The 57,671-nt window shown below is 67.3% G+C and carries 43 protein-coding genes (1 of these 43 running past the window's edge); 14 read left to right on the top strand and 29 right to left on the bottom strand.

Going from position 1 to position 57,671, the window contains the following annotated elements; genetic code table 11:
- The 13 genes from BM436_RS29925 to BM436_RS29870 form a co-directional block, all read right to left on the bottom strand.
- A protein-coding gene (locus BM436_RS29925) for a FliI/YscN family ATPase (RefSeq protein WP_093559723.1) crosses the window boundary here: on the bottom strand, positions 1 to 845 show its 5' portion. The gene continues 544 nt to the left of window position 1, outside the view; only the first 845 of its 1,389 coding nucleotides appear in the window; its start codon is at positions 843 to 845; the stop codon falls past the left edge of the window.
- Between the two features lie 11 nt (positions 846 to 856).
- Positions 857 to 2,089: an FHA domain-containing protein gene (locus tag BM436_RS37305; protein ID WP_177307626.1), complete on the bottom strand. Its 1,233-nt coding sequence runs from the start codon at positions 2,087 to 2,089 to the stop codon at positions 857 to 859.
- A gap of 131 nt (positions 2,090 to 2,220) precedes the next feature.
- Positions 2,221 to 2,679 carry a hypothetical protein gene (locus BM436_RS29915; RefSeq protein WP_143133366.1) on the bottom strand — a complete coding sequence of 153 codons (459 nt, stop codon included), beginning with the start codon at positions 2,677 to 2,679 and terminating at the stop codon, positions 2,221 to 2,223.
- Positions 2,680 to 2,691: 12 nt separating this feature from the next.
- A complete protein-coding gene (locus tag BM436_RS29910; RefSeq protein ID WP_143133365.1) occupies positions 2,692 to 3,165 on the bottom strand; it encodes a hypothetical protein in 474 nt (157 codons plus the stop codon).
- Between the two features lie 86 nt (positions 3,166 to 3,251).
- Entirely contained in the window at positions 3,252 to 5,354 is a 2,103-nt protein-coding gene (gene sctV, locus BM436_RS29905; RefSeq protein WP_093559698.1) for a type III secretion system export apparatus subunit SctV, read from the bottom strand.
- The gene (locus BM436_RS29900) at positions 5,351 to 5,644 is read right to left on the bottom strand and encodes a hypothetical protein (RefSeq protein WP_093559696.1); all 294 of its coding nucleotides are present in this window, start codon (positions 5,642 to 5,644) and stop codon (positions 5,351 to 5,353) included. The genes sctV and BM436_RS29900 overlap by 4 nt, the downstream gene beginning before the upstream one ends.
- Positions 5,629 to 6,084, bottom strand: a complete 456-nt coding sequence (locus BM436_RS29895; protein WP_093559694.1) for a hypothetical protein — start codon at positions 6,082 to 6,084, stop codon at positions 5,629 to 5,631. The genes BM436_RS29900 and BM436_RS29895 overlap by 16 nt, the downstream gene beginning before the upstream one ends.
- The gene (locus BM436_RS29890; protein WP_093559692.1) at positions 6,081 to 6,413 is read right to left on the bottom strand and encodes a hypothetical protein; all 333 of its coding nucleotides are present in this window, start codon (positions 6,411 to 6,413) and stop codon (positions 6,081 to 6,083) included. The genes BM436_RS29895 and BM436_RS29890 overlap by 4 nt, the downstream gene beginning before the upstream one ends.
- 29 nt (positions 6,414 to 6,442) lie before the next feature.
- On the bottom strand, positions 6,443 to 7,657 hold the full coding sequence (locus tag BM436_RS29885; protein WP_093559690.1) for a hypothetical protein: 1,215 nt from the start codon (positions 7,655 to 7,657) through the stop codon (positions 6,443 to 6,445).
- A 405-nt stretch (positions 7,658 to 8,062) separates the two neighbouring features.
- The gene (locus tag BM436_RS36530) at positions 8,063 to 8,395 is read right to left on the bottom strand and encodes a hypothetical protein (RefSeq protein ID WP_143133364.1); all 333 of its coding nucleotides are present in this window, start codon (positions 8,393 to 8,395) and stop codon (positions 8,063 to 8,065) included.
- A gap of 172 nt (positions 8,396 to 8,567) precedes the next feature.
- Positions 8,568 to 9,950: a TolC family protein gene (locus tag BM436_RS29880; RefSeq protein WP_093559688.1), complete on the bottom strand. Its 1,383-nt coding sequence runs from the start codon at positions 9,948 to 9,950 to the stop codon at positions 8,568 to 8,570.
- A 14-nt stretch (positions 9,951 to 9,964) separates the two neighbouring features.
- Entirely contained in the window at positions 9,965 to 11,947 is a 1,983-nt protein-coding gene (locus BM436_RS29875; protein WP_093559686.1) for a MacB family efflux pump subunit, read from the bottom strand.
- A complete protein-coding gene (locus tag BM436_RS29870) occupies positions 11,944 to 13,155 on the bottom strand; it encodes an efflux RND transporter periplasmic adaptor subunit (RefSeq protein ID WP_177307624.1) in 1,212 nt (403 codons plus the stop codon). Before BM436_RS29870 ends, BM436_RS29875 begins: the two co-directional genes overlap by 4 nt.
- A 221-nt stretch (positions 13,156 to 13,376) precedes the next feature.
- On the opposite strand from BM436_RS29870, the gene BM436_RS29865 reads away from it, so the two are divergent.
- The gene (locus BM436_RS29865; RefSeq protein ID WP_093559682.1) at positions 13,377 to 13,928 is read left to right on the top strand and encodes an RNA polymerase sigma factor; all 552 of its coding nucleotides are present in this window, start codon (positions 13,377 to 13,379) and stop codon (positions 13,926 to 13,928) included.
- A gap of 22 nt (positions 13,929 to 13,950) precedes the next feature.
- Here the strand turns inward: BM436_RS29865 and BM436_RS29860 are convergent, their stop codons facing one another.
- The 10 genes from BM436_RS29860 to BM436_RS36525 form a co-directional block, all read right to left on the bottom strand.
- On the bottom strand, positions 13,951 to 14,340 hold the full coding sequence (locus BM436_RS29860) for a hypothetical protein (protein ID WP_143133363.1): 390 nt from the start codon (positions 14,338 to 14,340) through the stop codon (positions 13,951 to 13,953).
- A 117-nt stretch (positions 14,341 to 14,457) separates the two neighbouring features.
- Positions 14,458 to 15,972 (bottom strand): class I SAM-dependent methyltransferase, encoded by a 1,515-nt coding sequence (locus BM436_RS29855; RefSeq protein ID WP_093559678.1) that lies wholly within the window; start codon positions 15,970 to 15,972, stop codon positions 14,458 to 14,460.
- Positions 15,959 to 16,930 (bottom strand): methyltransferase regulatory domain-containing protein, encoded by a 972-nt coding sequence (locus BM436_RS29850; RefSeq protein WP_093559676.1) that lies wholly within the window; start codon positions 16,928 to 16,930, stop codon positions 15,959 to 15,961. Before BM436_RS29850 ends, BM436_RS29855 begins: the two co-directional genes overlap by 14 nt.
- A 3-nt stretch (positions 16,931 to 16,933) precedes the next feature.
- Positions 16,934 to 17,074: a hypothetical protein gene (locus BM436_RS37300; RefSeq protein ID WP_177307622.1), complete on the bottom strand. Its 141-nt coding sequence runs from the start codon at positions 17,072 to 17,074 to the stop codon at positions 16,934 to 16,936.
- A gap of 105 nt (positions 17,075 to 17,179) precedes the next feature.
- Positions 17,180 to 22,630, bottom strand: a complete 5,451-nt coding sequence (locus BM436_RS29845) for a hypothetical protein (protein ID WP_143133362.1) — start codon at positions 22,628 to 22,630, stop codon at positions 17,180 to 17,182.
- Positions 22,631 to 22,859: 229 nt separating this feature from the next.
- A complete protein-coding gene (locus BM436_RS29835; RefSeq protein ID WP_229490869.1) occupies positions 22,860 to 23,465 on the bottom strand; it encodes a response regulator transcription factor in 606 nt (201 codons plus the stop codon).
- A gap of 255 nt (positions 23,466 to 23,720) precedes the next feature.
- The gene (locus tag BM436_RS29830) at positions 23,721 to 25,397 is read right to left on the bottom strand and encodes an efflux RND transporter periplasmic adaptor subunit (protein ID WP_093559668.1); all 1,677 of its coding nucleotides are present in this window, start codon (positions 25,395 to 25,397) and stop codon (positions 23,721 to 23,723) included.
- Between the two features lie 175 nt (positions 25,398 to 25,572).
- On the bottom strand, positions 25,573 to 25,725 hold the full coding sequence (locus BM436_RS37295) for a hypothetical protein (RefSeq protein ID WP_177307620.1): 153 nt from the start codon (positions 25,723 to 25,725) through the stop codon (positions 25,573 to 25,575).
- 81 nt (positions 25,726 to 25,806) lie between these two features.
- Complete coding sequence (locus BM436_RS29825) at positions 25,807 to 26,007, bottom strand: hypothetical protein (protein ID WP_093559666.1); 201 nt, start codon at positions 26,005 to 26,007, stop codon at positions 25,807 to 25,809.
- Positions 26,008 to 26,092: 85 nt separating this feature from the next.
- Positions 26,093 to 26,473 (bottom strand): hypothetical protein, encoded by a 381-nt coding sequence (locus BM436_RS36525; RefSeq protein ID WP_143133361.1) that lies wholly within the window; start codon positions 26,471 to 26,473, stop codon positions 26,093 to 26,095.
- Between BM436_RS36525 and BM436_RS29820 the strand changes: the two genes are divergently transcribed.
- Positions 26,466 to 27,560: a type IV pilus twitching motility protein PilT gene (locus BM436_RS29820; protein WP_093559664.1), complete on the top strand. Its 1,095-nt coding sequence runs from the start codon at positions 26,466 to 26,468 to the stop codon at positions 27,558 to 27,560. The two genes, BM436_RS36525 and BM436_RS29820, sit on opposite strands and share 8 nt — an antisense overlap.
- Before the next feature lie 322 nt (positions 27,561 to 27,882).
- Here BM436_RS29820 and BM436_RS29815 read toward each other — a convergent pair whose 3' ends face one another.
- Positions 27,883 to 29,259, bottom strand: a complete 1,377-nt coding sequence (locus tag BM436_RS29815; protein ID WP_093559662.1) for a diguanylate cyclase — start codon at positions 29,257 to 29,259, stop codon at positions 27,883 to 27,885.
- Between the two features lie 172 nt (positions 29,260 to 29,431).
- On the opposite strand from BM436_RS29815, the gene BM436_RS29810 reads away from it, so the two are divergent.
- The 4 genes from BM436_RS29810 (at position 29,432) to BM436_RS29795 (ending at position 37,648) form a co-directional block, all read left to right on the top strand.
- The gene (locus BM436_RS29810; RefSeq protein WP_177307618.1) at positions 29,432 to 30,313 is read left to right on the top strand and encodes a nuclear transport factor 2 family protein; all 882 of its coding nucleotides are present in this window, start codon (positions 29,432 to 29,434) and stop codon (positions 30,311 to 30,313) included.
- A 154-nt stretch (positions 30,314 to 30,467) separates the two neighbouring features.
- The gene (locus BM436_RS38580; protein WP_093559658.1) at positions 30,468 to 32,093 is read left to right on the top strand and encodes a methyl-accepting chemotaxis protein; all 1,626 of its coding nucleotides are present in this window, start codon (positions 30,468 to 30,470) and stop codon (positions 32,091 to 32,093) included.
- A gap of 129 nt (positions 32,094 to 32,222) precedes the next feature.
- Entirely contained in the window at positions 32,223 to 36,425 is a 4,203-nt protein-coding gene (locus tag BM436_RS29800; protein ID WP_093559656.1) for a hypothetical protein, read from the top strand.
- Positions 36,422 to 37,648: a pectate lyase gene (locus BM436_RS29795; RefSeq protein WP_143133360.1), complete on the top strand. Its 1,227-nt coding sequence runs from the start codon at positions 36,422 to 36,424 to the stop codon at positions 37,646 to 37,648. The genes BM436_RS29800 and BM436_RS29795 overlap by 4 nt, the downstream gene beginning before the upstream one ends.
- Positions 37,649 to 37,681: 33 nt before the next feature.
- Here the strand turns inward: BM436_RS29795 and BM436_RS29790 are convergent, their stop codons facing one another.
- From BM436_RS29790 to BM436_RS29770, 5 genes are all read right to left on the bottom strand, one after another.
- Positions 37,682 to 39,334 (bottom strand): methyl-accepting chemotaxis protein, encoded by a 1,653-nt coding sequence (locus BM436_RS29790; RefSeq protein WP_177307616.1) that lies wholly within the window; start codon positions 39,332 to 39,334, stop codon positions 37,682 to 37,684.
- 35 nt (positions 39,335 to 39,369) lie between these two features.
- Complete coding sequence (locus BM436_RS29785) at positions 39,370 to 40,410, bottom strand: ABC transporter ATP-binding protein (RefSeq protein WP_093559650.1); 1,041 nt, start codon at positions 40,408 to 40,410, stop codon at positions 39,370 to 39,372.
- Between the two features lie 22 nt (positions 40,411 to 40,432).
- Positions 40,433 to 42,664, bottom strand: coding sequence for an ABC transporter permease (locus tag BM436_RS29780; protein WP_093559648.1), 2,232 nt, complete (start codon positions 42,662 to 42,664; stop codon positions 40,433 to 40,435).
- A 91-nt stretch (positions 42,665 to 42,755) separates the two neighbouring features.
- The gene (locus BM436_RS29775; RefSeq protein ID WP_093559646.1) at positions 42,756 to 43,787 is read right to left on the bottom strand and encodes an ABC transporter substrate-binding protein; all 1,032 of its coding nucleotides are present in this window, start codon (positions 43,785 to 43,787) and stop codon (positions 42,756 to 42,758) included.
- A gap of 25 nt (positions 43,788 to 43,812) precedes the next feature.
- Positions 43,813 to 44,988: a porin gene (locus tag BM436_RS29770; protein ID WP_093559644.1), complete on the bottom strand. Its 1,176-nt coding sequence runs from the start codon at positions 44,986 to 44,988 to the stop codon at positions 43,813 to 43,815.
- A gap of 279 nt (positions 44,989 to 45,267) precedes the next feature.
- Here BM436_RS29770 and BM436_RS29765 point away from each other — a divergent pair, with 279 nt between their 5' ends.
- The 8 genes from BM436_RS29765 to BM436_RS29730 form a co-directional block, all read left to right on the top strand.
- Positions 45,268 to 45,939, top strand: coding sequence for a response regulator transcription factor (locus tag BM436_RS29765; RefSeq protein WP_093559642.1), 672 nt, complete (start codon positions 45,268 to 45,270; stop codon positions 45,937 to 45,939).
- A complete protein-coding gene (locus tag BM436_RS29760) occupies positions 45,936 to 47,342 on the top strand; it encodes a sensor histidine kinase (protein WP_093559640.1) in 1,407 nt (468 codons plus the stop codon). The genes BM436_RS29765 and BM436_RS29760 overlap by 4 nt, the downstream gene beginning before the upstream one ends.
- A gap of 94 nt (positions 47,343 to 47,436) precedes the next feature.
- Positions 47,437 to 47,937, top strand: coding sequence for a hypothetical protein (locus tag BM436_RS29755; RefSeq protein WP_143133359.1), 501 nt, complete (start codon positions 47,437 to 47,439; stop codon positions 47,935 to 47,937).
- Between the two features lie 239 nt (positions 47,938 to 48,176).
- On the top strand, positions 48,177 to 49,286 hold the full coding sequence (locus BM436_RS29750; protein WP_177307614.1) for a helix-turn-helix domain-containing protein: 1,110 nt from the start codon (positions 48,177 to 48,179) through the stop codon (positions 49,284 to 49,286).
- 731 nt (positions 49,287 to 50,017) lie between these two features.
- The gene (locus BM436_RS29745; RefSeq protein ID WP_093559634.1) at positions 50,018 to 51,559 is read left to right on the top strand and encodes an alpha-N-arabinofuranosidase; all 1,542 of its coding nucleotides are present in this window, start codon (positions 50,018 to 50,020) and stop codon (positions 51,557 to 51,559) included.
- Positions 51,560 to 51,812: 253 nt separating this feature from the next.
- Positions 51,813 to 52,991: a hypothetical protein gene (locus BM436_RS29740; protein ID WP_093559632.1), complete on the top strand. Its 1,179-nt coding sequence runs from the start codon at positions 51,813 to 51,815 to the stop codon at positions 52,989 to 52,991.
- 97 nt (positions 52,992 to 53,088) lie between these two features.
- Complete coding sequence (locus tag BM436_RS29735) at positions 53,089 to 56,241, top strand: TonB-dependent receptor (protein WP_177307612.1); 3,153 nt, start codon at positions 53,089 to 53,091, stop codon at positions 56,239 to 56,241.
- Between the two features lie 133 nt (positions 56,242 to 56,374).
- On the top strand, positions 56,375 to 57,671 hold a 1,297-nt coding region (locus BM436_RS29730; RefSeq protein WP_143133358.1), incomplete at its 3' end, for a tryptophan halogenase family protein.

The following is a 57,671-nucleotide window of genomic DNA, read 5'->3' as shown; positions in this document are numbered from 1 at the left end:
TCGACCAGCAGCAGCACCTTCAGGCCGCGCGCGCGGAAGGCCTCGGCCACCGCCGTGGCGGTGAACGCGGCGCGCGAGCGCTCCATCGAGGTGCGGTCCGAGGTGGCGACCACGATGATGGTCTTGGCCACCAGTTCGGCGTCCAGTTCGTGCTCAAGGAACTCGTTGAGCTCGCGGCCCCGTTCGCCGATCAGGCCGAACACCACCACGTCGGCCTTGCAGCCGCGCGCGATGGCGGCCATCAGCGTGGTCTTGCCGCAGCCGGGACCGGCGAACACGCCGATGCGCTGGCCCACGCCCATGGTGATCATGCCGTCGATGGCGCGCACGCCGGAGGCGAGCGGGGTGTCGATGCGGGGCCGGTCGCTGGGCTTGGGCGAGTCGCGTATCACCGGCACGGTCTCGCGCCAGGTGCCCACCGCCGGCGGCACCAGCTGGGAGCGGTGCATCAGCCGGCCGAAGCCGTCCAGCACGCAGCCGTACAGGTGGTCGCCCACCTCGATGGTGTGGGCGCGCCCCAGCGGGACGATGACGGTGCGGTTGGACACGCCTTCGAGCGGGCTGAGGGCGGACAAGATGGCGGACTTGTCGGTGAAGCCGACCACCTCGGCCAGCATGGGTTCGCCGCCGGCGTCGTTCTCGCTGACCATGTGGCACAGCTCGCCGATCTGCACCGGCGGCATGTGCGCCTCGATCAGCGTGCCCAGCACCTGCGACACCTTGCCGTTGCTGGTGAAGCCGGGGCGGGGCGGCAGCGCCGTGGTCCATTGCGGGGCCAGCAGCCGCAGGGCCGCCACCCTGGCGCCGATGGCGTCGGTGGGGTCGCCCGGCGCGGCGGCCGTCATGGGCGCCGCGCTCACCATTTCACCTTGATCTTGCGTTCGCCGTCGAACTGGAGGTGGTGGCCATCGACCGCCACCAGCCGCAAGCCCTTGTGCTCGTCGCCCACGTACAGGCGCTTGCCGTCCTGCGTGACGATGCTGGCGTTGGCGCCGGAGATGACCTCGCGCACGCGGAACGGCAGCATCACCTCGGCGCCGCCGACCCTGGCGTGCACCGGGAACTTGATGTTGTGCGTTTGCACGAAGGCCTTCAGGATGCGGTCGAAGCGGGCCGCCTCCTCGGCGTCCAGGGAGGCCTGCATGGTCCATTCGCCGTCGCGCAGGTCGAGGTTGAAGCGCTTCAGCAGGTCGACCTCCTTCAGGCGGGTGCGGAAGGCGTCGCGCAACTCCTGCGGGGACGCTTTCCGCTCCGGCGCCGATGCCTGGGCGGGCGGCGGGCCTGGCGGCAGGGCGGCCGGCTGGCCGTCCGGCAGGGCGCCCGGCAGCGTGGCGGCCTGTTCGGCCGCCGGGCCGGCGCCGCGCGGCGCGGGGATGGAGGACGCCGCGGGCGCGGCCTCGTGCTCGGGCCGGGATTTGATGGAATAGGCCGCGCAGGCGGACAGGATGGTCACCAGCACGGTCGGCACCAGCAGCATTTTCCAGCGGCGCCAGCCGGCGCCGCGCGCGGGCCTGGCCTTGACGGCCTTCGCCGGCGCGGCCTTCGCCTTGGCCGCCTTCGCCGCCGGCTCCGCCGCGGCGCTCGCCTGCGCGGGCGGCGCCGCCGGCATGGGTTCCGGGGCAGTGGCGGCCGCGTGGGGCGCGTGCTGGGGATCGTCGAGCGGCGAGTCGCTATAGGGTTCGTAGCCGTCCGGGCCATCGGCGTCGGCCGCGAGGGGGGCGGATTGCGGGGCCGGTTGACCGTCGTTGTCCATGGCGCCGTCGCCCTGGGCCGGCTCCGGCGGTGGATTTTCCCAGGGCGCGTCCTGGCCGGCCACGCACAGCCAGACATGGCCGAGGCGGGCGAAATCGCCGTCCCGCAGCTCCAGCGCCGCGAACGGCCGGTTGTGCTCCGTGCCCAGCACCGCGCCGTCCAGCGTGGACAGGGTCCAGCCCTGTGGGCCGGGCGCCAGGGTGGCGTGCCGGGTTTCGATGCCCGGGTCCACCAGCACGACGTCGGCGTCGTCGTCCGCGCCGATGACCAGGGTGTGCTCGTCCAGGGGCAAGGTGGCGCCGCGATGCAGGCCGTTCAGAATTCTCAGTTCAAACATGGTAGTGCTCCCGCTGCGTTACTTCCGATATCGATGGGTGGGGCCGGAGGGCCCGGCGGTTCCATCGCGCCGTGGGCGGAGCCCGCGGGGCCCGCCATGGTTTGCGTTGCGACGGCGTCAGGCGGAAGACATCAGGCGGGCGCCTTCGCCGGCGCGGGGGTCTTCAGCTTGAGCAGCGCCAGCACCCCGCTTTGCGGCGGCGGCACCGGCTTGGCCTCGGCGTCGAAGATATTCCAGTCGGGATTGTCGCGGTTCATCAGCGCGCCGATCACCAGGTACTCGGCGAATTCCTTTTTCTGCTTGCCGGCCGCCTCGCGCTGGCGCGCCGCGCTGGCCAGGGCGACCACCGAGATCGGCCCGGCGGGCGCCTTCTTTTCCCGCGCGGCGCCGATGCCGTTGAGTTTGGCGAGCATCTGCTGCACCGTCTCCGTCATGCGTTCGCATGCCTGCTTCTGCAGGTATTGCACCGATTTGGCGGCGAACGGGTCGTTCTCCGCGCGCGCGATCAGCGCCAGGATCTGGCTGTCGCTCATGTCGTCCAGGCGCAATGCGCCGTCCGGCGTGGTGGGTGTTGTTGGTTTCTGGCTCATGGTGTCTCCCGGTTAGATGCTTTGAAGGATGCTGTCGCGCATTTTTTTCGCCATCTTGGTTTCCAGTTCGGCCACCGCCAATTTCTCTTCGTTCATGCGGATATGGGCTTTGGTGTCCACCTCCTGCTGGGTCAGGCGATCCTGGGCTTGCAGCAGCGTCTCGTGCCCGGGGCCATTGGGCGGCGTCGGCGGCGCCGACGGCGGCGCCCCGTGCTTCAGGAACGATAATTCAGCCATAAGGTGCTGGATGAGCTGCTGCATCTGCTGCATTTCTTGCATGCCGCCGCAGCCATGCTGCGTGGCGAAGTGGTTGGCGTGGTGGGCCAACTGGTTCTGGTTGTAGTTCTGCATCTGCATGCCGTAATGGTCCTGCAGATGGTTGGCGAAATGCTGTTCCGGCGTGCCCTGCGCGGGCGCAGGGGCCCCGGCTCCCTGCATGTGCGAGATATGGCCCATTGAAACGAGGTTTAATGGAACGCCTGTCATGATGTACTCTCCTTAATTGAACGGCCGCCGCGGAAGCGGCCTCTTTTCCATGAATGTCGGGCGGCGGCCCGCGGTTCCTTGCCGCTTTAAAGTTCGACCATGCCCACCGGCTGCACCTTGGCGTGCTGGGTCAGTTCCGAGAACGCGAACACCGGCACCGGGAAGAATTCCTCCTCGATCAGCTTGCGCACCGAGCGCCGGATGTCGGCCGCCGTCACCATCACCGGCGGCGTGATGGGCGAGCAGTTGTTGGTGATGAGCTCGGCCAGGCGGTCCAGCACCATCTGCTCGGTTTCCGCGTCCAGGTCCAGGTAGGTGCCCTGGCTGGTCTGGCGCATGGCGTTGCGCAGCCTGTCCTCCAGTTCGGGCGCCAGCAGGATCACCTCGATCACGCCGTCGCGCGCCACCTCGTGGCACATCTGCCGCTTCAGCGCCAGCCGGACGTAGTCGGCGACCACGTCCGGGTCGCGTTCCTTCTGCGCCCAGTCCAGCGTGGTCTCCAGCAGCAGGCGCGCGTTGCGCAGCGAAACGCCCTCGCGCGTCAGGCGCTGCACCACCTCGGTCAGGCGGGTCAGCGGCACGTGCTTGTTGACCTCCTTGCCCAGTTCCGGATAGCGCCGCTCGGCCCAGCGCGTGAAGCGGATCACCTCGTTCACGCCCAGGAACATGGCGCAGTTGCGCAGCATTTCCACCTCGATGTCCGAGCCCAGCACATGCTCGAAGCGCTGGAACTGGATGCCGGCCTCGCGCAGCTGGTCCTCGTCCTCGATGCGGGCCCACACGCGCCGGCGCCGGGTGCCGGCGATCGGCAGCTCGAACGCCGTGAAGCCCAACTCGGCCATGCGCTCGGCGGTCTCGCGCACCACGCCCCAGCCCAGGCGGATCTCCTCGTCCACCAGCGGCACCTCGCCCATCAGGAATTGCACGCGGCCGAACGGCACCGTGTCCTTGTACTGGAAGTCGATCGGCTTCAGGTCCGGCACGCCCCTGCGGTCGATGATCATGTTGCGCATCACGCGCACCGCGGTGCGGATGGTCTCGGCCTCCGGCGTGCCCTCCATCTGCTCCGAGAAGCGCAGCACGAAGGGCAGGGTGGCGGCGAAGTTGGTCAGGTCGACGATCACCGCGTTCTCGACGTCGGCCTGGGCCTCCTGGCGCGCGTTCTCGACGTCGGCCAGCGGCCGCAGCAGGCCCAGCACGCCGCCGCCGGCCAGGCCCAGCGCGAGCAGCATGAAGGTCACGGTCGGCATGCCGGGGATGCTGGCGAACAGCAGCATGATGGCGGCCGCCGTCAGCAGGGCCTTGGGTTCGGCGAACAGCTCCTTGACGATGTCCTGGCCGATGTTGGTGGCGATGGGCTCGCCGTCCGCGTCCATGTGTTCGGCCGTGACGCGGGTGGTGATCATGCCGGCGCCCAGCGAGATCAGCAGCGCCGGGATCTGCGAGATCAGCGCGTCGCCGATCGACAGGATGGAGTACACCTTGAGCGCCTCGCCGGCCGGCAGGCCGCGCTGCATGACGCCGATCGAGATGCCGCCTATCATGTTGATGGCCATGATGCACAGGCCGGCGATGGCGTCGCCCTTGACGAACTTCATGGCGCCGTCCATGGCGCCGTGCAGCTGGCTCTCCTGGCCCAGGTGGGCGCGCTTGGCGCGCGCCTCCTCGGCCGTCAGCAGGCCGGCGCGCAGGTCGCTGTCGATCGACATCTGCTTGCCGGGCATGGCGTCCAGCGTGAAGCGGGCCGAGACCTCCGAGACCCGCTCCGAGCCCTTGGTGATGACGATGAATTGCACCACGGTGAGGATCAGGAAGATCACCAGGCCGACCACCAGGTTGCCGCCGACCACGAACTGGCCGAAGGTCTCGACGATGGCGCCGGCGTCGCCCTCCAGCAGGATCAGGCGGGTGGTGGAGACCGAGATGGCCAGCCGGAACAGCGTGGTCAGCAGCAGGACCGCCGGGAAGGTGGAGAAGGCGGTGGCGCCGGACATGTACATCGACACCACCACGATCAGGCCGGACACGCACAGGTTGAGCGCGATCAGCAGGTCGAGCAGGGCGTGCGGCATCGGCAGCACCAGCATGAACACGATGCCGATCACCAGCGCTGCGGCGATCAGCTCCGCGCGCTGGGCCACCTTGGCGGCGTAGCCGTTCAGTTTGACGACGACGGCGAGCAGGTTCATGGCTGCCCCTTCGGCGCCATCCCGGCGCGGCGCAGCACCATCGTGATCCAGGCGTCGCAGGCGGCGGTCCGGGCGGCCAGCAGCCGCTCCGTGTCCACCGGTTCCAGCACCTCGGCGGCGGCGTAGGCGTGCATCAGGATCAGGTTGCGCTCTTCCGGCCAGACCAGCAGGCAGCCCTTGGCCAGCAGGAAGGCCTCCTCGAACTGGCGCGCGCGCAGATGGCCCCAGACCAGGCCGATCGCGATGATCTGGTCCATGGTCATCTCATCGCGCTTCAACCTGGTTCGCATGCGCGCTCCTCGTCGTCGGCCACCAGCCCGGCCTCGGCCTCGGCCTCGCTCCTGCGCATCTGCTGCCAGCGCAGCCGCATCTGCACCGCCTTCTCCACCAGCGAGATGGCGTTCAGCAGGTCGGGCCGGACCTCCTCGGACATCCGCAGCGAGGCCTCCACCAGCGTCTTCTGCAGCATGCGCATGCCCGGCACCGGATCGCCGCTCCAGGCCGGGTTGTCGACCGTCAGCCTGGCGCCGAGGATATCGGTCAGCGGCGCGACCGCGTTCGGCAGCTCGGTCGAGGGCGGCAGCGACAGCGCGGCCTCGGCGGGGCTCAGCAGCAGGCGCGACTTGGACTCGAGCTCGGCGTTTTGCACGCCGTGGATTTCGCCGCGCTCGATCTGCTCGACCTGCGCGGGCGCGCCGGCGCGGCCGGTCCTGGCGATGCGCGCGTTCATTTCAGCAGCTCCACGGCCGCCGCGACCTCGTCCTCTTCGAGGAGGCGCGCGTCCTGGTGGTAGGAGGGCAGGCGCTTGAGCACATACCAGGCGCCGTCCTTCAGCTGCGCCGGCAGCCAGCCGCCGAAGCGCGCCATGTCGCCGGCGCGCTTGTGCAGCAGCCGGGTGGCGTCGACCCGCCGCGCGTACTCGCCCTCCATGCCGAGGCCGACCAGCATGCCGTCGTCCATCGGATAGGCCAGCATGGCGATGCCGTCCGCCAGCGTCGCCACGGCCACGGAATTCTCGGCGTGCGCCCGTTTCACCAGTTCCATCAGCAGTTCTCTCATCGCTATTTACCTCGTGGTGGTGTTGATCTTCAATTGGCGACCGGCGTGGGCGCGCGGCCGGCGGCGTACTGGTTGCGCCATTCCTCTTCCTTGCGCTCGGCCTTGGTCGTCAGCAGTGGAATCTCGGCGTAGGCGTTGAGCACCTGGCGGTCCAGGTCCTCGAGCAGGTCGCCCTTGGCCGCTTTTTTCTCCTGCGGCCAGGTGGTGGCGGGCAAGGTGTCGATCGCGTGGCGCACCACCGTGTACACCTTGGCCCTGGTGAGCGGGGCGCTGCCGGCCAGGTCGACCAGCTGGTTGACCAGCTGGTTCGCCTTGCCCTTGCCCCAGCCTTGTTCGGCCGCCGTGAACAGGGTGGTGGCGGCCTCCACATGGTGCGGCTTGCACAGCACGCCCGCCATCTCCAGCAGGTCGCGCCGCAGGTCGCGGGCGACCTTGAAGCCGGTGCGGGCGATGGAGAAGGTGATGGCGTCCGAGAAGGTCAGGCTGTAGGCCGCCTCCTTGAAGGCCGAACGCGTGCGCAGGCCGGGCATCAGCCGCGAGCACACGCTCTCCATCGCCTCCTCGGTGTAGGCCGCGCCGACGGTCTTGAGCAGCGTCGTGGCCATCACCAGCGGCGACAGTTCCTCGTCGACGCCGCCGCGGGCGCGCGCGCCGACCTTGAAGCGCAGGTCGCGCAGGTCGGTCGACAAGCCCCTGGCGGCGCGCGCGGCGTCGAGGCTGGCGGCCACCGGGGAATTGTCGGCGCCCTCGCGCAGGCCTTTGCGTATGGCGCCGCGGTCGCGGTTGACCAGGTTGGTCATCATCTCGTTGAACGCGTTCTTCAGCGACTGTTTCTGCTTGTCGCCGATGCCGCCGCGGTTGTCGACCTCCTTCATCGCGCCGAACAGCACGGTGAACTGCTGCAAGGGCTCGTGTATCTGCGCCAGCGCCTCGGTGATCTGTTCCCGGTTCTTCTCGCTGTCGTCCTGCAGCATCGAGTCGAGCGCGCTTCTCGCCGCGACACGGTAGGGCAGCGTTTCCTGGTCGTCGTCGAACAGTCCGGTGTCGTCGGTGGGCGCAGCCGATTTTTCCGAGAGGGAGCGGCGGTTGCCGATGGCTTGCCGGGGAGGGCGCTCGGCGGCCTGTCCGCCCTGCGGTTTCCTGTGCGCGATGCCCTTGAACGTGACGCCGACACGGTTGTGGTCGAACATCGAGCGCGACATGGTCTTGATCTCCGGCGCGCTGGGCGGGATCTCGACGTTCATCGGCCCCTTCAACTCAAGCGGCGAGGGCGTCCGTAAGGGTAGGTTTTTGACGGGCATGTTCATGCCGATTCTGTGGCATCGGCGGGCGGGATGGTTCCGCGCCGCGCGCGTTTCGCGTGCCCGTGATTAAACGGCCGCTCTGCGCGCGGCACCGGGGACCGCGACTGCGCCGGCGTGTACGTGGCGCTGGAGGAGGGTTTTATGGAGCGGATCGCCGGCAAGGTGCACGCGCCGCGGGCCAGGATACGCAGCGGTTTCGAGGTGCTGCTGGAGGGAGATTCGACCCGCGGGGAGAACGTGTCGCGGGTGGCGAGGAGTCGTCGCGAGGTGCGCTGGCGATGCAAGCAGCCAGCGCGAGGCATCAACAACAGGATCCAAGTGTCGGTGACGAACCCAATTGAACCACTACTCGCCTACTGGTATGCCCGAGCAAGTAAAGGTCACGGTGGCGTTCCACCATGTGTTGTTATACATGACCGTATAGGTCGGCGCCGAACGTTGGAGCTCCCGGCCAAACAGGCACCTTGCCCCGTTTAAAGCATCAGCCAGTGCTTTGGCTTTCGTGTTGCCGTGGCCCAGGAATTTTTCGCCGTGCTTGTTGATAAGGGCACCTTGGGTGGAGTAACGCTGATAGGCGGAAGCCGGCGAACTGGCCACGGTGGCAGCCATGGCGGCGGTCAGCGCCACTACGGTGGCTGCCTTGCGCCCCAGGGCGTTTTTATTGTTCGGATTTTTCATTCATTTCTCCTGATAGTGGTTGCGCCAGGCGATCGACACGGCGGGGTGGTGCCGTGCTCTGGCGCGGATGTGGGTTGGCGGAAGCCGGGCTCCCGTTTACCCTCTCGTTTATCAAGGCCTTTGCTTGCTCCTTGTTATCGATGGGTGGATGCGTCCGAGCCAGTGGTTCCCTCTACGGCGGCGATACGGCCGCGCCGCCGCCCAGCGCCTGGTACAGGGCGGCATGGGCGGCCAGGCGCTCCAGGCGATTGGCCGCCGCCATCGTCGAGGCGGAACGGCGCGCCTCCTGCGCATCGAGCCATGACTTGATCGGCACGGTGCCCGCGCGGTACTGGATTTCGGCGATGCGCTCCGCCTTGCGCGCCGTGGCCAGCGCCTGGTCGAGGTAGTCGGCCTGCCCGGCCAGCTGTTGGCGTCGCGAGAGCGCGTTTTCCACCTCGCCCAGCGCGCGATAAAACGCCTGCCGGAAGGCGATCACGGCGCGCTCGTGGTCCGCCCGCGCGATCCCGGCGTTCAACTTCATCTCTTGCCATTGGATGAACGGCAGCGCCAGGCCGGCGCCCAGCGCCGCGGCGGGATTGCGCAACAGCGACAGCAAGGCCGGGCTGCCGGCGCCGAGACTGCCGGTCAGGGACAGCGCCGGATAAAACCCCATCCGGCTGGCGTCCCCTGCCGCCAGCGTTTCGCGCAGGCGCAGTTCGGCCGCCCGCACATCGGGCCGCCGGGACAGGAGGTGGACCGGCAGCCCCGCGTCGATGGCGGGATAGGGGCCGTCGGGCAATTGTTCAGGCTCCGGAAGGGGGACGCCGGAAGGGGCGTCGAACAGCAATGCCAGCGCGGTCCTGTTCTCCTCGCGTTGATACTCCAATTGGGCGAGGTCGGCATGCTGGCTGGCGAGGGTTTGTTCGGCCTGAAGCACGTCGAGGGTGGCGATCGCGCCCGCCGCGTGTTTGACGCGCGCGATGTCCAGCGCCTGTCGCGCATGCCCGATGCTTTGGGCGGCCAGGGCGATGCGCTCATTCAGATATCCCGCCCGCCAGTACAGCCCCATGGTGGTGCCGATCAGGGACAGCGCCACGCTCTGGCGGTCTTGCTCCTTCGCCTGCGCCGCCCATTGCGCCGCGTCGCGCTGGAGCGACAGTTTGCCCCACAGATCGACTTCGTAAGCCATCCCAGCGGAGACCGAATACGAGCGCGTGGCGCCCGCATCGCCGCGCAGATCGCGCGCGGCGCCCGCGCCGACCGTCACGCTGGGCTGGGGTAGCGCGTTCCTGTCCGTCAGGCCCGCCAGCAGGCGGGCGCGCCGCACGGCGATGGCGGCGGCGGCCAGATCGTTGTTGCGCAGCAGCGCGTCCTCCACCAGCGCCGCGAGCGCCGGATCCTGGAAGTCGCGCCACCAGTGGTCCCGCGCCGCCGCGGCGGCCGCTGGCCCCGCGCCTTGGCGCCAGGCGTCCGGCGCAGGCAGCGGCGGCGCGGCGTACGGTGTTTTCCCCAGCGGCGCGCAACCCGACAGGACGAGGGCGCCGAGGGCGACGAGGGCGTAATGAATGCGCACGGTTATTCTCCCGATTAGGATTCCCGGGCCAGGGCTTCGACCGGATTGAGGCGCGCGGCGTTGCGCGCCGGTACAAAACCGAACAGCACCCCCACCACGGTGCAGGTGGCGAAGGCGGCGGCGATCGCGCCGGCCGAAAAGACCATGCTGAATTGCCGGTTGGCGTTGTTGAAGAAGTGGCCGACGCCGAACGACAGCGCGATCCCGAGCACGCCGCCGATCAGGCAAACCAGCACGGACTCGATCAGGAACTGCCGCAGGATGTCGCCCTGGCGGGCGCCCACGGCCATGCGTATGCCGATCTCGCGGGTGCGCTCGCTGACCGACACCAGCATGATGTTCATGACGCCGATGCCGCCGACCAGCAGGGAGATCAGCGCGATCGACGTGATCAGCAGGTTCAGCGCGCCGTTGGTGCTGGTGACCGTCTCGCGCAGGGCGTCGTTGTTCGACGTGTGGAAATCGAGGCCGCCTTGCCGTTGTCTCAGCAATCGCGCCACCGCCGCCTTCGCGTCCTCGGGCGGGGCCGTGTCGCGCATGCGCAGGCCGATCGACTGCAGCGCGGCCGATCCGGCGAGCCGTCCCTGCACCGCCGTATACGGTAGCCACACGTTCAGGCTGTCGGGGCCGGTCGACAGGTCCAAGCCGTCCTTGACCACGCCGACCACGCGCACCGGCACGCCGCCAAGCAGGATCACCTTGCCAACGGGCGCGCCGTCTTGCCCGAACAGCTTGATGCCGGTGCGTTGATCGATCACGGCCTCCTGCGCGTAGCGCCGCACGCTTTCCCTCGAAAACGCCCGGCCCTCGGCGATCCGCATGCCTTTTACCCGGAAATACTGCTCTCCCACGCCGTTGACTTGCGTGTGGGCCTTGATGCCGGCATAGCGCAGGGGGACGGCGGCGCCGACGGTGGGCGCGACGCTGTCGACATAAGGCTCTAGGGCGAGCGCGTCGGCGTCCTCGGGCGTCAGGCGGGCGCTGCCTGCCGACGGGCCGGCGCCGATTTCCTGGCCGGGATAAATTTCCAGCGTATTCGTGCCGAGCTCGCCCATCTCGCGCGCGACCTTTTGGCGCGAGCCCTCGCCCAGGGCGGCCACCGACACCACGGACGCGATGCCGATGACGATGCCCATCATCGTCAGCAGCGTGCGCAGCCGGTGCGCCCGCATGGCGAGCAAGGCCATGGTGGACGCTTCGCGCAGGCGTTCCCAACGGCCGCGCCAGGAGTCTGGGGGCGCTGCGCCGGCCGTGGGCCCATGAACGGCCGCGGGACCGGCCGGCCCCGCGCGCCGCCGGTCGGCGACTATCCTGCCGTCGCTGATTTCGACGACGCGGCGCGCATGCTCGGCCACGCGCATGTCGTGCGTGACGATGATCACGGTATGGCCGCCGGCGTTGAGCTCGGAGAGCAGCTTCATCACCTCCGCGCCGTGATGGCTGTCGAGCGCGCCGGTCGGCTCGTCGGCGAGAATGATGCCGCCGCCATTGATCAAGGCGCGCGCGATGCCGACCCGCTGCTGCTGGCCGCCGGACAGCTGCGAGGGCCGGTGGCCCATGCGGTCGCCGAGTCCGAGCCTGGCCAGCAGCGCCATCGCTTGCCGCCGGCGTTGCGGGGCCGGCACGCCGGCGTAGATGGCGGGCATTTCGGTGTTGGCCAGCGCGCTCAGGTCGGCCAGCAAATGGTAGCGCTGGAAAATGAATCCGAAGTGTTCGCGCCGCAGGCGGGCCAGTTCGTCCGCGCCCAGCGCGCGCGTGGGCTGGCCGGCGACCCGGTAGTCGCCACCGCTGGGATGGTCCAGGCAGCCGAGGATGTTCATCAAGGTCGATTTGCCCGAACCGGACGGGCCGACGATGGCCACCATCTCGCCCGCGTCGATACCCAGGTCGATGTCGCTCAGCACGCGGACGGCCTCGCCGCCGCAGGAAAAGTCCCGGCACACGCCCTTCAATGCGAGCAGGGGCGGGGACGGCGCCGGGCCGTCGCCGACGCTCATGCCGCGTCCGCGGACGCGGCGTCCGGCGCGGGCCCGTCCGGCGGCAGGACCCGCTCGCCGGCCTTGAGCCCGTCCAGGATCTGGATATTCAGATGGTCGCCCAGGCCGGCCCGCACCTCGCGCGTCTCGAACCGTCCCTCCTTGAGCACCCGCACGACATAACGCCCGTCCGGGCGCGGCTCCCCCAGCGCGGCGCGCGCGACCGTGACCACCTGGCTGGCGCGGGCCAGCACGACGGACACTTGCGCCGTCATGCCGATGCGCAGTCCGCCGTCCGGGTTGGGCACGCTGAACAGGGCGTTGTAATACACGGCCGAGGCGGCTCCGCCGCCGCCCGCCGGCGCCTCCTGGTTCGCCCCGTCGGGGACCGGCTCGACGACCTCCAGCCGCGCGTGGTAACGGCGGCCGGGATTGCCCATCAGCGTGAAATAGACCGCCTGTCCCGCCTTGACGCGGGCCACATCCACTTCCGAAATCTGCGCCTTGACCTGCAGGGTGTCCAGACGGGCCAGCCTGACGATGGTGGGCACCTGCTGCGCCGAGTTGAGGGTTTGCCCTTCCTTCGTGACGATGGCGATCACCGTGCCGCCCATCGGCGCGCGGATGGCGGCGCGGCCGAGGTCGAACCTGACCTTGTCCGCCTGGATCCGCGCCTGTTCGATCTGGGCCTCAAGCGCGGCGGTTTCGGCGCGCGCCATGTCGCGCGTCGCCTCGGCGCTTTCATAATCGGCGCGCGAGCTGGCGTCCCGCTCCAGCATGACGCGCTGGCGTTGCAGCGCCGACTCGGCCAGCCGCAACGCGATCTGTTTGGCCCGCAGCTGGGCTTCCTGGCTTTTGAGCGCGGCCTCGGCATTGCGCAGCTCGTTTTTTTGGGGGGTGGCGTCGATTTCGGCGATCAGGTCGCCCTTGCCGACCTCCTGGCCGAGCGTCACCTTGAGCGACTGCACCTGGCCCGAGACCTGCGCGCCGATGTTGACCTGGTTGACGGCCTGCAGCGTGGCGCTGGCCAGCACGGTCGATTCGATATCGCCGATGGCCACGGTGACGGTGCGCAAGTCCGCCCCGGCGTCGCCGGTGGCCTTGGGCAGTCTGGCGGGAGTGGCCAGAATGAGCAAGGCCAGGCTCGCGGCGAGCACGGCGAGGCCGCCACGCCGCAAGCGCGCCGCTTTCCGCGCCGCCGTCAATGGCTCAATGTGAAATGATTGCATCGGTCGACTCTTCCGCACCCCCATGGCGCACTCGTTGCCATTGAGTGGCGGCAGGGTTCCCAAGGGTTCCGTCTGTCAAGGAGGGGGGATCAAGCGGCGGGCGCGCCGAAACCTCAACAATCCTCAATGTCTCACGAATCCTCACCGAATCCCCGCGCCGCCGGGGCCGGCTGATATCGTTCATCCATCGCAGTCAAACACGACTACCAGGAGACCGGAACATGAACGCAAACGCAAACGTCAACACCGTCGAAACGCCAGCGGCGCCGGTCGCCATCGACATCGACCAGCTGTACCGCGCGCACCGCCAGCACCTGCTGCGCTTCGTGCAGCGTTATGTGCGCAGCACCGAGGACGCCGAGGACGTGGTGCAAAAGACCTTCATCGAGGCGATGCGTTGCGCGGACCGCTTTTCCGGCCTGTCCAAGCCGTCGACCTGGCTGTTCGGCATCGCCCTGAACCTGGCGCGCAACCAGGTGCGCCGCAACTGCGCCGACCTGTACGAGGAGGTCGAGGAAAGCTTCATGGAGCAGATCGCCGACGGCCACGCCGACCCGGCGATGCTGGTCGAGCTGCGCCAGATCGCCGGCAAGGTGGACGCGCTGCTGGACGCGCTGCCGGCCAAGATCCGCAGCACCTTCGAGGCGGTGCTGGAGGGCGATTCGACCTACGAGGAGGCGGCCGAGCAGCTGGACATCCCGATCGGCACGGTGCGTTCGCGCGTGTCGCGGGTGCGCGCCGCCGTGCGCGCCGAGTGGCGCGGCCAGGCTTGAAACGGGGGAGCGGGGAGCCCGGTCAGGCGGGCGGCTTGCCGCCGCACCGGGTGGAAAACCAGGCGGCCGCCTGGTCCGAGGTTGTCAATATCGCATCCATCACGCCGCGTTCGTCGGTCAGCTCCGTCAGCGGCACCCTGCGCACGCCGATGTGGCGGCCCTCGTCGGCGTGCCACAGATACTCCATGCCTTGCGCCGCCAGCGTGGACCCCACCTCGCTCGCCTGCGCGACATAGCCCTCTTCGCCGCATTGCGGCAGCATCGCGGTGATCACCAGATAATTTCCATCGGACGCCTGCACCGTGGTGCGGGTGAGGATGTCGCCGAACTGCAGCTCCAGCATGGGCACGGGCCCGGCTTCCTCGCCGGTCAATTCGACCAGTTCGCGCAACAGGCGGGTGAGCTGCGCCACGGAGCCATCCAGCGCGCCGGATTCGGTTGTTGGGTCCTGCGGCAAGATCGGCCTCTCTCGGGTGGTTTGCGGGGTGGGCGGAACAGCCCAGCCCCCATTGTATTCGCATTTCCCGATCTACAAAATCCTCAGCTGGCGCCAGAGCGGGACCAGTTTTTCCAGGATGCGATGGATCTTCTCCGTCCCCTCCGCGTCCCTGGGGCCATGGCCCTCGGCCTCCATCACGTCCCACACGCGCTCCGCCACCGCGTCCGCGTTGGCGGCCCCCCCATCCATTTCGCACAGCACCCGGTGGACGAATTGCGCGATCGTGCTCGTGACGACGCCGTTGCCCAGCACGGGCGAGGCCAGCACGCGGTTCGCGCTGTGCCCCTGGGGCGCGGCCGCCATGGCGCGGTTCAGCCGGCCGGCCGCCGCGTCGCCGCCGCCGTCGCCCTGGCGGACATGGCAGGCGCACGCCTGCCTGGAGCCGATCAGCAGGGCCGCCACCTGGTACAGCATGGCCGCCGTCTCTTGCCGGAAGGCGGGCAGGGCCATCAGTTCGGCCAGCGTGCGCGGCGCTTGCGCCAGGGCGTCGAGCACGGGCGGGATCAGCCCGGCCTTCTCGAACAGCTCGCCGGTGACGAGCTTGATATTGTGTTTCACCAGGCCGCGGGGCACGGTCAGCGCCAGTCCCATGCGCCCCAGCCACGCGGCTTGCTGTTCCGGCGAGAGGCGCGCCGCGCCGCGCACGTACACGTCCTCGCGGAAGCTGGTGTTGCTCAGGTAGTCGGCCACGGTCTCGCGCATGGCCGGCGGGCTTTGCCGCAGCAGCTCTTGCTGTTCCGGCGCGAGGTACAGGCCGGGAAAGGACCTGTAATGGCTGGCGCTGCCGATGAAATCCAGGCCGGCGCCGGCAAGCTGGCGCGCCACGTCCGCGTGGTACAGCGGCTGCCAGCCGTCGTTCATGTATTCGTGCGCCACATAGCCGACGTCGTCGAGGCGCACGGAATCGAGGCGCAGCCGCATTTCCCCGCTGTCGTTGTCGGTGAAGTACTTCGCCCGCAGGCCATGGAGCTGGTCCACCACGCGCCGCGCCTGTTCGCAGCGCTGCGCGCGCGTACCCACGGAGGCGTCCGCCACGTTGCGTATCAGGTTTTGCAGCGGATGCACCGCCGCCCAGCCGGGCATGGCGTTGTAGTTGAGGTAGACCACGCCGCCCGGCTTCAGGTAGCGCGCCAGGAAGTTGACGATCAACTGGCGGTTTTCCTCGTTCACCCAGCCGTACACGCCGTACATGGTGACGAAGTCGAACATGGGCAGGTCGATGGCGCCGCGGGCCAGGTCGTCGAAGCTGTTTTCCAGCAGCGTCAGGTTGTCCAGGCCGGCCCCGCCGGCCAGTTCGCGTCCCTCGGCGATATGCGCCGGCATGAAGTCGCAGGCGTAAAACCGTCCGTGCGGATTGCTGGCGGCGAGCACGTTGGCGGTCATGCCGGTGCCGCAGCCGAGTTCGCAATAGGTGAACGGCTCGCCGGTCTCGGCCGGCTGGTAGCCGTTCAGCAGGCAGGTGAAGTTCAGCCAGGCCGGGCCTTGCTCGGGGAAGAAGCCGGCCGGGTACTCGATGTCGGATACATAGCCGTTATTCCAGCTCATGGGCAACCTTCCTGTTTATGTTGTTGTGCGTGTCCGCCGGTGTCAGGCCAAGGCGCTCTTCCCATTGCCGGCGGCGCAGCGGGTGCATGCGGCGCGCGCCCCGCACGAACAGGTCGGAGCGGTAGGCGGTGTTGTGGAGGTAGTCCTTGAGCGTTTCGCGCAATACCGGATCGGGCGCCTGGTCCAGGAACTCCCTCTGTTGCGCCGTCAGGGCGGGGGCGGGCGGGGGCGTTGCGGCGCCGACGAAATCGAGCTTGGCGGCGGCGAAGGCGCGCGCCACATCGGCGAAGTACAGCGGTTCCAGGCGGTTCAGGCCGTCGCCGGAGCGGTCCTTGAGACCTTCCCACAGCGCCCGCATGCCGGGGTTGGAATCGAAGTAGGCCGCGCCGTGGCCGGCCAGCGCCTGCACCGAGCGGCGCGCGGCGGCCGCGGCGCCGCCCGCCGCCTCGGCGTGGGCGGCCTGGTATTCCAGCAGCAGGCGTTGCAGCGGATGGCCGGTCGAACCGCCCGGCAGGGCGTTGTAGCCGACGTGGACGATGCCGCCCGGGTTCAGGTGGCGCACGATGAAGTCGACCACGTGGCGCCGGCCCTCCGGCGGCAGGCGGTCGTAGTCGCCGCGCAGGACGATGAAGTCGAACGGCGGCTGGCCCTCCATCGCCGGCGCCAGGTCGGCGAGGCCGGTTTTCAGCAGCGTGAGGTTGGACGGGGCGGCCTGGCGCGGCGCGGCGTCGCCGCCTGCGCCGGGCGCGCCGCAGGCCGCCGCGTAGAAGCTGGCGTGGGGATGCCCGGCGGCGGCCCGGCTCAGCTCCGAATCCTGGCCGCGGCCGAGCGCGATATACCGGAACGGCCTGTCGGTGGGCACCGGCTCGTAGCCTTGGAGCAGGCAGGCGCGGCTCAGATGCGCCGGGTCCTGGAGCGCGCCGGCCGCATGCGCCGCGTAGCCTTGGTCGCGGTCCATGGCTCAGTCTTTCTTCGCGAGGCGGCGGATACGGTACCAGGGGAAGCCGTCGTCCAGGCCATGGCCGGCACCGGCGGAAGCCGGCTGTGTGGCGGCCCGGCCGGGTTGTTCGGACAGGAAACCGGGGGTAAGCGATTTATGCATGGTGATCACGCCAATAAAATGATTGGAGGGGCGCGGTCAACGCCAGGGCGTCCGCATACATGAGTGCATGGACGCCCGGCGCCGGTTCCATGGCCGAGCCCGCCGTCATGCCGGCGTGGACGTGCTTGGGATCGCGGTTGAGTGCTCGCCGCCGGTGCTTGGCGGCGGCGAGCCGCCCAGTTTCGCCTTCATCAGCTTGCGCTTCTCTTGTTCCTTCCGCCCTTCCTTGACGTCGCCATCCCTGCCTCCTATCGATTCAATGCGGCCGATCCACTGGCTCAGTTCGTAGTCCGACATCTCACGCACCACCTTGCGGATGGGGTTCCGGTAGTCGGCCAGCGTGGCGGAGGCCAGCTTGCCGAACTTCTCCATGCGTCCCTTGCCCTCGACAAAGTCCACCCCCTCGCGTATCGCCGTGCCGGTCAATCTGTTTTCGGGGTTGGTGATGTGCTCCCGGACCTTGGTTCTATTCTCCAGCTGGTTGATCATCTGGTCGGCGCTCTTGCGCGACTGTATGACGTCGAACTGGAGCTCTCCTTTGTGCAGCACCGCGCTGAAGGTTTCCTCGCCTTTCTCGTTCCGGTCGCGCAGGATGACCGTGTGGTTCTGGCTTTCCTGTCCATGGTCCACGTCGCCGGTCCACACCGGGTATCCCTCGGCGCCGGGCGCCATCATGCGCACCCCGCCGGACTTGCCGAAATCCTTGTTGATGGCCGCGATCACCCGTTCCAGATCGGCCTGCGACGGATTGGCCGGGTCGGTCATGCCCTGCTCGCCAAGACGGGCCAGGTATTTGTCCGCCGCCGCCAGGTGCAGCTTGCCGTAGTCGCCGGTCGCGTGCTGCAGGTAGGCGATGATCATGCTCTTGGCGCCCGTGGTCTGGTTGTCGGCGACCGCCATGCGGTGCTGCGCGAGCCAGCTCTGCGTCTGTTTGGTGGCGTCCGCGTCCGGCACGCCCCGTTGCTGGCGCAGTCCCGCGAGGTCCTCCAGGTCCATTTTCCGCCCCTCCTCGAACAGGCCCCTGGCGCTCATGTATTCCGCCGCCTTGCGGTCGCCGCCCGAGACGCCGCCGATGAACGGCGTGGCCGCGAACGCGGCGTTCTTGATCGTTCTCCAGGGACGCGCGATGGTCTGCTTCAACTCGGACTGTTCCTCCTGCCTGAGGTAGGGCGCGTAGCTGTGCAGCGTGGTGGCGAAGGTGTTGATTTCCTTGTAATTGCCCAGCACCTTGGTGTAGGCGTCGAAGACGGCCTGGCCTTCCGGGGTCGTCAGGAGGTAATCCGCGCGCTGGTCCGCATTCATGCCCTTGAGCGCCTCCTTCGCCGCCGCCAGCGCGGCGCGCTCGGGCACGGCGATCCGCACCTCGGTCAACGGGGTGGGCAGCGCGGTTTTCAGCTCCTTGCCCGCCGCGGTGGCGTCCGCAAGCTTGGCGACCTGCGCCGACTCTTCGAGCTTGTTGGTGTGGAAGAACGAGAAGTTGCTCTGTTTCGTGGCGTCGCCCCGGTTGTTCTTGAAGGCCTCGTAGTCCTCGACAACGTCGAAGATCGCGTTCGACGCGAAGAACTGGTTTTTGAGGTAGAGGTTCTCGTCCTTGTCCAGCAAGTTCCGCAGATGCGCGTGCTTGTCCTTGGGCGCGGAGACGGCGGTGTCCCCGCCGCCCGCCTCCGCGGCCGCTTTCTGATCCGCCGCTTCCTTCTTTTGCGCCGCCTCCGCCTTCGTCAACGCCGCGCCCATGGGGGCGTAGTTGATGATGTGGTGGCCGATATCGCGCCCCATGTACTCGAACACGGGCACCATGTTTTCCTGGCCTACCTTCATGCCAAATTCGAGGTCCACCGCGCCGGTTGGGACGCTGAGCGAGGCGCCGATGCCCTCCTTGCGTCGCTGATACACCTTCAAGGACTGGAAATCGTACTTGCTGTCCGGAACCTCGGAGTATTTGTGCATCCGCCAGATGAACTGGGTCTCCCCGCTGGAGTCGATCAGGCTGGTGGCGGCGGCGGCCTGCTTGAGCGCCTCCTTCTTGAAGCCGCCGCCCTCCGTATCGGCGAACTGGCCGGGTCCGCCGAGCACCTTGGACACCTCCCGCATGAACTTTTCCATCAGTGGACCGGCCGCAGGATTGCCGGCCGCGCCGACCACGGAGAACTCCAGGAATTCGCCCTTGCGGCTGAAGTTGGGATGGTCCTGGTCCATGTACTTGAAGCTCAGTGTCAGCCCCGCGGCCGCGGCCGAGTTGTTGATGTCCGCGATGACGCCGGTCGCCTTCCCCGTCAACTGTTCGGTGATGGTGGAAATAAGCTTGAACTGGGCGGCGGCTTTCACCCCGACTTGCACCTCCAGTTCGTTTCGCCCGTTGACCTTGGCCCATGCCAGCGAGTTGTAACGGTACAGCTCGTTTTTGGCGACCGGTATGTTGCCGGCCTCGATGGCCTTGCTCAATCCCGTGTACTTCTTGTTGGCCGTGTCGACCTTCTTGAGTATGTCCGCCAGAGGTTCCCTCTCCAGGGCGGCCGGGTCCGCCTTGTGCTCCTCGAGGATCCTGGCCTTGACGATTTCCAGATGCGTGCCCACGCTGGCCAGCGCGGTGCTGATCGCGTCATGGCTGTCGGCGATGAATTCACGCCGCTTGGTGCTGTCCGTGCCCAGGCCCTTGGTCGATGGCTGGCCAGCCTCGTCCGTGGCCAGCCCGGGGTAGCCTTGCTTCCATACATTGCCCAGCGTCTCGGCCGCGGCCGCGTCCCGCCGCGTGGCGAAATCGTCCTTGAGCGCCTGGGGATCCTTGCCCCTGTTCGCGATATGCAGCGTCCCGGCCGCCTCCTCGAAGCTGGCGTAGACCTGTTGCAGGTTGTCGCATGCGCCGGTCACCGCGTCCAGCAGCGCGCCCAATTTTTCCTTGGGGGCGCGAACCGTGCCCAGGTAGGTCGGGGGTATGTCGATGTCCGGGCCGAAGAAGTTGACGTCGTGGGACGGTAGCGCCTCGCCGGCGGCTTCCGTGAACGAAGCATTGATATCGCGATAGAGCGCGAGTTTGGCGTTGATCCTTTGGTGCTCCGGCGTGTCGTTCTTATTGCCGGCGTGTTCGAGCGTGCCCAACAGGTTCAGGCTGACACGCATGTCCTTGGTGTAGCCGGTGGTGGTCATGGTGTGCAGCGGCTTCAGCCGTTCAAGCGCGGTCTCGACGCGCCTGGCCTTCACCGATCCGCTGGCCTCCGCGATGCCGGTGAAGCCTTTGTTGGAGACCGGTTCGGGCTTGCCGTCCTTGCCGGGCTTGAGTATTTTCCACTCATTGCCCAGGAAATTGGGCAGGGCGGCTTTCCCCTCCAGGCCCACCTCCACCCCCGTGATGGTGGTCTTCTTTTCCTTGCCCCGCAGCGTGGTGCCGCTGCTCAGTGTTGGTATCGGCGCATAGTCCATGGCGCTGGCGGGGGTGGCGGACAGGTCGGAGAGCGACGGGTACGCGGCCTTGACGATTTGGGCCAGCGTCTTCTCGCCGGCGCCGGGCGCGCCCAGTTTATTGTCCAGCATCGTGGCCGCCGCGTGAATGGCGGTCGTGTTGTAGGCGCCCTTGGCCACCTTGTCCGACGACAGGTAACGGGGAGCGGAGGCTTCGGAGTGCAGCATGCGCGCGTTCGCCCGCTTGAACCACTTTTGATACAGCCCGTCGCGCTTGCGCGCGGTGGGGCCGGCGGAGTTGCCGATCATGGCGTTGTGCAAGCTGGAGCGGTGATTGGATTCGTCCGACGCGACGATCTTGGCCAGGTTGGGGAAGTTGCCGGTTTTGCGATACCGCCCGCCCTTGGTCAGTTTCACCGCGCCCTTGAGCGTCAGGATTTTCTTGATGGCGCCCCCGATACCGAGGCTGGCGCTCTTGTAGTCGGTGTTCATGAGGTCGTTGTCCTCGTCCCGCTTCATGTCGCGCTTGCGGTCCGCCTTCCCCTCCAGCTGCACCTTCGCGACCTTGATGCCGATTTTCTTTTCGCCGGTGCTGACGATGGCGGCGGAGGCGCGTTCTTCGACCAGGCCGATGTTGTCCTTTTTCATCTTCTCGAGTTCGGCGGCGGCGTATTCCTTGAAAAGCGGCGTGGCGGCACTGGACAGATGGTGGCGCTTCAATTCGTCGAAGAGCGCGCGCAGGGTCAGCAGCACTTCCTGCTGTTCCTCGGGGGCGCCTTTCGCCAGGCGGGCGCAGTCCTTCGCCAGGCTCTTATAGCAGTCGCGCGCGTCCAGGCCCACGCCGCCGTGGCTGGATTCCTGCGGTCCGACCTTTTTGCCGGCAACGTGGTTCAACTGCTCAAGACCCTCCTTCAGCGTCGCCACCGCGGACGCTCCCAGCAGCCCGGACATGCTGTCCAGGTAGCCGCCCAGATCGGCGGCCAGCGTCTTCAGCTTGTCCTGCCTGATTTCGTGCGTCTGCGGATCGAGGATGGCCGATTGGGCAGGCGTGAGCGGAGCGACATTGGCGGCCGGTCCGGTTTGCTGGGGCGGTTCGGTTTCCTCGATTTCATGGGCGGAGCCGGGCGGAATGTCCACCTGCGTCGGACCGCTGGCGTTGATGATGTGCTCGAGGATTTCCTGCGCCATAGCATCGACACCGGCCTCAATCTCTTGCTGGACCTGGGCCGTGACGTTTTCCTCGGTCTCGGTCAGGGCGTCCGCGGTGAGCTCCTCGATCCCACTCAGTAAATTGGCCGACATGAGCCCCCAGATCATGTTCGCGTGGGCCGTATCCTCGATACCCTCCATGGCCTCGGCCACCATGTCGTCGAGGACGTCAGTCGTGATGCTGTCGACCAGCGATTGCTTGACCCGGTCCAGGATGCCTTGCGCGACCTGGTGCGGGGTGCGGACGTCGACGGGCTCCTCCAGCGCGGTGGCTTGCACGTCATCGGTGGCGGAGGCCCCGGCGCTGTGGCCGGATGCGTTGGCCTGCGTTTCAGCGTCGGGGTTGGACTCAAGGGTCGAGTCCTTCTGCGAGGAGGAACTGGCCTCGGCATCGGCGGAGGCCCCGGCGTCGTGGCCGGATGCGTTGGCCTGTGTTATAGCGTCGGGGTTGGGCTCGAGGATCGGGTCTTCCTGCGAGGAGGAACTGGCCTCGGCATCGGCGGTGGGCCCGGCGTCGTGGCCGGATGCGTTGACCTGCGTTTCAGCGTCGGGGTTGGGCTCAAGGGTCGAGTTCGCCTGCGAGGAGGAACCGGTCTCGAATTCCGGGCCGGTGGCCTGGCCTTTGAGCTTGGCCGGATCGGGTTGGACCTGGTGGGGGTCGGTCTCGGTTTTCGCTCCTCCGCCGTCGGTCGCGCGAGGGTACTTGGCCTGGAGCGTGGCCAGCGCCTGATCAAAGGACGGCTGGGCCGGTTTCTGTTTCTTGCCCAGGAAATGCATGAAGCGATTCCTCGATTTCTTGCCCTGGTCCGCCCTGGCCTGCGCATCCGCCTCGTTGGTGGTGGTGGTCGGCGGCGTGTTGGACGACGTCGCGGTCGCCGGTGTGGAAGTTTCGGTCGCCCGATGCATGGCGCGCGGCATGATGGGCTTGAGGATGCTGGAAAGTAGGCTCATGATTGTTTTTCTGTCTCGTGTGCGGGTCGGTAGGCGTGCGGATGCCGGCTGGCCTTGAAGACGATGCAGCCGCGTGCCTATGTGTGGCGAATGGCGGCGTCCGGTTCCCCGGCGGAATGAGCGTTTTGATATGGGATGCACGTGGCCGAACGGCCTGCGCGGGCTGGCGCCCGATGGCTGCGCCATCGCGATCGCCGCGCACGGCGGCGGTGAAACGGAAGGGCCGGTGTCAGCCCGCGCCGGCGCCGGCCTGCCCGATCAGCTCGAGCCGGTAGCCCTGGCCATAGGCGGTGCGGATGCCGACGCCGCGTTCCGGGCCGAGCTGGAGTTTCTTGCGCAGCTTGTAGACGTGCTGCTCGATGGTGCGGCCGGCCACTTCGCTGGCCGCGCTCCAGATCGAGGTGCCGATGGTTTCGCGGGAAATGTAGACGCCGGGCGACGAGAAGAACATCCACGCCAGGCCGAATTCGCGCGAGGTGAGGTCGATCGGCGCGCCGCGGAAGGCGGAGGCGCTGTTGTCGCGGTCCAGCATGAAGCCGGCCAGTTCGATCTTGCGCCGCGCGGCGCCGCGGTTGCAGCGGCGTATCAGGGCGCGCGCCCGCGCCACCAGTTCGACCGGGTCGAACGGCCGCACCAGCAGGTCGTCGGCCCCGCTGCCGAGCACCAGCACCGTCAATTGCGCCTCGCGCAGCGGCGACAGGCCCAGCACCGGCGTGTCGCTGACGGCGCGGCAGTTCAGCCAGGACAGGATGGTGTCATCGGCGCTGGGCGCGGCCGCGAAGTCGATGAGGATGAGATCGAATTCCTGCCTGGGCAAGGCGCGGAACAATAACACCTCGGAAGAATAGGGGATGCAGTTGAATCCCGCCTGCCTCAATGTGGCACGGACCAATTCCAGAACCGATGCGTTGCGTATAAGGCATGCGATATTCATTCGCTTCTTCGATTAATCCCCGCGTGAATTTTCGCTATGATAATTGCTATCGGGGATTTTGTCTTAAGAAGCTGCGCTACCGTGCCGGCGAACACAAGCGCCTTCCCGGGGGAAGGCGCTTGAATCTACGGGATTTTACTTAGACGGTTCCGCTATTTACGCCGCCGCCGCCGCGCGTCTCTCGGAATCCTTGACGCTCAGTTTATTGTCATGCTTGTTGTCCTGCCAGGATTCGGCCTCCTTGAACAATTTCGCGTCGTTGTCCATATAGCTCTTCGCGGCGTCGACCACCTTCTGCGGCACCTGGACCACGGTGCCGTCGTCCTTGGTGAGACTGCCGGTCTTGGCGATCTCGTTCATCTTGGCCTGCGTCAGGAAGTCTCCGTTCAGCTCGGTCTTCTGGAAGTCGACGATGGCGGCGGCGCTGTCCTTGATGGACTGGTTCTGGGCCGGCTTGTAGTCGGCCACCGAGATCAGGCCGTCCTTCTTGCCGTTGTGCGCCACCTCGATCTTGTCGAACAGGGCGCCGTTGTTGGCCATCATGGTCTTGGCCGCTTCCCGCACCTCCTGCGGCACGTCCATGCTCACGCCGTTGGCCTTGGTCAGCTTGCCGGTCTCGGCCATCTCCTGCACCTGGTCGCGGCTCAGGTGTTCCTTGCCCATCTGCTCCTTCTGGAAGGTCGCCATGGTGTCTATCGAGCCATACTCGGACTTGGTGGCGGGGCCGTTGTTGACGTTGCCGGTTGGCGGCAGGCCGTCCGGGCCGGGGGTGGCCGGCGCGCGGGCGAAGCCGTTTTCGTCGAGTTCGCCCCTGCTGCGCAAGTCGTCGGCCAGGTGCTGCAGGAATTCGTCGAGCGTGTTGGCCTCGTGCTTGTGCGGCGCCGACAGGCCGTTGCCGGTGCCATTGCCATTGCCGCCGGCTTTGCTGAGCAGGCCGTCCTGGGCGGCGCGATCCACGTCCTGCGTGCTGAGCAGGCCGTCGGCTTCCTTGCGGATGGAGGTTTCGAGTTTCTTGAACAGCTCGCAATTATTGTCCGTCATCTTCTTGGCGGCCAGCTGCACGTCCTCCGGCACCGGGTCGGTCTTGCCGTCGCTGCCGGTGCAGTAGCCCGTGTCCGCCATCTGCTTGACCTGGTCGATGTTCAGATGCTTGATGTTGTGCTCTTTCTGGAAACCCTGGATGGTCTCGGCGGCGGCGAATTCGGTTGGGCGGTGGCTCTTGTTGAGCACGCCGTCCATCACGAGTTTCAGGAAGGCGCCCATGTCCAGGCACTGCTCGGTCGGCGCGTTCAGGTCCCGCGTGCCCGGCTTGCCGATGCTGCCGTCCTTGAGGGCGGCGTCGTAGTCGGCCGCGCTGAGCAGGCCGTCGTGCTCGGGGCGGATCGCGGTTTCCAGTTTCTTGAACAGCTCGCCGTTGTTGGCCATCATCTTCTGGGCGGCGGCCTTCACGTTCTCCGGCACCGGTTCGGTTTCGCCGTTGGGCATGGTGCAGTAGCCGGTCTCGGCCATCTGCTGGACCTGCTCGCTGCCCAGCAGGCCGATGTCGTTTTGCTTCTGGAAGTCGCGGATGGTCTTGGCGGCGTCCGAGGACGAGGGCAGGTTGGCGTCCGGGCCGCCGAACAGGCTCTTCAAGGCCGACTTGGCCCAGGCCGGCAGGGGCAGGTTGTCGAACGCGCCGCCGTCGCCGCCGTTGTTGTCCTGGCCGTTGTCGATGTCGGTGTCGTTCTGGTCATCGAAGGTCAAGCCCCGCGGCGGCGCGAAGTTGCCGGTGGGGGGCGGCGCGGTGTTGTAGATGTTGATGGTGACGCCGCTGTTGTTTTGTACGCTGCTCATGGTTTCTCCAATATCCGATATTGATCACATTCCACGCCTGGAAACGGGGAACAACTGGGTTTGTGTCGAGCGCCGCCAGCAACAAGCGTGGGACTGTCGTTCGCGGCGATCTCATCCTTTGTGGCTGAAATAAAACGGGCGGTTCCATGCCAGGAAGGCAAGCCGCGGCGCGAAACTAGGCCGCCGCCTGGGCGGCCTCCTCCGCCTTCTTCATCAGTTTGAGGAAAATGGCGGTGTCGTCCATCGCGTCCGTCACCTCGCCGATGGCCTTCTGCTGCTTGATCGAGCGCTGCGTGGAGCGGTCGGACGCGGCGGTTATAGTCGACATGTTGCCTCCCAAAACAAGTGGATAAAAATGAAAAGATGCCGTCGGGCGGCATCTGGGGAATCGAAACTGTTGCCTCGACGTCTATTGCTGGTCGTTGATGGACTTCGCCATGGTGTGGAAGATCTTCAGGCGTCCCAGGGTGTGGGACTGTTCCGAGACCCAAAGCTGGAACGCCATCGCGTCCTGGGCGCTGGATTGCGCCGCCGCGACCATGGGGTTGTCGGTGGGCTGGTTGCCGTTCTGTGACGAGGCAACGGAAAGGTTCTGCTGGTAGCTGGCCATGATATTTCTCCCGTCGATAAGAGAATGGGGGCATTGCGGATGCCCCCATGAGATCAAAACTGTGTTGTCCGGCCTTGCGAACGGATCAGATGCTGTTCAGGATATTGTCGCGGCCCTTTTTGTTGTTTTTCATTTCCAGGTTGGCCGCGTCCATTGCCTCGTTGTTCTTTTCGACGTGCTTCATGTCGTTGATTTGGTTGTAGGTGCTGCGGTCGGACGAGTTGGTGATCGTGCTCATGGAATACTCCTCGAAGTGGCTGGTTAATCGGTCAAGACCGTCTAGCAAGCGTTGTTGTTTGAAGCGGTCGAACATAGGTGGCCCGCGCTTGAAAGGTGGTTCCACTTTTTTTACGTGTTTTTTTTGCCGGGCCGATGCGGCGCCAAACCGCTTCCATGACTGTTCCTCATGATGCAGTCGCGCTATACTTGGGCCGATCCTTTCCAACATCAGGTAAATCATGTCCAACGACTTTTCCTTGTCCCGCGAATTATTAGACGAATTGATCGCCTTGGTGAATTCGGGCCAGCACTTCTCCGATATCCATCTGGAACAGGACATGCCGATGATGATGAAGACGCCGCGCGGCTGGCGCGAGGTCAGCGCGGAGCCCGTGACGCTGGAGGACATGGTGCCGGTCCTGAAGGCGATCGACGAGGACTGGGAGGACAAGATCATCGAAAGCGCGATCGACCGGCCCTTCGTGCTCACCGACTACCGGCTGCGCTGCAACGTGTTCCGCACCTCGGGCGGCACCAAGGTCACGGTCTCGATCCGGCGCCTGCCGCTGCATCCCATGCCGCTGGACAAGACCGGCCTGCCGCAATACGTGAAGACCATACTCGAGGCCACCAGCGGCATCATCCTGATCACCGGCCCGACCGGCTCGGGCAAGACCACCACCATCGCCTCGATGCTGGACCAGATCAACGCCACCCGCAGCGCGCACATCATCACCATCGAGGAGCCGATCGAGTACCAGTTGCGGCGCAAGCAGTCGATCATCTCGCAAAAGGAGGTGCCGGCCGACACGGCCAGCTTCTCCTCCGGCCTGCGCGAGGCGATGCGGCAGAAGCCGGACGTGCTGATGGTGGGCGAGATCCGCGACTTCGACACCGCCGACACCGTGCTGCACGCCGGCGAGTCGGGCCACCTGGTGCTGGCGACGCTGCACACCAACAGCGCCGTCAGCGCGATCACCAAGCTGCTGGGCTTCTTCCCCCCCGAGCAGCGCGAGCAGCGCGCGGCGGGGCTGGCCAAGTCGCTGATCGGCGTGGTGTTCCAAAGCCTGGTGCCGAGCGAGCAGGGCGACGACGTCGTGCTGGCCCACGAGATGGTGTTCAACAACAACCAGCAGGTGGCGCCCTACATCGCCGACCTGGGCAAGCTGCACCTGATCGCGGAGTTCATGCGCCGCAAGGAGGACAATATGTCGCGCAGCCTGAACGAGGTGCTGGCGCAGCTGGTGGCGAAGAAGGCGGTGAGCGCGAAGGACGCCATGCGCGCCACCTACAACCGCCTGGAACTGCACGAAATACTCAACAGCAAGCGCTGATGGAACTGAAACGCATTGGGCTCCACTCATAAGTGCCTGTCTCGGAGCGAGGCAGGGGGCAAGCGGTATTTGTAATCAACTTATGATAGGAGAAGAAAATGATCAATCCACTGAAGGCAGTGACCAATGTGTTGAACCAGACCACGGACCTGGTGAAAGCCGGCAAGAACCTGGCGCACGAGGTTTGCCCGCACACGGACATCAAAGGATAAGGACGCGGGTCCGGCAATAGCTTATGCGCGGGCGCCTTCGGGCGCCCTTTCTTTGTGCTCTTCGCCGATACGAACAGATCGGGTCCAGTAGGGCGGAATAACGCGAAGCGTTATTCCGCCGGACGGGCGCAGGCCCGCACGCATGCGGCGGAGCCGCCAGGCCCAGTGGGCCCGGTGGCGAGTCCGCCCTTCCCCGCCAGCGCGACACGGTTGCGGCCGGCGCGCTTGGCCTGGTAGAGCGCCTCGTCGGCCAGGCGGAACATGCCGGCGGCGTCCGCCCCGCCGGCCGCGTCCCCCAGCTCAGCCACCCCGGCCGAGAACGTGGCCTGGAACTCCGCGTCGTCGGCCCTGTGGCGCAACTGGCCGAAGGCCTCGCGGATCTCGTCCATCACGGCGGCGGCCGCGGCGGCGGAGGTGCCCGGCATGATCACGGCGAATTCCTCGCCCCCGTAGCGGCCCACCAGGTCGCCGTGCCGCAGGCGCTCCCGCAGCAGCTGCGCGATCGCGCGGATCACCTGGTCGCCCACCGGATGGCCGTGGCTGTCGTTGATCTTCTTGAAGAAATCGATATCGGTCATGGCCAGCGCCAGCGGCGCGCCCTCCCGTTTGCTGCGCGCGATCTCGCGCGCGGCCTGTTCCTTGATCGAGGCGTGGTTGTACAAGCCGGTCATGGCGTCGCGCATGATCAGGCCGCGCAGCGCGCGCGAACGCTCGACGCGGCCGGCGACGGCGAACACCAGGTCCTCCGGCGCGACCGGCATGGGCAGGAAATCGTCGACGCCGGCGGCGATGGCGCGCCGCCGGGCCGCCGGGGCGCTGTCCTCCGACAGCACCAGCACGGGCAGGTCCAGGAAGGTTTTGTCCTGCCGGATCAGCATCGCCAGGTCCACGCCGTCGCAGGCGTCCGTGCGCACGTCGATCACGACGGCCTCGGGGTGGTGGCGGCTCAGCGTGCCGACCAGATCGAGCGGCTTGTGCAGGCGCATCGCCTCCATCCCGGCGCGCGCCAGCGCGTCCTCGGCCGCGGCGAGCCTGCCGGCGTCGCTGCCCACCACCAGCACGCGGTGGGGCTGTTTGTCCATGCCCCGGGCCAGCGACTCGATGCGTTCCTTCAGCGCGGCCATCTCCACCGGCTTGGCGAGGTAGCCGTCGACGCCGGCGCGCGCGGCGGCCAGGCGGGTCTCGAAGTTGTTGACGGGCGCGAGCCACAGCACGGGCACCGGCGCGGCGCAGTGCGCGCGGACGCGGGCCACGCAGGCCGGATCGGCGTAGCGGCTGTCGCGCGTGCTGGGATCGACCACGATGCAGCCCAGGGGCTGTTGCGCCGAGAGCGGCGCCAGCCGCTCGAGTTCGGTCGCCACGGTGACCTCGTAGCCGGCGCCGCGCAGCCGCATGGCCGTGTCGCGCGCCAGCAGGCCGTTGTCGCCGAGCAGGCAAATCTTGCGCGCGGCTGGCGCGGCGGGCGGGGGGGCGGGCGGTGTCTGCATGGTCGTGTCTTGATGGGAGGGCGTGCCGGTGGCGGCCAGTATATCGCGATAATGTTGCCGTATGGTATTTAATTCCGGCGGATTAAGCGGTATATTGCTAAGTAGTATTGCTAGGTGGTGTCGCGGCCGACGCTGCCTTATATTCGACGATCACTTTAGAACGAGGAAGAATATGCGCAAGTCCGCGGGTTTCGGAAAGCTCATCACGGTGACGATGGCCGCGGCGGCGCTGTGCGCGCCGGTCTTCGCGGTCGAGGTGTCGGACGTGTCGGCGCTGCTGCGCGCCAAGCGCTACGACACGGCGCTGGCCCGCGCGGACGAGCATCTCGCGGCCAAGCCGGACGACCCGCGGATCCGCTTCCTCAAGGGCCTGGCCCTGACCGGCCTGGGCCGGCGCGACGAGGCGATCGCGCTGTTGACGGCGCTGTCGGCCGATTATCCCGCCATGCCGGAGCTGTACAACAACCTGGCCGTGCTGCACGCGGCGGCCGGCCAGCCGGACAAGGCGCGGGCGGCGCTGGAGGGCGCCGTGAAGGCGAACCCGGGGTACGCGCGCGGCCACGAGAACCTGGCCGACATGTATCTGCAGCTGGCCGCGCAATCCTACGCCGCGATGCTGAAGCTGGAGCCGAACAACGCCGAGGTGCGCGCCAGGCAGGCGCTGCTGCAATCGGCGATGAACTACGGCGGCGAGCGCGCGGCCGGCGTGCCCAAGCAGGAGGCCGAGGTGGTGGCCGCCGTCCACGCGTGGGCGCAGGCCTGGAGCGCGCGCGACGTGCCGGCCTACCTGGCCTTCTACGGCCGGGACTTCCAGCCCCCGGGCGATATCCCGCGCGCCGCGTGGGAGGCCGAACGCGGCGCGCGCCTGAAGGAAGCCTCGGTGATCCACGTCGCGCTGAAGACGCCGCAAGTGTCCCTGGACGGGAGCAGGGCCACGGCGACGTTCGAGCAAAGCTACCGCTCGGACCGCTCCTCCTCCACGGTCCAGAAGACGCTGGTCCTGGAGAAGCACGACGGGGCGTGGAAAATCGTGCGCGAGGACAGCCGCAAGTGAGGCGGGACGGGCCGGGGGGCGTTCGGCGCGTATTCGGGGTGGCTTTGCCATCACCCTGACATATTTGGCGGGTACGATGCTTGCAATCTGCAAGAGATCGCAAGCATGCGGAATCAATTCCGCCCGAGTCCCATCGCCAAGTACACCCGACAACATGAACATTCCCAAGCTGAAAACCGGTCCACGCGTCCTCTTTGCCTTTGGCATGGTTCTATTGATTATGGTGGGCATGACGGCGATCGCGCTGTGGAAGCTGGAAGCGGCGAATCAAACCACGGAGTTCCTGGTCAACGACAAACTGGCCAAGCAGCAGTTGGCGTCCGAGCTGCTCGGGGTGGCGCGGCTGAACGGCATCCGGGCGCTGTCGATCGCCAAGTCCGACAGCCTGGAGATGGCCGAGTTCTTCCAAGGCCAGTTGAACCAGGGCGACAAGTTGAGTCAAACTATCGCGGCCAGGCTGCGCGCAGGCCAGCACGCCGGCGCGGAAAACGAGTTGCTGCGCGCGGCCGACGTGGCGGGCGGCGCGTATTTTTCGGTCAGAAAGAAGGTGTTCGCCTTCAAGGAGGTGGGGCGTACCCAGGAGGTCGAGCACCTGGCCGACGGCGACTTGCAATCCACTTACAACGCCTACATCGCGGCGCTGGAACGGCTGCTGGAATACCAGGCGGGGCAGGCGCGCGCGCTGGCGGCCGAGTCCGCCGATCAGTACCGCGCCAGCCGCGCCACGCTGCTCGGCTTCGGCGCGCTGGCGGTCGCCTTGGGCGCCGGGCTGGCGTGGAGCCTGATCCAAAGCATCGTCGTGCCGTTGCGGCACGCGCTGGCGCTCGCGGTGCGGGTGTCGAAAGGGGACTTGCGCACCTTCGACAATCCCGATCATGTGGATGAGATCGGCCAGCTGCTCGACGCCCTGCACGATATGACCGTGCGCCTGGCCGGCGTGGTGACCCATGTGCGCGACGGCGCCCACGCGATCGACGCCGCCTCCAGCGAACTGGCGTCGGGCAACCTGGACTTGTCGCGCCGCACCGAGCACCAGGCCGGGGCGCTGGAGGAAACCGCTTCGGCGATGGGCGAACTGACCTTGGCGGTGCGCGCGAACGCGGGCAACGCCGCGCAGGCGAACGCGCTCGCCGAATCGGCCTCGTCCGTGGCGCGCAGGGGCGGCGCCGTGGTCGCCGACGTGGTCGAGACCATGGACGCCATCGGCGGCGCGGCGAAACAGATCGTCGACATCATCGCCGTCATCGACGGCATCGCCTTCCAGACCAATATCCTGGCCTTGAACGCGGCGGTCGAGGCCGCGCGCGCGGGGGAGCAGGGGCGCGGCTTCGCCGTTGTGGCGTCGGAGGTGCGCACCCTGGCGCAGCGCTCCGCCGTGGCCGCCAGGGAGATCAAGGGCCTGATCAACGACTCGGCCGAGAAGATCGCCGCGGGCGGCACCCTGGCGCACGCCGCCGGCGACACCATGGGCGAGATAGTGGCCAGCGTCCAGCGGGTCACCGACATCATGCGTTCGATCAGCGCCGCCAGTTCGGAGCAGGAATCGGGGATACGCGAGGTCAATGGCGCGATCGCGGCGATAGACGAGGACACGCAGCGCAACGCCGCGTTGGTCGAGGAGGCCGCGGCGACGTCCGAAGCCATGCACCGCGAAGCGAACAACCTGACGCAGCTGGTGAGTTTTTTCCAGGTCGACGCGCGCCGGAACCCGTCGGCGCCGGGGCCGGCGGTCACGGCGGTCGCGTTGCGTCCGGCGTTGCGGCGCCCGCGGCTCGTCTAGCGCCGCCCCGGAGCCGGCCTGGAGCCGGCAAGATAAAGTGAATTGTGACATGGAAGTCACGGAACCTCCGCCTCGCCATCGCGACTGATGGGCATTCGTGCCCACGCACGCCAAGGCAGGAGCGACACCATGCATCACATCACGCGCGGCAGCCCCGCGGACATCCAGCGTCTCGCCACCCATCCGGGCGGCCTGCCCTCCATGGAGGCGATGCAAGCCAATCCGAAGGTCACCATCACCAAGGCGAACTTCTTCGCGGGCTTGCCGTTCCTGGGCGGGATCGGCAAGGACAACACTTGCAGGAGCGACCGCGACAAGGAGCGCATCGCGCGCGACTGGCGTGGCTTCGATCTGCCGCCGAACCAGCTTGGCTCGCAGAGCGAGCGGCATCTGCACGGGATGGTGGCGCGCTCGGAGCATCGCAACGCGAGCCGGATACCGGAGGCGGCCGCCGAGGTCCTGGAACGGACGGCGGCGCGCATCACGGAACTGGAAAGGAAGGAGCGGGGCTACGCGAGCCGGCTCGACGCCCTCGACGCGCGCCTGGCGACGGACGATCCCGATGAGCTGCTCCTGCAAACCCACGCCACGCTGCTGACGGAGCTGACGGCGGTGAAAAAGAACATCGCCAGGCAGAAATGCCAGCGCGAGTCCGCGCAAAAGGATGTCGACGGCGACTCCATCCAGCCGCGGCGCGACGCGGCCAACTCCGCGCTGGCCGCGCTCGGCGGCGATGCCGCCGGCGATGCGGACAGGGCGGCGTACGCCGAGGCGCGCCACGCCCTGATAGCGGCTTCGACTCAAAAGTTCTTCGACGCCTATTGCACGCTGCGCGAGCACAAGGGCGACCACTCGCGCGCCAAGGGCATGGGAACCCTGCTGTCCTCCATGGCCCGCCAGCTGGAACTGCCGGCCAAGTACCTGGAAGGCCTGGAGGCCTTGCCGATCGCCGAGGAGATGCTTGGCCACGTGGCGATGTCGCCGCCGGACCTGGCCGAGGCGAGGGCGGCGATCCACGACCGGCTGGTGGGCCGCCGCGTGCGCGACCTGACCGCCGGCGGGAGCTCCGAGTTGCCCGGCCCCCCGCCCAGCAAGAAGGAGGCCGCGCATTGGAGCGGCGAGGCCAGCAAGCTGAACGCGCTGGCGCGTGATTACGCGGCGGTGGAACGGATACTGGACGACACCCTGCCGGCGCTGGAGCGGCGCGCCCGGGACACGCAGAGGCAATTCATGGACGACCTGGTGGAACACCTGCCGTCGATCGCCGGCATGAGCGCCGCGCAACGCGGGCAGACCAGGGAGGCGCTGCGCGCGCTGGCCGACAAGCTGGGCCGGCACGACGCGTTGCTGAAGGACGCCCCGCTGGCGGGCATGCAGCTGATGCACGTCGTCTCGATGGCGGAGAGCGTGACCGGGCACGACGCGGACCGCTGCGTCGCGCTCTACCAGGCGCTGGCCACCGAGCCGGTGGAGCGCATCGTCGGCGCCGCCTGGGCGCATGCCGGCGCGGGCACGCCGGCCACCGGAACGGCCCTGGACCTCGCGAGGATGTGGGAAATGGGCGCGCACGTGGTTCCCGAGGCCGTGGGATCGCTGTTGGCCTGCAACCCGGAGAACAAGGCCGATTGGCGCGATGTGCAGTCCTTCTTCCGCTGCGTCAGGGAACACGGGCGGCTCGCCGGGGACCCGGAAGGCGGCGCGGCGCACCGGGGGCGGCTGCTATCGGCGATGGGCGCCCTGCGCGACGAGCTGGTCGACAAGGTGGAACCGGTGGCGGGCAGCCCCGCGCGGCGCGACTGGGTCATGGTCAAGAGCGCGGTGTGGGAACAGGGCACCGCGCGCCGCGTGGAGGAGGCGTTCGGCGGCTTCCAGGCCATGGCCTCGCTGCCGGCCACCACGGTCGAGCATGTTCACGACCAGTTCAAGCAAAAAGGCTGCGGCGATGTGCTGAAGGAGGCGCGCGGGGAATTCCGCCAGGTGCTGGGCAATCTCAAGGATTTCGCCCAGGCCGCGCTGGACCGGGCCACGACGCCCAAGGAGAGGGAAAACGCCCGGCTGCTGCTGGCCATGTCCGGCTACGTGGCTGGACACCGGGGCACGGAAAAGGCCTACACCAAGGTGTCGCGCTTCCTGACGCACAAGGAGGGCACTTTCAACTCCGGCAAGGAAATCTGGTCCAACCCCCTGAAGGCGAAGGAAAAGAAGGCGATCCTCGAGGCGGCCGGCGGCGGCCTGTCGGTGCCGGCCATGCTCGACCATCCCTCCCTCGGGAAACTCGAATCGGGACACGGCGCGCTCGAGCTGTTGCGCGAGGCGGTGGCGGCCACCGGAAATGAAGCGGACCGCGCCGCGATGCTGGCGCAATTGGCGTCGCTGGACGATCGCGTGAAGCTGGCGGAGGGCGGCGCGCTGGATGGGCCGGAGGCGATCCGGCGCACGCTGCACGATGCGATCGACCGCACCCGGCTTGGCGACCGCACCGACACCATGGGCGCGCGGCAGTTCAAAGTGTCGGTGCCGTTCGGCGGGCCGGTGGCCCCGGGCGTCAACCTGTTCGCCACGCTCGGCGGCTCGCACAGCGCCGGGATGCTCCTCAACGTCCAGGCCAACAACGAATGGCTGCAACTGACGATGGGGACCATGACGGAGATATCCGGCCACGCCGGCCTCGCCATCGGCACCAATACCCAGGTGCTCCCGGACCATGCCCAGCGGCCCATCAAGAAGACTCCCCTGGGGATCAATCTGCCGGGCGGCGGCCTGCGGGGCGAGTTGAAGCACAGGACCGACCAGGCCGTCGTGCTGAAAATACCGATCAAGCCCAAGGACGGCCTGCGCGACCTTGCCGATGCCCGGGAGACCATGAAGCGGGCGGTCGACATGCTGCTGGACTTCAAGCCCGGCCAGACCCTGGACGGCGGTGGCAGGCCGTACGGATCGGCGCTCGACCTGATGTGCGACAAGCTCGCTTCGCCCTTCACGATCGACGACGAGGTCCGCGAGACCAGCACCAGGACGGTCGAAGCCGCGATCACCCCCGGCAGGGCGGCCGTGGTACTGGGCGACAAGACCAAGGACCATGCGCGCCTGGGCTTCGGGGCGACGGCGAAGTTCGTCCGGAGCTCGGACCTGGCGCGGTACAGGAACCAGCAGGGGGCCAGCGAGGTGAGCGAGACGACCAGGAACACCGTGAAGCTGGACGCGTTCATCGGCATGAACACTTCCCACACCCATATCAAGGGGGAGCGGAACCAGAACAAGTTCGGCTTTCCGCTGGTGGCGGGCGTGGGCGGCGGCGTCGATCTCAACATCGGCGGTTCGGACGTGAGGGACAGGGCTCCGGTCGAACCGGACAGCCAGATGGTTTTCAAGAAGGAATACGGCAACTACAGCGGCGACACGGCACAGGCCGTCAATGTGCTGCTCGAAGCGCTGCCGGCGCTGGCCAGCCGCATTCAGGAAGTGGTGGACAAGGGTTTCCGCAAGTCGCTGGAGGTAGCGCTAACCGACGCCGCGCGGGCGCGGGGCCCGAAAGGGCCGGCGACGCCGTGGCGTCGGGAACTGGAGCACGAAGTGGCCGGCTTGCGGGAAGGAGTGGAGGGACTGCGCCGGGAAATATCGCAGCTGAAACTGGAACTGGCGGAGCGCCAGGGCCACTTACTGGACAACGGCGCGCGGACGGCCGCGAGCGGCGGCGGATTCGGCGCATACCTTGAGGCCGAAACCGCGGAACGCCTGGCGCCCCTGGAGCATGAGCTGGCGCGCCGGGAGCAACCGCATACCCGGCGCGCCGGTGAACTGGCGGAGCTCGGCCTCCAGCAGGCGACCAGGGAACTGGTGGACAAGGAGCTGGCGAAGATGGAGGGCGAGGTGCTGATGAACTTCGGGCGTGCCCTGATGCTGCAGAGGCCGGACAGGTTCGCCGTCAAGCTGGAGTCCAAGGAGCAATGGGCGCACCGCGGCATCGACGCCGCCATCGCCTTCGCCGTCGACGACGGCGACGAGGGCATGGCCGAGGTGATGCGGCATGTGGCGGCGCGGGTCTTCGCGGGCGACAAGGACATGGCGGTCAAGTACCTGGGCGCGACGGGGGATGTGAACGTCAAGCTGAGCCAGTTCGATGTGAAGAACCCGCTGTTCTTCAAGCGCAGGGAGGTGCGGGGCTCGACCGAGGAGGCGATTCCCGACATCCGCACCGCCACGCTGAATCCGATGGCGCAGCGCCTGCTGGGCGAGCGCAAGCGCCAGCTGAGCGTGACGGAATTGCAGGAAAAAATAGCCAAGACCAGCTTGGCGCTGGTGCGCAGTGGAAACGGGGGAGAGCGATCATGAACATGAGAACGGGCGGGTTTGGCGGCGCCGACAGGTGGGCGGATGTCACCATCAATGCGTACTACTACGGCAAGCCGCCGGAGGTCATGGATGTGCCCGGCGACGAGGATCCGCTGGACATCGATGCCCCGGCCCCGCGCGCCTGCTCCGCCAAGCCATCCCCGCGGAGCGGCGACGCGCCCACCGACGCCGACCCCATGAACAATCCCATGCTGCTGCAGCTGTTGCAGATCATATTCCTGCTCGGCCTGCTGAAGAAGGACGATCAGGTTCCGGAAGCGGGGGACAAGGACATGGGCGGCGGCGGGGGCGGGGGCGGTGGCGGTTCTCCCGAGCGGTCCAACGCGCCCTGGCGCGGCGGGGACGAGCCGCGCATCGGCGGGGACGACGGCGAGGACGGCGGGACCGGTCCCGCGGCGCGCGCCAGGAAAGGTTCCGGCGCGTCGCCCGGCAAACGGAAGGCCGACGAGTATGCCGGCGAAAAAACCGACGAGAGCCCGGATAAAAAGGCCAGGCCAAAGACCGATGAAACGGTCGACGAAAAAAACAGCGAAAAAACCGGCGGCAAGTCCGACGCCGGCAAGACCGGCAAGACGTCCAAGGCCGGCGGTCCCGGGACGATGCCCGAGCCCACCGGCACCGTCACCGTGAACGAGACCATCGTGGTGAAGGCCGGCCAGGTGTTCGACGGCGGCGGCAAGCTCTACAAGGCGGGCAAGGCGCTGGGCGACGGCGGCCAGAGCGAGGACCAGAAGCCGGTGTTCGTGATCGAACCGGGCGGCGTGCTGAAGAACCTGCAGTACGAGGGCGCCGACGGCATCCACACCATGGGCGACGCGACCATCAAGGACGTGTGGGCGCGCGACGTGGGCGAGGACGCGATGACGATGAAAAAGCCGGGCAACGTCACGTGGAGCGGCGGCGGCGCCTTCAACGCCAACGACAAGATCTTCCAGCTCAACGCGGGCGGCTCCTTCACGCTGGAGAACTTCACCGCGGACGGTTTCGGCAAGGCGGTGCGGACCAATGGCGGCCACCAGATCGACACCGACATCGTCATCCGCAACTCGGAGTTCAAGAACGGCAAGGAGGCCATCGTGCGCACCGATTCCACCTCCGCCACCATCTCGCTGGAAGGGGTCACCTTCAGCAACGTGCCCAACGACGTGCTGGCCCCGGACGCCACCGAAGTGAGCGGCGCGGTCAAGCGCGGCAAGAAGTAAGCCTTCCCATCACCCTCGCCGCGCCCGGCCGGCTTACGCCGGCATGCGCGCGGCCGGCGCCTCGCCCGCCCGCGCCGGCAGGCGCGTTGGCGGCGTAAACGGGCGCCGCTGCTCCGGCTCCCGCCGCGCATGGCCGCCCGTTTCGAAGCGCGCCACCGCCAGCACCAGCTGCGCCGACTGCGCGCGCAGCTCCTCGGCGGCGGCCGCCGCCCGCACCACCAGCGCCGCGTTCTCGCGCGTGATGGCCTCCATGTCACCCAGCACCGCGCCGACTTGGCCGATGCCGTCGCTCTGCTCTCGGCTGGCGGCCGAGATCTGCCGCATCAGCGCGGCCACCCGCGTGACGGCGGCGAGGATGTCGGCCATGGTCGCCGCCGCCTCGTTCACCTGCGCGTGGCCATGGTCCACCTGGGCCGCCGAGGCGCCGATCAGCGTCCTGATCTCGCGCGCCGCGCCGGCCGTGCGCTGGGCCAGCGCGCGCACCTCGCCGGCCACCACGGCGAAGCCGCGGCCGGTCTCGCCGGCGCGCGCCGCCTCCACGGCGGCGTTCAGGGCCAGCAGGTTGGTCTGGAAGGCGATCGAGTCGATCACGGCGACGTGGCCGACGATCTTGTCGGAGCTCGATTTGATCGCGGCCATGGTGTCCGACACGCGCCCGGCCGCCGCGCTGCCGCGCAGCGCGCTGTCGCGCGCCTCGTCGCCGGCGGCGCTGGCCTGGCGCGCGTCGTCGGCGTTGGCGCGCACCGTGCCGGCCAGCTGCCGCATCGCCGCCGTGGACTGGCGCAGCGCGCCGGCCTGGCGCCCGGTGCGCTCGGACAGGTCGGCGTTGCCGTCGGCGATGCCGGTCGCCGCCGCCGACACCGCCGAACTGGCGGCGGTGATCTGCGCCATCGCCCGCGCCAGCTTGTCGCGCATCAGCTTGAGCGCGCGCAGCAGCTGCCCGGCCTCGCCGCCGCTGTCGCCGATCGCCACCGCCAGGTCGCCGGCGGCGATGCTGTCGGCGACGCGGGCCGCCTCGCGCAGCGGCGCGGCGATGGAACGGGTGATGTAGAGCGCGCACGCGGCGCCGAACAGCAGCGCCAGCAGGCCCACCGCCAGCATGCCGGCCCGCGCCTCCCGGTAGTGCACCCGAGAGCGGTCGCGGGTCGCCGCCATGGCGGCCTGCTCGCTCCCGGCCAGCGCGGCCAGCCGGGCGATCCAGTGCGCGTGCGCCGGCGCGAAGTCGCCCTTGTAGACGGCGGCGGCGTCGAAGTAGTTGCCCGCCGCGACCAGCGCCCGCACCCGGGCCAGCACCGGCGCCAGCGCGTCCCGGCTCTGGCGCACCGCCGCCAGCGCGCCGGCGTCGGCCGCCGCGCCGGCGGAGTTCGCCGAGCCCGCCAGGGCGCGTTCGGCGTCGTCGTAGGCGGCCAGCAAGGCGGCCAACTGGCCGCCGGCCTCGGCGCCCTCGCGGGCATCGGTGGGCGCGGCCAGCTGGCGCAGCGCCAGCGCCAGCGCCGCGCCCTGGTGGCGCATTTGCAGCGCCGCGTTCAGGCTGGCGAGGCGGACGCCGACGATGTGCTCGGTGTCGTCCTGCAGCGCGGCCATGCGCCACAAGCCTATGCCCAAGAGGCTGGCCGCGCACAGCAGCACCAGCCCGAAACCCAGCGCCAGGCGGGCGCCGATACGGAGATTCGCGATCAGGGTCATGATCATGTCCTCGCGGCGGGGAGGGGGAGGGGGGCCTAGCCGACCACGATCGACACGCCGCGCCCGTGCATGCCCAGGCTGACCGCCTCCAGCGGATGGCGCTGGCGGTCGATGTGCGGGCAGACCACGAACAGCTCGCCGATCTCGCTGTCCAGCGTGTACTCGTAGAAGCCGCCCAGGTAGGTCGACTTGAGCACCCTGGCCTCCATGCCGAACTCGCCGGGGTCGCCCACGCGCCAGGCCTCGGGGCGCACCGCCACCTGCACCGGGCCGGCCCGCAGCGACAGCGGCGGGCGCCATTGCAGCGGTCCCAGCCGCACGTCGCCGGCCGCCGTCACCTGCGCCGGCAGCAGCAGCGCCTCGCCCATGAAGCCGGCCACGAACTCGCTGTTGGGGCGCTCGTACAGGTCGGCCGGCGTGCCGGCCTGGGCGATCCGGCCGTCGCGCATGACGATGATCTGGTCCGACACCGCCAGCGCCTCGCTCTGGTCGTGGGTGACGTAGGCCACCGTCAGCCGCAGGCGCTGCTGCAGGGCGCGGATCTCGTCGCGCATCTGGCGCCGCAGCCGCGCGTCCAGGTTGGACAGCGGCTCGTCGAACAGCAGCACGGCCGGTTCCAGCACCAGCGCGCGCGCCAGCGCCACGCGCTGCTGCTGGCCGCCGGACAGTTCGCCCGGCCAGCGCTTGCCGTAGCCGGACAGGCCCACCGTGGCCAGCGCGGCGTCCACCCGCTGCTCCATGCTGGCCCGGCCCACGCCGGCCACCGCCAGGCCGTAGGCCACGTTGTGGAAGATGGTCATGTGCGGGAACAGCGCGTAGCTCTGGAACACCAGGCTGACGTGGCGGTCCGCCGCCGACATGGTGGTGACGTCGGCGCCGTCGATCCAGATCTGGCCGCCGGTCGGGCTCTCCAGGCCGGCGATCATGCGCAAGGTGGTGGTCTTGCCGCAGCCCGAGGGGCCCAGCAGGGTGGTCAGCGTGCCTTTCGGCACGGTGAAGTCGATGCCCTTGACGGCCAGCGGTCCGTTGCTGGCGTAGGCCTTGGTGATGTTCTTGAATTCGATACCGGGCTTCATGATGTGCTCCTGTCTGTTCTCGTTATGGCCGGGCCGCGGCCATCGCCGGGGCCGCCTCGGCCTTGTCGTCCGCCGTCGCCGCGGCGCGGCGTCCCAGCTTGCGTTCGCCCACCAGCCACTGCACCATGGCGGTGGCCGACAGCATCAGCACCGTCAGCACCGTGCAATAGGCCAGCGCCACGCCGTACTCGCCGTTGCCGACCCGGCCGATGATGAAGGTGGTGGCCAGCTCGTACTCGGCGCTGACCAGGAAGATCACCGAGGACACGGTGGTCATGGCGCGCACGAAGCCGTACACCAGCGAGGCCACCAGCGCCGGGCGCAGCAGCGGCAGCATCACGCGCCGCATGGTCGTCACGGTGGAGGCGCCCAGCATGGAGGAGGCCTCGTCCAGGCTCTTGTCGATCTGCTTCAAGGCCGCCGTGCCGGCGCGGATGCTGACCGGCAGGTTGCGGAACACGAAGCACAGCAGGATGATCAGGCCGGTGCCGGTCAGCTCGAACGGCGGCACGTTGAAGGCCAGCACATAGGCCACCCCCAGCACCGTGCCCGGCACGGCGAAGGCCAGCAGCGCGCCGAACTCGAACAGGCCGCGGCCGCGGAATTGCACCCGCGCCAGCAGGTAGGCCATCAGCAATCCCAGCAGCGCGGTCAGCGGCGAGGCCATGCCGGCCAGGCGCAGCGTGGTCCACAGCGAATCCCAGCCCGCGCCCAGCCACACCAAGCCGTGGTCCCATTCGAGGCCGAAGGCGGTGTGGAAGTGCTGCAGCGTGAAGCTGAAGTCGCGCCCCCACAGCTTGACGAAGCCGCCGGCGAAGGCGAACAGGTAGATGACGGCGGTGAAGGCCAGCCACGGCATGGCGACGGCCATCGCGGCGCGGCGCACCGGCGCCGGCAGCGGCGGCGGGATGCCGTTGTCGCCCTTGCCGGACATGCTGGTGTAGCTGCCCTTGCCCAGCGCCATGCGCTGCAGCACGAACACGGCCAGCGCGAAGGCGCTCAGCACCAGCGCCAGCGCGGCGGCGCGGCCCTGGTCGAGCTGGGCGCCGACGATGGCGAAGAAGATCTCGGTCGACAGCACGGCGAACTGGCCGCCCACCACGATGGGGTTGCCGAAGTCGGCCATCGATTCGATGAAGCCGACCAGGAAGGCGTTGGCCAGGCCCGGCCCGAGCAGGGGCAGGGTCACGGTCATGAAGGCGCGCATGGGCTGGGCGCGCAGGGTCTGGGCGGCCTCCTCCAGCGTGGGGGCGATCGACTGGGCGACGCTGCGCATCATCATGTAGGCGATCGGCGTGAAGGCGATCATCTGCGCCAGCCACACGCCCTTGGCGCTGTAGAACCAGCGCGAGGGCTCGATGCCGAACAGCTGCTCCAGGCCCTGGTTGACCAGGCCGGCGCGGCCGAACAGCAGGATCAGGCCCAGGCCGACCACGAACGGCGGCGTGACGATGGGCAGCGTGGACAGCACCCGCACCAGCGGCCTGGCGCGCACCAGCGAGCGCTCGGTGAGCAGCGCCAGCAGCGTGCCCAGCACGGTGGTGCCGGCGGCCGTGGCCAGCGCCAGCGCCAGCGTGTTCCAGGCCACGCCGCAACTGGCCCGCCCTTGCAGGCAGCCCAGGTTCCAGATGCGGTCGCTGGCCAGCCGGGACCAGGCCTCGGCCGCGCTGACGCGGCCGGCCTCGTCCAGGAAGGCGCCGGCCAGCGACTTGAGCACCGGGGCGGCGATGAACAGGATCAGCAGCGCCGAGCACAGCACCACCGCGCCGGACACGAATTCGTTGCCCTGGAAATAGCCCAGGCGGGCCACGCCGGTCGCCAGCAGCATCAGCAGGGACAGCAGCGTCAGCGCGCCGCCCCAGCCCAGGCCGGGCTGGCCGACCGGCAGTGCCAGCGCGCCGTCCTGCCAGCCAAACCAGACCCAGCCTTGAGGGCCGATCGCGAAGCCTGCGCCCAGCAGGCCGGCCAGTCCCAGGCCGCCGGCCGCCGCCAGCAGCAGGCCCTGCTGGCGGCGGCCGGCGCACAGCGGCGCCAGCAGGGCCGCCAGCGGCGCGGCCAGCGGCAGCCAGAGCCAGAAGCGGCCGCGGCTGGCCTGCAGCCAGCCGGGGGCCGAGGCGGGGTCGCCGAAGACGGCGGGGTAGTCGCGCAGCCAGCCGGCGTCCGGCATGGCGTACCACGGCAGCAGCAGCGCGGCGGCGATGGCGAGCGTGGCCCAGCCTAGCGCCGCGCCGCTATGGAGTGTGTTTCGTTTCATGATGTTTTTCCTGTGCGGGCCTCGGCCCGGTCATTGCCCGCGGTGGCGGCGCCGGGGTGGCGCCGCGTGATCACCGCCGCATGGCGCGCCCTTAGTTGGCGCCGCCGTTGACTTCCTTTTCCCAGCGTTCAAGCAGGCGCTTGCGCTCGGCGGCCTTGCCGTATTTGGCGAAGTCGTAGTTGATCAGCTTGATGCGTTTGACGTCCGGCACCCGCGGGTCGACCTTGGCCGCCGTGTTGGCCGGCAGCTGGAACTGCTTGGCCGCCAGGCCCAGCTCCTGCGCCGGCGCGGTCAGCGCCCAGTCGTAGAACTTCTTGGCGTTGGCCAGGTTGCGCGCGCCCTTGACGATGGACATCGAGCCGACCTCGTAGCCGGTGCCCTCGCACGGCGCCGCGCTCTTGACCGGGAAGCCCTGCATCACCTCGCCCGGCACGTCGTGGATCCAGCCCACCGCGATGGTGTTCTCGCCGTGCGACACGTTCTTCAGCGGACCCGAGCCGGAGCGCGGGTACTGGCTGATGTTCTTGTGCAGCGCCTTCAGGTACTCGAAGGCCTTGTCCTCGCCGGTGATCTGCACCAGCGTGGCGATGGCCATGTAGGCGGTGCCGGACGAGTTGGGGTTGGCCATCTGCACCTCGCCCTTGTACTGCGGCTGGATCAGGTCGGTCCAGCACAGCGGCGCGGCCAGCTTCTTCTTGGCCAGCAGCTCGGTGTTGTAGGCGATGCCCAGCGGGCCGGAATAGATGCCCACCGTCTTGTAGCCGGACTGCTTGGCCTGGTTCACCGCCCAGTCGCGCAGCAGGTTGATGTTGGGCGACTGGTAGGCCAGCGTCAGGTCCTTCTCGGCCGCCTGCAGGTGCGGGTCGCCGGTGCCGCCGAACCAGACGTCGGTCTTCGGGTTGGCGCTCTCGGCCGAGATCTGCGCCAGCGCCTCGCCGCCGCCCTTGGCCACCAGGTTCACCTTGATGCCGGTGGTGCGCGAAAAAGTGGTTTGCACCAGGCTGCACCATTCGGCCTGGACGCCGCAGATGATGTTCAGCGAGCCGGCGTCGGCCGCCAGGGCGGGGGCGGCGACGCTTGCCAGCAGCGCGGGCAGGGCGAGGCGCGATAGGGATGGTTTCATGTCGTCTCCTTGTTGTGTTTTTTCGTTAGAAGGCGTAGCGCAGGCCGGCCCCCACGGCGCGCGACTTGGCGCCGGTCGCCGGGCCGACGCCGCCGGCGTCGAAGTCGTACTTGCCGCGCGCCTCGTTGTCGACGATGGCGACGAAGGTCTCGGCCAGCATTTGCTTGTCGAACACGTACTGGTAGGCGATCACGGCGTTGCGCGCGCCGGTGTCGGCGCCGTTGCAGAAGCTGCCGTTGCCGTGGGCGCACTTGACGTCGCTGCCCACGCCGTAGCCGCCGTACACCACGTGCGGGCCGAACACGTGCCTGGCGCCGAACACCACGCCGGTCTTGCTGAGCCGGGTCTTGGCGGTGCCGGTGGCGTTCGGGTCGCTCATGCGCATGCGGTCGTAGCCCAGCGCCAGGATGGTGCCGGTGCCCAAGGTGTAGCGCACGCCGAGGCGCAGGTCGCGGTCGCTGGTGTCGCGGTCGGTGGAGCCGTTCAGCGTGCCCTTGTCGGCGCGCACCTCGTGCGATACGCGCAGGTCCAGCGGGCCGGCCACGTATTGCAGGCCCAGGCTGTAGCTCTTGTCGTCCAGGTGCGGGCTGGTGGCGGTGCCGGCCGCGCTCTTGTTCTCATTGGCGCTGAAGTAGGCGCGCGCCGACAGGCCGTGGAAGCGGGCCGATTCGAAGCCCAGCGTGTTGTCGAAGCGGACGTTGAACTGCGGGCCGGTGACGGACTGGCCGCTGTTGCCCGACAACATGCCCTGGTTGTCCTGCACGCCGGCGCCCATCGGCGAGAAGTCGGCGGTGCCGCTGTTCCAGCGGGCCGCCGCCGTCATGCGGCCCAGCTTGAGGGTGCCGACGCCGTCGAAGGCGATGCCGACGAAGACGTCCTTGGCGCTGCCGAACATGCCGCCGCTGGTGCTGCCGTTGGCGTTGTCGACCGAGATGCCGGTGGTGTACTGGGCCAGCCCGGTCATGCCCCGGCCCAGCGGCAGGCTGGCCTTGATGCCCAGCTCCGAGCTGACGTTGCTGAGGCGGAAGCGGCCCGGCTTGTCCTGCGCCGGCACGGCGGCGCCCACCGCGTCGATGTGCTCGAACTGGGCGTCGGCCACGCCGTACACGGTGGTTTGCAGTCCCGACTGGGCTTGCGCGCCCGGCATCGCCGCCAACACGGCCAGCGCCGCACCCGCCATCGTCACGCTATGTTTTTTCATTCTGGTCTCCTGTGGAGCGCTCGGGGCGCCCTCTGTCTGCTTCGTTCAAGGGATCGATCCGTCCGCCGGACCCGGCGTGACACACGACTGGAACGGAGTCTAGGGCAGCTTCGTGGAAATTGCGAACCGGCAAGGCCCGAAAACGACAGGTTTCTTGCAGCGGGCTTTCAGCTTCCTTTCAGATCGCTTTCAAGCCGCAAGGCGGACCAAGTTAGTGCTGACGCGCAATATACAGCGGGCTACAATAAACCCGAATCCCCACAGCCACCGGCCACCACCATGAAGATATTGCTAGTTGAAGACGACGCCGACATGTCCAAGGCGCTCACCCGCGCGCTGGAGAAGCGGGGATTCCAGGTCACGGCCTGCGGCGACGGCACCCAGGCGCTGCGGCTGATCCGCGACCAGGTGGGCGACCTGGTGATCCTGGACCTGAACATCCCCGGCCTGGACGGCCTGCACATCCTGCAGCGCAGCCGCGCCCAGGGCATAGCCACGCCGGTGATCGTGCTGACCGCGCGCGGCGCGGTGGGCGACCGGGTGGCCGGCCTGAACGCGGGCGCGGACGACTACCTGGCCAAGCCCTTCGACCTGGAGGAGCTGGAGGCGCGCATCCGCGCGCTGCTGCGGCGCAAGGGCGGCGAGGAGCCGCAGCAGAAATGCGGCCAGCTGCGCCTGGACCGCGGTTCCGGCGCCTTCTACCACGGCGAGGCGCCGCTCGAGTTCACGCCGCGCGAACAGGCCTTGCTGAAGGCGCTGATGGCGCGCCCGGGCCACGCCGTCAACCGCGAGCGCCTGCTGCAGCTGGTGTTCCCGGACGACGCCAACGTGCAGGTGGAGGCGATCGAGGTGGTGATCCACCGCCTGCGCAAGAAGCTGGTGGCGACCCGCACCGAGATCATGACCCTGCGCGGCCTGGGCTACCTGCTGCGTCCCGCGCCGGCCGCATGAGCCGCGCGCCCCAGGCCCGCTCGCTGCGCGGCTTTCTGCTGGCCGGCATCATCTGGCCGCTGGCGCTGTTCATCGCCATCGGCGCCGTCCACCTGTACGGCAGCGCGCTAGACACCGCCAACGCCGCCTACGACCGCATGCTGGTCACCACCGCCTATTCGGTCGGCGACCAGATCTCGCTCGAGGGCGGCCAGCTGCGCACCGGCGTCTCCTACGCCATGGTGGAGGTGTACGAGGCGGGCTTCTCCACCCGCATGATCTACCGCATCAGCGACCGCCAGGGCCGCTACATCGCCGGCGACCGCGACCTGCCGGCTTACCTCGGCTCCGGCGCCGCCTGGCCCGCCGTGCCGGCGCTGCTGAAGGTGTACCAGGGCCGCTACGGCAGCGCGCCGGTGCGCATCGCCGCCGTGGCGCAGCCTTCCAAGCGGCACCTGCCGGAGGACGACGTGGTGATCCAGATCGCCGAGCCGCTGGCGTTCCGCGAGGGCGCGGTGCGCGACATCCTGTGGGGCACCGTGCTGCGCCAGACGCTGCTGGTGCTGACGGTGGCGGCGGTCACCTGGCTGGTGGTGGGGCGCGCGCTGCGCCCGATCGAGAGCCTGCGCGCGCAGCTGGCGGCGCGCCAGGAGGACGACCTGTCGCCGCTGAGCGCGCCGCAGGCGCCGCGCGAGCTGCAGCCCATGGTGGCCGCGCTGAACGAGCACATGGAGCGGCTGCACCGCACGGTCGACCTGCAGCAGCGCTTCGTCGCCAACGCCTCGCACCAGTTGCGCACGCCGCTGGCGGTGCTCAAGATGCAGCTGCAGTCCGGCGCGCGCGGCGACATCGCGCCCGAGCTGGCCCTGCGCGAAATGGGCGCCACCGTCGAGCGCGCGACCAACGTGGCCAACCAGTTGCTGTCGCTGGCGCGCATCGAGCAGATGCGCGGCCAGGGCACGCGCGAGCGCTGCGACCTGGCGGCCATCGCGCGCGAGGTGGCGATCGACCTGTCGCCCCTGATCTCGGACAAGGACCTCGATTTCGAACTGGACGCGCAGTGCGCCGAGGTGGAGGGCCGCGGCTGGATGGCCACCGAGATGGTCTCCAACCTGCTGCACAACGCCATCCGCCACACCCCGCCCGGCTCGCGCCTGGGGATACGGGTGGCGGCGCTGGAGGACGGCGTGGAACTGTGCGTGTGGGACAGCGGCCCCGGCATCGCCAACCAGCGCGAGATGCGCGTGTTCGAGGCCTTCGCCGGCTGCCACAGCTCGCAGGGCGGGGGACTCGGCCTGACGATCTGCGCCGAGATCGCCGATTCCATGGGCGCCGGGCTCATATTGAGCAACCGCGGCGCGCCCGGCCAGGTGGAGGGCCTGGACGCGCGCGTGCGCTTCCCCGCCGGCGCGGCCGCCGGCTGAGGCCCCCCAAAATCTTCACTTGCCAAAGAAAAGTTTGTGCTACCATGGTTTTTCCTGAAAACGATTTCATAGAATTTCATCAAGGAGACAAACTATGCAGACACGTCGCACATTGCTGGCCGCCATGGCGGGATTCGCCGCCGCGCTGCTGGTCAAGCCCGCGGGCGCCCAGGCGCTGGGCAAGCCTTTCATCGTCTATGACGACGAGTTGAAGAACGGCTGGCAGAACTGGAGCTGGGCCAAGGTGGCCCTGTCCGTGCCGGCCGGCGGGGGCAAACCGGTGAAGGTGGAGGGCGATCCATGGAGCGCGCTGCTGCTGCACCGCGACGCCTTCTCCACCGAGGGCTACACCAAGCTGACCTTCATCATCAACGGCGGCGTCGAAGGCGGCCAGGACCTGATGATCAAGGCCATGGCCGGCGGCAAGCCGATCGAATCGAATTTCGTGATTCGCCCCAAGGCCAAGACCTGGGCCGCCGTCGAAGTCCCGCTCAAGGAAATCGGCGCCGACGGCAAGACCATCGACGGCATCTCCCTGCAGGCGCAGGCCAATCCCTACAGCGCCTATTACGTCACCAGGATACAGTTCGAATAGGGTGCATCGCCGCGGCCGCGACGCCCAGGAGGCAACGGGAGTCGACCTCGCTGGCCATCCGTCCATTGGGTGCAACAGCGTCGCAGTGACAGACGGCAGGACATGCTGTACATTGCGAGACCTGATGATTGCCGCCGGACCGGCGCCCGGCGGGCTCGCCGCTGTCCGACCATCCAACTTTTATCTATATGCACGCGTTATATTCAAAGGCACTGCTTCGGCTGGTCCTGCTTCTCGGTATGAGTATCCTGATCGGGTATCTGTGCGTCAGCCGCAGCTATCACCGCGTCCCCTTGTTCGAGCAAGAAGATTTTTCCTGGGAGTTGCGCAAGTACAACACCCCGGACGCGACGACCAACCTGAACGCGAGAGTCGATGCCGCGCGCCTGATCATGGAGTTTGTCCTGTCAGGCAGCAATCCCCAATCCTATGCGTCAAGCGCCCTGTTCTTCACGGACCGCAACGGCAAACCGGCGCTGCTCGACTGGTCCAGGTTCGACAAGATCAGTTTCGAGGCACGCTGCTTCCCCGCCGGTACCATCCGGGTCGGCTTGGCCACCTTCGATGACAAGCTGTCCAAACCGGGTGAGCTGATGACCTACCGCTCGCCAATGGCATACGTCAACTGCAACCAGGACGGGGACCGCGTCGAACTCGATCTGGCGCATTTGACCATTCCGCAATGGTGGGTCGACATGAACAAACTCAACCCATCCGATCTGGGCTACTCGCTGGCCAAGGTCGCGCAGATCGATGTCGGCACCAGCACTGCCAGCCGCGTCGGCACCCCGTCGCGTATCGAAATCGGGGGAATCGAAATGCACGAGCGGAAATACGGCTACCTGTATTTTCTCGCCGTGTTCCTGATACTGGCCTGGGCTGGTTTCGGGTTCTGGTTCGTCAAGCAGTACGCGGTGGCCTTGGCCAATGACCTGCAGGCGCGGATGCAGAAAGACCTGCCGCTGGTGGCGTACCAGCAGCTGGCGCTGGAGCCGCACCGGGAAAGGGAAAAATCCGCCATTTTGAGATTGCTGGCGACGCGTTATGCGGATTCGGAACTGGATCTGGAAACCGTGGTGTCGGAAACCGGCGTCAACCGCAATAAGGTCAACGACATATTAAAGGCGGAAATGGGATACACCTTTATCGGTTACCTGAACAAGCTCAGATTGACCGAAGCATCGCGCCTATTGGTGGAAAACTCCAGCGCCAGTATTGCGGAAATCGCCTATTCGGTCGGATATAAGAATTCCTCGTATTTCAATAAGCTCTTCAAGGAAGAATACGAATGCACGCCCAAGGCATTCCGGGAAGTATGCAAAAAGGAGCCGCAGGAGCCGGCGCCATAAAGCCCATATTTCGCTGGCAGGGCTGAGCGCGGCCGCGTTCATGGGTGTACCCGGCGCCGCCGCCGCGGGCGCCCGGTTCGGCAAGCGCGCGCGAACAGACGCGCCGATGTTCTTCGTGGTACGCATCTGGCCACCATCGGCGGCCGTCTTGGCGATACAAAATACCCCCGCAATTTAGCATTCGTCGCCCCCTCTCCACCCGGCGATGACGCGCGCCGCCACTCTGGATGAGCGCAATCCAATATTCCCAGCCCCTGATTATCCAATGAAAGGTGTGCGGCCGATCGGTCTGCGCGCCGCTTCGGCGATCCCATACGGCGCCATATGACGCCGTCTTGGCGTCGCCGGCACGGGCCGGGCGGGCAGAAAAAGGGCACCGGGACAAGCGCCGAGATAGCGCGAATTGTGAAGATATTACAAGGTGCAGATAATCGCATTGATACTGCACTTCCTTGCATCCGACGCGCGGCGACGGCGCCGCGGCCGCTGCCGCACAGGGGATGGCCGGCTCGGACGGCGGCCTGTTAGGCGATCAATAGCAAAATCTGCACGCGTACCGATGCCGGCCGTGCAGAATTTTCTCCCCGGGCCGTCATGGGGGACGGCGACGCATTTCAGCCTGTTTTTTTGCCGAAATATTTGGGATAGACTCGGCCGAATTGCCGCGCAGGTGGGACTGCCCTCAGTCCCGCAAGCGAAAGCCAAACCGTCGAAAATAAAATGGAGAAGACATGAGTGTAGTGAAGAGCAGCGTACTGACGCTTGCAATGCTGGCGGCCGCGCCGGCGTTCTCGGCCGTGACCATCGACGTCGATCCGGCCAAGCCTGGTGCCGTCATCAACAAGAACGTCTATGGCCAGTTCGCCGAGCACCTGGGCACCGGCATCTACGAAGGCATGTGGGTCGGTCCCGGTTCTAAAATCCCGAATGTCAGGGGCTGGCGCAAGGACGTGGTCGGTGCGCTGAAGGAGCTGCGCGTACCGCTGGTGCGTTGGCCGGGCGGCTGCTTTGCCGATGAATACCATTGGAAAGAAGGCATCGGCCCACGCAACAAGCGTCCGGTCAAGGTCAACACCAACTGGGGCGGCGTGGAAGAGAGCAACGCGGTCGGCACCCACGAATTCTTCGATCTGGCCGAAATGCTGGGGGCCGACACCTATGTGAGCGGCAACCTGGGCACTGGCTCCCCGCAGGAAATGTCGGAATGGATCGAGTACATGACCTCCGACAGCAAGTCGACCTTGGCCGAGCTGCGCCGCAAGAACGGCCGCGCCAAGCCATTCAAGGTGGACTTCTTCGGCGTCGGTAACGAGTCCTGGGGCTGCGGCGGCAATATGACGCCGGAGTATTACGTCAATTTGTACAACAACTATGAAACCTTTCTGAAGGCGCCGCCGCAATATCGCCCGAAAATAGTTGCCAGCGGCGGCCATTCGACCAACAAGTGGACCGACGTGCTGAGCGGCGGCCTGAAGGGCCGCACCGTCGGCATCAGCTACCACTACTACACCATTCCGACCGGCAACTGGGACGTCAAGGGGGCGGCCACGGGCTTCCCGGAGGCGCAATGGATGTCGACGCTGGCGAACGCCTTGAAAATCGACACGAGTATCAAGGAAAACGTCGCGGCGCTCGAGAAGAACGATCCGGAAAAGAAGATCAGCCTGCTGATCGACGAGTGGGGCACTTGGTATGACGTGGAGAAGGGCACCAATGCTGGCTTCCTGTTCCAGCAAAACACGCTGCGCGACGCCGTTGTCGCGGCGCTGCACTTCAACATTTTCCATGCCCATGCGGACCGGGTCACGATGACGAATATCGCTCAGATGGTCAATGTGCTGCAGGCGATGATCCTCACCGACAAGGACCAGATGCTGCTGACCCCGACCTACCATGCCTACAAGATGTACGTGCCGTTCCAGGATGCGACCTCGTTGCCGGTGGCCTTGCGCGACAACGTCGAGTACAAGGTCGGCGCGACCAGCATCCCGGGCATTAGCGCCTCGGCGGCGCGCGCCAAGGACGGCAAGCTGTATCTGGCGATCGTCAACACCAACCCGAACGAGGCGTCGGACGTGGCGCTCAATGTCGCCGGGCAGAACGTTTCCGGCGTCAGCGGCCAGGTGCTGACGGCGGCGGCGATGGACGCGCATAACACCTTCAAGCACAAGGATGCGATCAAGCCCGCGCCGTTCGCGGCGAAGGCGGTCGATGGCAAATTGAGCCTGAAGATCCCGGCCAAGGCGGTGGTGGTGGTCGCGGTCGATAAGTGAGCAGGGGGGGCGAGCATGGAATTGGCGCGGTGTACCGCGCCCCTGCGCACCGGTGCCCGGGCGGAGGCGTAATTCACCTTGTCAGCGGCGTAACCGGTGGCAAGTAACTTGTAGTAGACGCAACAGAGAGGAAGCATAAATCATGAGGGGACAACAAAAAATGAGATTTCAGCTTACGGCTGTCGGACTGGCTTGCGCCACGCTGCTGGCTGGCTGCGGTGGCGGTGGCGGTGGTGGTGCCGGCGGAGGCGGGATGGCGCAATCGGTTTCCTTCCCGTTCCCGGGCGGGGAGACGGTGGCGGTTCCGCCGACCATCGCGACCATCACGCTGAAGGCCACGGCCAGTTCCGGCGGGCCGATCACCTACGTGTCGAACACGCCCGGCACCTGCAGCGTCAGCGGCGCCACGCTGTCGCTGCTGAAGGCGGGCGAGTGCTCGGTGAACGCCAACCAGGTCGGCGGGGATGGCTACGCCGCGGCCACGCAACGCCAACTCTTTGTCATTCCCAAGCGGCCGGCGGCTGTCATCTTCCGCAACCCGGGGGCGCAGCCCCTGGACACGCAGCCGGTGCAGCTGGAGGCGACGTCCACCGTGGCCGGCCGCCCCGTCGTCTTCACCACCAGCACGCCCGCGGTGTGCTCGGTCAGCGGAACCACGCTGCAAAAGCTTGGCGATGGGCTGTGCACCGTCACCGCCACGATGGACGGCGGCGATATCTACGAGTCGGCGAAAGTGGAAAAGACCATGCCGATCGGCGCCGCACTGGCGCCCGAGATCAAGTTCTTGAGCGGCTACAAGAATACGACGACCACCAACGAGGACGGGAAAGTCGACCCGCACGGCGGCAGCAGCGAGACCGATTGGTGGTGTAAGGGCTGGTGCGACGCGAGCGTTTCGGCGGACGGCAGCAGCATCACCGATACCTACACCTACAAGAACGCGCCCTACACCGACGGACGCTGGTGGCGGGTTTGGGCCGAACTCGACGTGTACGCGCCCCACGTGTCGAATATCTCGAACACCAAGGACACACCGGAAGGCGTGCGGATCGATGCCCAGGCGGCGCTGAAGTTCAACTTCTCGCAGAACCAGGAATGGTTCGCCACCGGCGACAACCAGGTCGAAGTGGACTTGATCCTCGGCCACTTCAACCGCAAGGCGAACAACGACGCCTGCAACGTGAGGGTGCGGGCGACTTTCAAGCCAAGCTCCCCGGCCCCGGCGAACTACAGTCTCAAGCTCAGGGACTTCACCGTCTCGGAGGCGTGCGAACTGAAGGATCTGAACCCCTGGTTCGAGCTGCAGGATTATCCGGTCGTCGCCATCAGGTTCGCCTCGCCGGTCGGCAACTTCAAGGTGCCGAATCCGAACGCGCCGGCTCCGAATTACCAGACCACGATCACGCTGACCGGGCCGATCACCTTCCAGTGACGGCGCGCGACCAGTTCATGCCCCCGCCCCGGCGCGGCGGTCAGCCCAAGCAAAACAGGATTTCAAGAGGAAAGAGATAATGAGGACAATCGGAACAATGATCAAGCGGAAACCCGTGCGGATGACCGCGCTGGCGCTCGCGGCGGCGCAGCTCGCGGCGCTCTATGGCGGCGCCGCGCAGGCGCAAACGGCGCCTTCGGGGGCGCCCTCCAAGGAACAGGAGCCCGTGGCCGTGGTCGTGACCGGCCAGCGCGCGGCGATGCAGTCGGCCGCCAAGCTCAAACAGAATGCCGAGGAGGTCATCGACGGCGTCGTCGCCGAAGAGGCCGGCAAGCTTCCCGACAAGTCGATCACCGAGGTGCTGCAGCGCGTCGTCGGCGTGACGATGGACCGCAACCGCTCGCGCGGCGACCCGGAGCATTTCTCGGTCGAGGGTTCCGGCATTTCGGTGCGCGGCCTGACCTGGGGTTCGTCCACCTTGAACGGCCGCGAATCGTTCTCGGCCGGCTACCCGGGCCGCGAACTGAGCTGGGGTGACATTCCCTCGGAACTGATGGCCGCGGTGGTCGTGCACAAGAACCCGCCGGCCGAGTTGATCGAGGGCGGCGTCAGCGGCCAGGTCGACTTGCGCACCGCGCTGCCGTTCGACTACAAGGGCGATAAGTTCGCGGCCTCGACCTACGTGAACTACACCGAGCTCGGCAAGCAAACCTCGCCCGCCCTCTCCGGCCTGGTCTCGAAACGCTGGGAAAACGATTTCGGACAATGGGGCGCGCTGCTCAACTTGTCCGGCAACCAGAACAATAACCACAACGACACGGTGCAAGTGGACGCCTACTTCCCGCGCACCGACATCCCCGGCCATATCGGCCAAACCGTGTGGGTGCCCAAATCGGCTTCGTGGCGCACCAACCTGAGCGAGACCAACCGCGCCGGCGTGTATGCCGCGCTGCAGTGGAAGAAGGGCGGGGCATCGTCCGCGCTCACTTATTTCCACTCCGGCTACAAGGAAACCGGCACCGAGAACGCCCTGTACACGGGTGTCGAGGACTCCTACAAGTCCACGCTCATCAACCCGGTGTTCGACAGCAGGGGCATCCTGCAGTCGGCCAGGTACACCTATCCGCTCGGCGGCCGGGGCGCGAATAATTTCGTGGACGGCGGACTGGGTTTCAATTCCAACCAAACCTATAACGACAGGCGCTCGCAGACCCGCGAGATCGCCTGGAACGCCAAGTGGACCATCGACGAGCGCTGGTCGCTCCAGAACGACCTGCAATGGGTCCATGCCACGAGCAAGTCCACGAACGTCAACATGACCCTGGCCACCTTCGTGCCGAGCATGAATATCGACCTCTCCAAAAATATCGGGGAGATCACCTTCGACGACAAGGCGAAAGAGTTCCTGCGGAATCCGGCCAACTACTACCTGGAGATGTTTGGGCCGGGCAAGGAAAAGGCGGACGCCGACCTGTACGCGTGGAAGACCGACCTGCGCTTCAAGTTCGACCATCCGGTCATGCGCGACGTGCGCTTCGGCGTGCGCGCGACCAAGCGCACGGCGAACCGCGTCACGGGGAGCGGCTCGGAATGGTACAGCATCTCCAAGCCATGGGAAGTGAGGAACACGTCCACACCGGGGCAGCCGGCCGCCACGACGGACGAGCCGACCTGGGCGTCGCGCGCCAATTTCACTTACCTGAGCGATCCGAGGGTCGCCGCCCTGGTGCCGACCAGCCTTTACACCTTCGAAAACTTCTTCAACGGCAAGATCCCCAACCCGGGTGCCCTGGTGGCGCCGAGTCTGGCCGCGGTCAAGGACTATCCCAACGCCTACGCGGCCGCGGCGAATCCGATCATGAAGATTCAATGCGAGCAGGGCAACGCGCAATCCGGCACCAACAACGACTGCTCGAACTTGCCCGACCCGTGGAAGCCGCTCGTCTTCGACGGCGACCCGTCCAAAACCTCCCGCCAGTCGGAGACGACCGAGGCCGCCTACCTGATGACGCGCTTCGGCTTCGACGATCTGCGCTTCCCGATCGAGGGCAGCGCCGGCGTGCGTATGGTCCACACCGACACGAAAGCCCGCGGCTACACCGTGTTCCTGCCGACCTACAGCAGCACCTCGCAACCGTCGGTGCCGAGGTTCGGACAGATCAACGAGCCGATCGTCGAAGGCCGCAGCTCCGTCGACCTGCTGCCGAGTCTCAACCTGAAGATGGAACTCACCCCCCAGCTGCAAACGCGCTTCGCGTTCGCGAAGTCGATGTATCGGCCGAGCTTTGGCGACCTGAACGAGTACGTCAAGCTGGAGCAGCAGGTCATTTTCGCCCCCAGCGGCGGCGCCGTGCAGACCGTCAACTACAAGGGTGAAAACAAGGGCAACGTCCATCTGAAGCCCACCAAGGCCACCAGCTTCGACGCGACGCTCGAATGGTATCCGGGCCACGGCTCGTCGCTGACGGCCGCCTTGTTCCACAAGGACGTGACCGACATCATCATGCGCTCGGCCTATACCCGCGACTACAACGACCTGGCCGGCAACGCGCAAACCTTCATGATCACCGCGCCGGACAACGCGGCGGACGGCAAGGTGACCGGACTGGAGCTCGCCGGCCAGACCTACTTCAACAATGTGCCGGGATTGGCGGAGGTTCTGCCGGAATGGGCCAAGGGCTTCGGCGTCTCGGCGAACTACACCTACATCAAGAGCAAGCAGACGCTGCACCATCCGTTCAATCTGAAGTACTGCCCGGCCGCCAATTCGTTCAACAACAGTTCCTTGAACTTGCTTGGCTGCGACACCAATGGCATGCCGTTCACCGATATGCCCTTGCAGTATTTGTCGAAGAACGCCTACAACCTGATGTTCATGTACGACCGGGGGCCGATGTCGATGCGCCTGGCCTACAGCTGGCGCAGTCGCTTCCTGCAGGGCGTGTCCGTCAACGGCACGCAGGGCCAGGACGCCACCAGTGCCGATCCGACCCGGGCGACGGTTGTCGATGGCAAGACGGTCTATCCGCGGGACGTGGGCTGGGGCTTGCCGACTTGGCAGGAAGCGGCCGGACAGCTGGACTTCGGGTTCGACTATAGGTTCAACGACCATGTCCAGGTCAGTTTCAACGCAAGCAACATCCTGGATACCGTCGTTAAGCAGACCCAACAGCAGGGTATCGGCAACATGATGCGTTCCTGGTTCGAGCCCGGCCGCAGTTATCGCCTGGCGCTGCGTTACACGTACTAAGTCCGGCGCGCTGTCCCGGCATCGGGTCCATCGCCACCCCGGCGCAATGGACCTTCTGTAGTCTCCTATCTGTCGCTCCGGCGGCAGTTTTCAGAGGCGGCTCCGGCCGCCTCTCTTTTTGTATGGGTTGCCTATGTCTGACAAAGCCATTCGAACCATCGTCATCGTTGGCGGCGGCACCGCCGGCTGGATGACCGCCGCGCCGCTGGCGCTCAAGCTGCCCAAGACCTGCGAGGTCGTGCTGGTCGAGTCGGCCGAGATCGGCACCGTCGGCGTGGGCGAAGCGACGCTCCCGACCATCCGCCATTTCAATATCGCCCTGGGCATCGACGAAGCCGATTTCGTCAGGAAGACGCAGGCGAGCTTCAAGCTCGGCATCGAATTCAAGGACTGGGGCCATGTCGGCAACCGGTTTTTCCACGGCTTCGGCGATTTCGGCCCGGCCATCGAGAACCGCCCGGCGTACATGTACTGGCTGCGCCTGTCGCGCGTGTTCAAGGACATGCCGTCTTACGAGCAATGGTCGATGGCGACCATGATGGCGCGCAGCAACCGCTTCATGCCGCCGCAAGACGAGCTGCCATCGATTACCGACGCGTATAGCTCGGCCTACCATTTCGACGCCGGACTGTACGCCGCCTATTTGCGCGACTACGCCACGCGACGCGGCGTCAAGCGTATCGAAGGCATGATCGAGCACGTCGAACAGCACCCCGAGACCGGTTTCATCACCGCCCTCAAACTGCGCGACGGCCGCCGCGTCGAGGGCGACCTGTTCGTCGATTGTTCGGGCTTTCGCGGCCTGTTGATCGAAGGCGTGTACCAGGCTGGCTACGAGGACTGGAGCGCCATGCTGCCGTGTAACAGCGCGCTGGCCGTGCCATGCGCCAAGGTCGATCCGCTCACGCCCTACACCACCTCGACCGCCAAGGCCGCCGGCTGGACCTGGCGCATTCCGCTGCAGCACCGCACCGGCAACGGCCACGTGTACTGCGACGGCTACACCAGCGACGACGAGGCCGCGCGCGTGCTGCTCGAAGGCCTCGACGGCGAGGCGCAAGGCGAGCCGCGCCAGTTGCGCTTCACCACGGGCCGGCGGCGCAAGTCCTGGGTCAAGAACTGCGTCGCCATCGGCCTGTCGGGCGGCTTCCTCGAGCCGCTCGAATCGACCAGCATCAACTTCATCGAAAACGCGGTCGGCTGGCTGCTCCAGTATTTCCCCAATCGCGAATGCCGTCCCGAACTGGCCGACGAGTTCAACCGCCTGGTCGCGCAACGCTACGAATACGTGCGAGACTTCATCATCATGCACTACAAGCTCACCGACCGGACCGATACGGAATTCTGGCGCTACTGCGCCAACATGCCGATTCCCGACACGCTGCGGCACCAGATCGAGACCTTCCGCGAAACCGGGCGCGTCGTCGTCT

The sequence above is a fragment of the Pseudoduganella namucuonensis genome (genome assembly GCF_900116645.1).
GTDB lineage: Bacteria > Pseudomonadota > Gammaproteobacteria > Burkholderiales > Burkholderiaceae_D > Rugamonas > Rugamonas namucuonensis.
This window is presented reverse-complemented; position numbering and strand designations above follow the sequence as displayed.

Bases quoted from the DNA above. Each gene is read 5' to 3' on its own strand.
- BM436_RS37305 (WP_177307626.1), bottom strand. From the start codon at position 2,089: ATGTTTGAACTGAGAATTCTGAACGGCCTGCATCGCGGCGCCACCTTG.
- BM436_RS29915 (WP_143133366.1), bottom strand. From the start codon at position 2,679: ATGAGCCAGAAACCAACAACACCCACCACGCCGGACGGCGCATTGCGC.
- BM436_RS29910 (WP_143133365.1), bottom strand. From the start codon at position 3,165: ATGACAGGCGTTCCATTAAACCTCGTTTCAATGGGCCATATCTCGCAC.
- sctV (WP_093559698.1), bottom strand. From the start codon at position 5,354: ATGAACCTGCTCGCCGTCGTCGTCAAACTGAACGGCTACGCCGCCAAG.
- BM436_RS29900 (WP_093559696.1), bottom strand. From the start codon at position 5,644: ATGCGAACCAGGTTGAAGCGCGATGAGATGACCATGGACCAGATCATC.
- BM436_RS29895 (WP_093559694.1), bottom strand. From the start codon at position 6,084: ATGAACGCGCGCATCGCCAGGACCGGCCGCGCCGGCGCGCCCGCGCAG.
- BM436_RS29890 (WP_093559692.1), bottom strand. From the start codon at position 6,413: ATGAGAGAACTGCTGATGGAACTGGTGAAACGGGCGCACGCCGAGAAT.
- BM436_RS29885 (WP_093559690.1), bottom strand. From the start codon at position 7,657: ATGAACGTCGAGATCCCGCCCAGCGCGCCGGAGATCAAGACCATGTCG.
- BM436_RS36530 (WP_143133364.1), bottom strand. From the start codon at position 8,395: ATGAAAAATCCGAACAATAAAAACGCCCTGGGGCGCAAGGCAGCCACC.
- BM436_RS29875 (WP_093559686.1), bottom strand. From the start codon at position 11,947: ATGAGCGTCGGCGACGGCCCGGCGCCGTCCCCGCCCCTGCTCGCATTG.
- BM436_RS29870 (WP_177307624.1), bottom strand. From the start codon at position 13,155: ATGCAATCATTTCACATTGAGCCATTGACGGCGGCGCGGAAAGCGGCG.
- BM436_RS29865 (WP_093559682.1), top strand. From the start codon at position 13,377: ATGAACGCAAACGCAAACGTCAACACCGTCGAAACGCCAGCGGCGCCG.
- BM436_RS29855 (WP_093559678.1), bottom strand. From the start codon at position 15,972: ATGAGCTGGAATAACGGCTATGTATCCGACATCGAGTACCCGGCCGGC.
- BM436_RS29850 (WP_093559676.1), bottom strand. From the start codon at position 16,930: ATGGACCGCGACCAAGGCTACGCGGCGCATGCGGCCGGCGCGCTCCAG.
- BM436_RS37300 (WP_177307622.1), bottom strand. From the start codon at position 17,074: ATGCATAAATCGCTTACCCCCGGTTTCCTGTCCGAACAACCCGGCCGG.
- BM436_RS29845 (WP_143133362.1), bottom strand. From the start codon at position 22,630: ATGAGCCTACTTTCCAGCATCCTCAAGCCCATCATGCCGCGCGCCATG.
- BM436_RS29830 (WP_093559668.1), bottom strand. From the start codon at position 25,397: ATGAGCAGCGTACAAAACAACAGCGGCGTCACCATCAACATCTACAAC.
- BM436_RS37295 (WP_177307620.1), bottom strand. From the start codon at position 25,725: ATGTCGACTATAACCGCCGCGTCCGACCGCTCCACGCAGCGCTCGATC.
- BM436_RS29825 (WP_093559666.1), bottom strand. From the start codon at position 26,007: ATGGCCAGCTACCAGCAGAACCTTTCCGTTGCCTCGTCACAGAACGGC.
- BM436_RS29820 (WP_093559664.1), top strand. From the start codon at position 26,466: ATGTCCAACGACTTTTCCTTGTCCCGCGAATTATTAGACGAATTGATC.
- BM436_RS29815 (WP_093559662.1), bottom strand. From the start codon at position 29,259: ATGCAGACACCGCCCGCCCCCCCGCCCGCCGCGCCAGCCGCGCGCAAG.
- BM436_RS29810 (WP_177307618.1), top strand. From the start codon at position 29,432: ATGCGCAAGTCCGCGGGTTTCGGAAAGCTCATCACGGTGACGATGGCC.
- BM436_RS38580 (WP_093559658.1), top strand. From the start codon at position 30,468: ATGAACATTCCCAAGCTGAAAACCGGTCCACGCGTCCTCTTTGCCTTT.
- BM436_RS29800 (WP_093559656.1), top strand. From the start codon at position 32,223: ATGCATCACATCACGCGCGGCAGCCCCGCGGACATCCAGCGTCTCGCC.
- BM436_RS29795 (WP_143133360.1), top strand. From the start codon at position 36,422: ATGAACATGAGAACGGGCGGGTTTGGCGGCGCCGACAGGTGGGCGGAT.
- BM436_RS29790 (WP_177307616.1), bottom strand. From the start codon at position 39,334: ATGACCCTGATCGCGAATCTCCGTATCGGCGCCCGCCTGGCGCTGGGT.
- BM436_RS29785 (WP_093559650.1), bottom strand. From the start codon at position 40,410: ATGAAGCCCGGTATCGAATTCAAGAACATCACCAAGGCCTACGCCAGC.
- BM436_RS29780 (WP_093559648.1), bottom strand. From the start codon at position 42,664: ATGAAACGAAACACACTCCATAGCGGCGCGGCGCTAGGCTGGGCCACG.
- BM436_RS29775 (WP_093559646.1), bottom strand. From the start codon at position 43,787: ATGAAACCATCCCTATCGCGCCTCGCCCTGCCCGCGCTGCTGGCAAGC.
- BM436_RS29770 (WP_093559644.1), bottom strand. From the start codon at position 44,988: ATGAAAAAACATAGCGTGACGATGGCGGGTGCGGCGCTGGCCGTGTTG.
- BM436_RS29765 (WP_093559642.1), top strand. From the start codon at position 45,268: ATGAAGATATTGCTAGTTGAAGACGACGCCGACATGTCCAAGGCGCTC.
- BM436_RS29760 (WP_093559640.1), top strand. From the start codon at position 45,936: ATGAGCCGCGCGCCCCAGGCCCGCTCGCTGCGCGGCTTTCTGCTGGCC.
- BM436_RS29755 (WP_143133359.1), top strand. From the start codon at position 47,437: ATGCAGACACGTCGCACATTGCTGGCCGCCATGGCGGGATTCGCCGCC.
- BM436_RS29750 (WP_177307614.1), top strand. From the start codon at position 48,177: ATGAGTATCCTGATCGGGTATCTGTGCGTCAGCCGCAGCTATCACCGC.
- BM436_RS29745 (WP_093559634.1), top strand. From the start codon at position 50,018: ATGAGTGTAGTGAAGAGCAGCGTACTGACGCTTGCAATGCTGGCGGCC.
- BM436_RS29740 (WP_093559632.1), top strand. From the start codon at position 51,813: ATGGCGCAATCGGTTTCCTTCCCGTTCCCGGGCGGGGAGACGGTGGCG.
- BM436_RS29735 (WP_177307612.1), top strand. From the start codon at position 53,089: ATGATCAAGCGGAAACCCGTGCGGATGACCGCGCTGGCGCTCGCGGCG.